The 57,671-nt window shown below is 63.8% G+C and carries 44 protein-coding genes (2 of these 44 running past the window's edge); 23 read left to right on the plus strand and 21 right to left on the minus strand.

What is annotated here, in order from left to right:
• On the minus strand, positions 1-442 hold the 5' portion of the coding sequence (locus ACNFG0_RS09980) for a YitT family protein (RefSeq protein WP_416764639.1). The gene continues 32 nt to the left of window position 1, outside the view; the window shows 442 of its 474 coding nt (coding positions 1-442); the start codon lies at positions 440-442; the stop codon falls past the left edge of the window.
• Between the two features lie 126 nt (positions 443-568).
• Positions 569-751, minus strand: coding sequence for a type II toxin-antitoxin system Phd/YefM family antitoxin (locus ACNFG0_RS09985; protein ID WP_196145830.1), 183 nt, complete (start codon positions 749-751; stop codon positions 569-571).
• 335 nt (positions 752-1,086) lie between these two features.
• Between ACNFG0_RS09985 and ACNFG0_RS09990 the strand changes: the two genes are divergently transcribed.
• Entirely contained in the window at positions 1,087-2,007 is a 921-nt protein-coding gene (locus ACNFG0_RS09990; RefSeq protein WP_416764640.1) for a pyridoxal-phosphate dependent enzyme, read from the plus strand.
• A 329-nt stretch (positions 2,008-2,336) separates the two neighbouring features.
• On the opposite strand, the gene ACNFG0_RS09995 is transcribed toward ACNFG0_RS09990, so the two are convergent.
• From ACNFG0_RS09995 to ACNFG0_RS10010, 4 genes are all read right to left on the minus strand, one after another.
• Positions 2,337-3,590: an OprD family porin gene (locus ACNFG0_RS09995; protein WP_416764641.1), complete on the minus strand. Its 1,254-nt coding sequence runs from the start codon at positions 3,588-3,590 to the stop codon at positions 2,337-2,339.
• A gap of 59 nt (positions 3,591-3,649) precedes the next feature.
• Entirely contained in the window at positions 3,650-4,954 is a 1,305-nt protein-coding gene (locus ACNFG0_RS10000) for a CitMHS family transporter (RefSeq protein WP_196145833.1), read from the minus strand.
• Positions 4,955-5,076: 122 nt separating this feature from the next.
• Entirely contained in the window at positions 5,077-6,390 is a 1,314-nt protein-coding gene (locus ACNFG0_RS10005; protein ID WP_416764642.1) for a dicarboxylate/amino acid:cation symporter, read from the minus strand.
• A 63-nt stretch (positions 6,391-6,453) separates the two neighbouring features.
• A complete protein-coding gene (locus ACNFG0_RS10010; RefSeq protein ID WP_416764643.1) occupies positions 6,454-7,533 on the minus strand; it encodes a 4-oxalomesaconate tautomerase in 1,080 nt (359 codons plus the stop codon).
• A 147-nt stretch (positions 7,534-7,680) separates the two neighbouring features.
• Between ACNFG0_RS10010 and ACNFG0_RS10015 the strand changes: the two genes are divergently transcribed.
• Positions 7,681-8,574, plus strand: coding sequence for a LysR family transcriptional regulator (locus ACNFG0_RS10015; protein ID WP_196145835.1), 894 nt, complete (start codon positions 7,681-7,683; stop codon positions 8,572-8,574).
• Between the two features lie 236 nt (positions 8,575-8,810).
• Here ACNFG0_RS10015 and ACNFG0_RS10020 read toward each other — a convergent pair whose 3' ends face one another.
• On the minus strand, positions 8,811-9,725 hold the full coding sequence (locus tag ACNFG0_RS10020; protein ID WP_416764644.1) for a LysR substrate-binding domain-containing protein: 915 nt from the start codon (positions 9,723-9,725) through the stop codon (positions 8,811-8,813).
• A gap of 141 nt (positions 9,726-9,866) precedes the next feature.
• Here ACNFG0_RS10020 and ACNFG0_RS10025 point away from each other — a divergent pair, with 141 nt between their 5' ends.
• Positions 9,867-10,259 (plus strand): RidA family protein, encoded by a 393-nt coding sequence (locus tag ACNFG0_RS10025; protein ID WP_196145837.1) that lies wholly within the window; start codon positions 9,867-9,869, stop codon positions 10,257-10,259.
• Between the two features lie 29 nt (positions 10,260-10,288).
• Here ACNFG0_RS10025 and ACNFG0_RS10030 read toward each other — a convergent pair whose 3' ends face one another.
• The gene (locus tag ACNFG0_RS10030; protein WP_416764645.1) at positions 10,289-11,176 is read right to left on the minus strand and encodes a LysR family transcriptional regulator; all 888 of its coding nucleotides are present in this window, start codon (positions 11,174-11,176) and stop codon (positions 10,289-10,291) included.
• 116 nt (positions 11,177-11,292) lie between these two features.
• Between ACNFG0_RS10030 and ACNFG0_RS10035 the strand changes: the two genes are divergently transcribed.
• Positions 11,293-12,039 carry a sulfite exporter TauE/SafE family protein gene (locus ACNFG0_RS10035; RefSeq protein WP_416764646.1) on the plus strand — a complete coding sequence of 249 codons (747 nt, stop codon included), beginning with the start codon at positions 11,293-11,295 and terminating at the stop codon, positions 12,037-12,039.
• A 15-nt stretch (positions 12,040-12,054) separates the two neighbouring features.
• Here ACNFG0_RS10035 and ACNFG0_RS10040 read toward each other — a convergent pair whose 3' ends face one another.
• A complete protein-coding gene (locus ACNFG0_RS10040) occupies positions 12,055-12,897 on the minus strand; it encodes an AraC family transcriptional regulator (RefSeq protein ID WP_416764647.1) in 843 nt (280 codons plus the stop codon).
• Between the two features lie 156 nt (positions 12,898-13,053).
• Between ACNFG0_RS10040 and ACNFG0_RS10045 the strand changes: the two genes are divergently transcribed.
• From ACNFG0_RS10045 to ACNFG0_RS10065, 5 genes are all read left to right on the plus strand, one after another.
• Entirely contained in the window at positions 13,054-13,560 is a 507-nt protein-coding gene (locus ACNFG0_RS10045; RefSeq protein WP_416764648.1) for a YkgB family protein, read from the plus strand.
• 268 nt (positions 13,561-13,828) lie between these two features.
• Positions 13,829-15,991, plus strand: a complete 2,163-nt coding sequence (locus ACNFG0_RS10050) for a TonB-dependent siderophore receptor (protein ID WP_416764649.1) — start codon at positions 13,829-13,831, stop codon at positions 15,989-15,991.
• A 224-nt stretch (positions 15,992-16,215) separates the two neighbouring features.
• Positions 16,216-17,178, plus strand: coding sequence for an MBL fold metallo-hydrolase (locus tag ACNFG0_RS10055; RefSeq protein WP_416764650.1), 963 nt, complete (start codon positions 16,216-16,218; stop codon positions 17,176-17,178).
• 391 nt (positions 17,179-17,569) lie between these two features.
• Positions 17,570-18,742 (plus strand): MFS transporter, encoded by a 1,173-nt coding sequence (locus ACNFG0_RS10060; RefSeq protein WP_196155024.1) that lies wholly within the window; start codon positions 17,570-17,572, stop codon positions 18,740-18,742.
• 77 nt (positions 18,743-18,819) lie between these two features.
• Positions 18,820-19,554, plus strand: a complete 735-nt coding sequence (locus tag ACNFG0_RS10065) for a hypothetical protein (RefSeq protein WP_416764651.1) — start codon at positions 18,820-18,822, stop codon at positions 19,552-19,554.
• Between the two features lie 135 nt (positions 19,555-19,689).
• On the opposite strand, the gene ACNFG0_RS10070 is transcribed toward ACNFG0_RS10065, so the two are convergent.
• The 4 genes from ACNFG0_RS10070 to ACNFG0_RS10085 form a co-directional block, all read right to left on the minus strand.
• Positions 19,690-20,688 carry a transketolase family protein gene (locus tag ACNFG0_RS10070; RefSeq protein WP_416764652.1) on the minus strand — a complete coding sequence of 333 codons (999 nt, stop codon included), beginning with the start codon at positions 20,686-20,688 and terminating at the stop codon, positions 19,690-19,692.
• Positions 20,685-21,533 carry a transketolase gene (locus ACNFG0_RS10075; protein ID WP_416764653.1) on the minus strand — a complete coding sequence of 283 codons (849 nt, stop codon included), beginning with the start codon at positions 21,531-21,533 and terminating at the stop codon, positions 20,685-20,687. Before ACNFG0_RS10075 ends, ACNFG0_RS10070 begins: the two co-directional genes overlap by 4 nt.
• A 21-nt stretch (positions 21,534-21,554) precedes the next feature.
• Positions 21,555-22,853, minus strand: a complete 1,299-nt coding sequence (locus ACNFG0_RS10080) for an MFS transporter (protein WP_416764654.1) — start codon at positions 22,851-22,853, stop codon at positions 21,555-21,557.
• Between the two features lie 75 nt (positions 22,854-22,928).
• The gene (locus ACNFG0_RS10085) at positions 22,929-23,678 is read right to left on the minus strand and encodes an SDR family NAD(P)-dependent oxidoreductase (RefSeq protein WP_416764655.1); all 750 of its coding nucleotides are present in this window, start codon (positions 23,676-23,678) and stop codon (positions 22,929-22,931) included.
• Positions 23,679-23,873: 195 nt separating this feature from the next.
• On the opposite strand from ACNFG0_RS10085, the gene ACNFG0_RS10090 reads away from it, so the two are divergent.
• The gene (locus ACNFG0_RS10090) at positions 23,874-24,794 is read left to right on the plus strand and encodes a LysR substrate-binding domain-containing protein (RefSeq protein ID WP_416764656.1); all 921 of its coding nucleotides are present in this window, start codon (positions 23,874-23,876) and stop codon (positions 24,792-24,794) included.
• 667 nt (positions 24,795-25,461) lie between these two features.
• Here ACNFG0_RS10090 and ACNFG0_RS10095 read toward each other — a convergent pair.
• Positions 25,462-25,989 carry a DUF72 domain-containing protein gene (locus ACNFG0_RS10095; RefSeq protein ID WP_416764657.1) on the minus strand — a complete coding sequence of 176 codons (528 nt, stop codon included), beginning with the start codon at positions 25,987-25,989 and terminating at the stop codon, positions 25,462-25,464.
• Between the two features lie 202 nt (positions 25,990-26,191).
• Here ACNFG0_RS10095 and ACNFG0_RS10100 point away from each other — a divergent pair, with 202 nt between their 5' ends.
• Together ACNFG0_RS10100 and ACNFG0_RS10105 are read left to right on the plus strand one after the other, a co-directional pair.
• Positions 26,192-27,400, plus strand: a complete 1,209-nt coding sequence (locus ACNFG0_RS10100) for an MFS transporter (protein ID WP_416764658.1) — start codon at positions 26,192-26,194, stop codon at positions 27,398-27,400.
• A gap of 96 nt (positions 27,401-27,496) precedes the next feature.
• On the plus strand, positions 27,497-28,399 hold the full coding sequence (locus tag ACNFG0_RS10105; protein ID WP_416764688.1) for a LysR family transcriptional regulator: 903 nt from the start codon (positions 27,497-27,499) through the stop codon (positions 28,397-28,399).
• A gap of 64 nt (positions 28,400-28,463) precedes the next feature.
• Here the strand turns inward: ACNFG0_RS10105 and ACNFG0_RS10110 are convergent, their stop codons facing one another.
• From ACNFG0_RS10110 to gnd, 3 genes are all read right to left on the minus strand, one after another.
• Positions 28,464-30,260 carry a glycoside hydrolase family 15 protein gene (locus ACNFG0_RS10110; RefSeq protein ID WP_416764659.1) on the minus strand — a complete coding sequence of 599 codons (1,797 nt, stop codon included), beginning with the start codon at positions 30,258-30,260 and terminating at the stop codon, positions 28,464-28,466.
• 141 nt (positions 30,261-30,401) lie between these two features.
• Positions 30,402-31,904: a glucose-6-phosphate dehydrogenase gene (gene zwf, locus ACNFG0_RS10115; protein WP_416764660.1), complete on the minus strand. Its 1,503-nt coding sequence runs from the start codon at positions 31,902-31,904 to the stop codon at positions 30,402-30,404.
• The gene (gene gnd / locus ACNFG0_RS10120) at positions 31,901-32,905 is read right to left on the minus strand and encodes a phosphogluconate dehydrogenase (NAD(+)-dependent, decarboxylating) (RefSeq protein WP_328305135.1); all 1,005 of its coding nucleotides are present in this window, start codon (positions 32,903-32,905) and stop codon (positions 31,901-31,903) included. The genes zwf and gnd overlap by 4 nt, the downstream gene beginning before the upstream one ends.
• Positions 32,906-33,167: 262 nt before the next feature.
• On the opposite strand from gnd, the gene ACNFG0_RS10125 reads away from it, so the two are divergent.
• The 9 genes from ACNFG0_RS10125 to ACNFG0_RS10165 all read left to right on the plus strand — a co-directional run bounded on the left by ACNFG0_RS10125 (position 33,168) and on the right by ACNFG0_RS10165 (position 46,888).
• On the plus strand, positions 33,168-33,335 hold the full coding sequence (locus tag ACNFG0_RS10125; RefSeq protein ID WP_196145854.1) for a DUF6026 family protein: 168 nt from the start codon (positions 33,168-33,170) through the stop codon (positions 33,333-33,335).
• Between the two features lie 476 nt (positions 33,336-33,811).
• Positions 33,812-35,371 carry a glycogen synthase GlgA gene (gene glgA, locus ACNFG0_RS10130; RefSeq protein WP_196155035.1) on the plus strand — a complete coding sequence of 520 codons (1,560 nt, stop codon included), beginning with the start codon at positions 33,812-33,814 and terminating at the stop codon, positions 35,369-35,371.
• Between the two features lie 15 nt (positions 35,372-35,386).
• On the plus strand, positions 35,387-37,162 hold the full coding sequence (treZ, locus tag ACNFG0_RS10135) for a malto-oligosyltrehalose trehalohydrolase (protein ID WP_416764661.1): 1,776 nt from the start codon (positions 35,387-35,389) through the stop codon (positions 37,160-37,162).
• Complete coding sequence (gene malQ / locus ACNFG0_RS10140; RefSeq protein WP_416764662.1) at positions 37,159-39,228, plus strand: 4-alpha-glucanotransferase; 2,070 nt, start codon at positions 37,159-37,161, stop codon at positions 39,226-39,228. The genes treZ and malQ overlap by 4 nt, the downstream gene beginning before the upstream one ends.
• Positions 39,225-41,999: a malto-oligosyltrehalose synthase gene (locus ACNFG0_RS10145; RefSeq protein ID WP_416764664.1), complete on the plus strand. Its 2,775-nt coding sequence runs from the start codon at positions 39,225-39,227 to the stop codon at positions 41,997-41,999. The genes malQ and ACNFG0_RS10145 overlap by 4 nt, the downstream gene beginning before the upstream one ends.
• A gap of 14 nt (positions 42,000-42,013) precedes the next feature.
• Complete coding sequence (locus tag ACNFG0_RS10150) at positions 42,014-42,274, plus strand: DUF2934 domain-containing protein (RefSeq protein WP_196145859.1); 261 nt, start codon at positions 42,014-42,016, stop codon at positions 42,272-42,274.
• Positions 42,275-42,408: 134 nt separating this feature from the next.
• Positions 42,409-44,562, plus strand: a complete 2,154-nt coding sequence (gene glgX / locus ACNFG0_RS10155; protein ID WP_416764666.1) for a glycogen debranching protein GlgX — start codon at positions 42,409-42,411, stop codon at positions 44,560-44,562.
• 126 nt (positions 44,563-44,688) lie between these two features.
• The gene (locus tag ACNFG0_RS10160) at positions 44,689-45,483 is read left to right on the plus strand and encodes an endonuclease/exonuclease/phosphatase family protein (RefSeq protein WP_196145861.1); all 795 of its coding nucleotides are present in this window, start codon (positions 44,689-44,691) and stop codon (positions 45,481-45,483) included.
• Positions 45,484-45,811: 328 nt separating this feature from the next.
• Positions 45,812-46,888 (plus strand): autotransporter outer membrane beta-barrel domain-containing protein, encoded by a 1,077-nt coding sequence (locus ACNFG0_RS10165; RefSeq protein WP_196155041.1) that lies wholly within the window; start codon positions 45,812-45,814, stop codon positions 46,886-46,888.
• Positions 46,889-47,115: 227 nt separating this feature from the next.
• Here the strand turns inward: ACNFG0_RS10165 and glgB are convergent, their stop codons facing one another.
• From glgB to ACNFG0_RS10180, 3 genes are all read right to left on the minus strand, one after another.
• Positions 47,116-49,326, minus strand: a complete 2,211-nt coding sequence (gene glgB, locus ACNFG0_RS10170) for a 1,4-alpha-glucan branching protein GlgB (RefSeq protein WP_196155042.1) — start codon at positions 49,324-49,326, stop codon at positions 47,116-47,118.
• Positions 49,327-49,486: 160 nt separating this feature from the next.
• Positions 49,487-52,798, minus strand: coding sequence for a maltose alpha-D-glucosyltransferase (gene treS, locus ACNFG0_RS10175; protein WP_416764669.1), 3,312 nt, complete (start codon positions 52,796-52,798; stop codon positions 49,487-49,489).
• Positions 52,799-52,982: 184 nt separating this feature from the next.
• Entirely contained in the window at positions 52,983-55,001 is a 2,019-nt protein-coding gene (locus ACNFG0_RS10180) for an alpha-1,4-glucan--maltose-1-phosphate maltosyltransferase (protein WP_416764671.1), read from the minus strand.
• Positions 55,002-55,139: 138 nt separating this feature from the next.
• Between ACNFG0_RS10180 and ACNFG0_RS10185 the strand changes: the two genes are divergently transcribed.
• Positions 55,140-55,304, plus strand: coding sequence for a hypothetical protein (locus tag ACNFG0_RS10185; protein WP_196145866.1), 165 nt, complete (start codon positions 55,140-55,142; stop codon positions 55,302-55,304).
• Between the two features lie 108 nt (positions 55,305-55,412).
• On the opposite strand, the gene ACNFG0_RS10190 is transcribed toward ACNFG0_RS10185, so the two are convergent.
• On the minus strand, positions 55,413-57,083 hold the full coding sequence (locus ACNFG0_RS10190) for an AMP-binding protein (RefSeq protein WP_196166501.1): 1,671 nt from the start codon (positions 57,081-57,083) through the stop codon (positions 55,413-55,415).
• A 214-nt stretch (positions 57,084-57,297) separates the two neighbouring features.
• Here ACNFG0_RS10190 and ACNFG0_RS10195 point away from each other — a divergent pair, with 214 nt between their 5' ends.
• Positions 57,298-57,671, plus strand: partial view of an isovaleryl-CoA dehydrogenase gene (locus ACNFG0_RS10195; RefSeq protein WP_196145868.1) — the start only. It continues 790 nt past the right edge of the window; only the first 374 of its 1,164 coding nucleotides appear in the window; the start codon lies at positions 57,298-57,300; its stop codon lies off the right edge, out of view.

Here is a 57,671-nt window from a genome sequence, read left to right on the forward strand (position 1 = left end):
TGATCAGCACCAGGTTCATCGCTACTGTGCCAACCAGCGACCAGACGAGCTTTTCCCCCGGCAGATAGATCATCGCGATGATGAACAAGATACAGTCGCAGACCAGTTGAGAGATCCCGGCATTGATCGAAAATCTTCGCTGAATCCAAAGGACGACGGAGCCCGTTCCGCCCATGGACGCGTTGTGTCTGGCCAAGCATAGGATACCCATGCCTAGAAGCGTCCCTCCGATCACCCAGCCAAGCCCGGGGTCGATACCCGTTGTGTTCAGTGCCGGAGTAACGACCTGGACGCCTGCCCCAAGCCCAAAACTCACCAAGACGCTTTTGAGTGTGAAATTGCGGCCCATGGTGAAAAACGCGAACATCAGGAAAGGCACGTTTATCGCAGGTACCAGTACCGACGTTGGGTATGGGCTGATGAATGAGCCCAACAGCGCCATTCCAGCAATCCCCCGGTGATGAGCCCACTCTTGTCCAGGATGGCGATCCCTGTCGCCGCCAAGGCGATCCCCGTGAAGAGGCCGTATGCGTCATCCAGCGCGCTGTGTCGCGGGTAGGAGGCAGTATCACAGTTCATACGGCGCACCCAATAGGACTGTGCCGCGCGGGCGCAGGCCTTCCACTGCGGTGATGCGAGCGATCTCAACCCCATGGCGGAGTATGATCACTTCTGTTCCGTAAATGACTTGCTCAAGAATGAACTCAAGGCTCGTTTGAGCCTCGGACAGGTCATATTTCACCTGATGCACGATGGGGTTCCTTTTGGGATTCTTGTTTCAGGGAGAAGGCGGGTACGCCTCAAGCCGCGCGGCCGGGTTGGCTCAACGCTGGGAAATATGATGATGCTTCCAGAAAGAAAAGTGCTTTCTAATTACGCTTAGGATTTGGGTTTGCGCGAATAGAATATGCACCACCCACACTAATCATGAATGACTTATGCGACCACGACTCGTCACTGACTTTGGTCACTGGTCCACGAGCAACATCGCACATGCGAAGCTTGGTCAGATCGCAGGCTCGTCGCTTGCTGTCATGGCCGATCGAAGAGCGCTCCGCCGACCTGACCGCGTTTTGAGAGAATTGTATGCCCCTTCACATCAACACTCCGCTGATCGAATCCCGTCCTTTGTCTGTCACGGCCAAGCGTTCTGTCTGGCTCAAGCTCGATGCGCTGCAACCGTGCGGCTCGTTCAAACTGCGTGGTGTGGGCTACGCCTGCGAAATACATCACCAACGCGGCGCTACCCATTTCGTTTCTTCATCGGGAGGCAATGCGGGCTTGGCGGTCGCCTATGCAGGTCGCAAGCTGGGCGTCCCGGTTACCGTGGTCGTGCCTGAAACGACCACTGAACGTGCCAAGGAATTGCTTCGCTTGGAAGGCGCTGAAGTCATTGTGCATGGCAGTTCCTGGCAGGAGGCGAACCAGCTGGCATTGACGCTGCTCTCCCCTACCAAGGCCTTTATTCACCCGTTCGATGATCCGTTGCTCTGGACGGGTCACGCGACCTTGATCGATGAGGTCGCGCAAGCTGGCCAGAAGCCCGATGCCGTTGTACTTTCGGTTGGAGGGGGTGGACTGCTCTGTGGTGTGATCGAGGGTTTAATGCGTAACGGTTGGCAGGATGTGCCGGTTATTGCCGCGGAAACCGAAGGCGCAGCATCCTTCCACGCCGCCACCGAGGCGGGCCAGTTGGTTGAACTTGACCGCATCAGCTCAATCGCAACGTCATTGGGTGCCAAACGTATCTGCGAACAGGCTTACCAGTACAGCCAAACGCACAGCATCCAGAGCGTTGTGGTAACCGACCAGGCGGCTCTGAAGGCATGCAAGCAATTTCTGGTCGATCACCGCGTACTGGTCGAGCCCGCTTGTGGTGCGGCGTTGGCCTTGGCCTATGAGCCGCACTTGCTGGGTGTGTACCAGAACGTGTTGGTAGTGGTGTGTGGAGGGGCAACTGCCACCTTGGAACAGATTGAGCAGTGGTCCTCGAAATATGATCGCTAAGACACTAAAGCCAGCCTAAGCACTAATGCCGGTCAGTTAAGCATTTGGGGCCGCTACGCGCCCCATCGCGGCACAAGGCCGCTCAGGAAACCCGCCATCGGCAAGGTTTGCGTGATCCTGTAAGAGCGGCGCTGCGACTTGTCCCACGATGGGCTGCTTAGCAGCCCCAATGAGATGTCCCAAATAGCTCATCGTTCTTCCCCAAGAAGCAGAAACATACATCGATTTCGCAGCGCCCTGGTACACGAAGGCCGAAGGCTTGATCTGACCTGCGCCGGGCATCGTGCGCACAGGGGACCGACAGGGCCCGCCAACCCGCATCGGCGCGTCTACCACACTGCAATGTCGTAGGTCAGGTAGATCCGGTTGCTGTCACGCCCTCGGGAGAAATCGGAGCGGTAGACGTAGTTGCGCAGTTTCACGCCCAAGCCCTTCATGGGCCCGGCTTGCACGACATAGGCGAGCTCGATGTCACGCTCCCATTCGCTGAGCCCGGCGTCGGCAGCGCGCCCGGTGTCGCCGCTCAGGTAGCGCGTCATGAAGGTGAGCCCAGGGACACCGGCCGCGGCGAAGTTGTAGGCATAGCTCGCCATCCAGGTCTTCTCTTCCTCCTCGATGAACTTGCCGATGCCGACATTACTGAACGAATAGACCGTCGCCCCGCTGATGTACGGCAGCCCCGCCTCGCCATCGAGTACCTGGTAACCGGCTCCGACGGTGTGTCCCGAGTGGGTATACGACACCTGCCCACTGACCATGTCGTTGTCGATCCTGCCGCCATACGCGGCTCCGCTGTCGCGGCTCCTGAAGTAGCGCAGGTCGGTGGTGAATACCCCGCCGGCCAACGGCAGCTCGTGTACCAGGCCCGCATAGTCCTGGCGGTAGAAGTGTTCGAGCTGACCATGGAAATAGCTCAGGCGCAGCTGCTTGGTGACGGCATAGTCGGCGCCGGCGAAGCTGAAATCGCCCGACTCGCCGCCTCCGTAACCATCCAGGGAGAGGCCGGTGCTATCGGAGGAATCGCGCTGCTTGAAGCGGTCCAAGTGGCCAGCGGTCAGGGTCAGTCCCTCGACATCAGTGCTGGTCAGTTGCGTGCCTTGATAAGTCTGCGGCAGCAGCCGCGCATCGTTGTAGACCAGCACCGGTGTCCTGGGCAGCAAGGTGCCATGCTTGACCACGGTCTGCCCCAGGCGCGCCTTGGCCGTCACCCCGGCACTGGTGAACTCATCCGCAGCGCGACCATCGTCGTGGACCGGCAACAGGCCGGTACCGCTGCGGCCTCGACCCGAATCGAGCCGGACACCCACCAGCCCCAGGGCATCGAGCCCCAGGCCCAGCGCCCCTTGGGTGAAACCTGACTGGTAGTCGAGCAGAAAACCCTGCGCCCATTCCACCCGCTCGCTTTTGGCAGTCGCGGCAGCGCGGGCGCTCATGCCCTGTTCATCGCGGAAGTTTTCGTTGAAATAGACGTTGCGCAGCTGCAGCTTGAGCTTGCCGTCATCGATGAATCCGGCAGCGCCGGCCACAGGCAACCAGCCGCAGAGCAGGCCACAGGTGGCCCCACGGAAAACAGCTCGGGACATGTTCGGTACTCTATTGTTGTTATTGAGTGAAGGTGGGCGCCGGCTGCGCCCGATGCGGCTCAGACGAAGAAGGACAGCGCCCCCGTGAGCAACGCCAGCGCCGTGATGACCAGCGAAGTGAGTACCGCCCATTTGACGGTGGCCTTCTGGAAGTCGCCGATATCGCGATCGACCATGCCGACCAGCAACAGGGTCGAGGCGACCAACGGACTCATCAGGTGCACCGGCTGCCCCAGCACCGAGGCGCGGGCGATTTCAACCGGGTCGATGCCGTAGGCAGCGGCGGCGTTGGCGAGAATCGGCACCACGCCAAAGTAATAGGCATCGTTGGACAGCACGAAGGTCAGCGGCATGCTGGTCAGCGCCACCACCAGCGGGAACCAATGGCTCCACGCCTCGGGGATCCAGTCGACCAGTGTCTGCGCCAGGGCATCGACCATCTTGGTGCCGGAGAAGATCCCAGCGAAGATGCCGGCAGCGAATACCAGCAGCACCACAGTCATGGCGTTGCCCGAATGAGCGAGGATGCGCTCCTTCTGCAGGTCCAGTTGCGGGTAGTTGATCATCAGCGCCGCGACGAAACCGATCATGAACAACAGCGCGGAGTGCATCACGCCCATCACCAACGCCGACATGACGGCAATCACCAGCACCAGGTTCACGTATGCCAGCCGTGGACGCTTGTGCGGATTGTCGCCGAGGATTTCCTTGATGTAGCAATTGCCGCCCCCGGACTCCAGGGCAATGTTGCCGATACGTCGGCGCTCGGCGCGGCCCAGCAGGTAGGCGGTGAACACCACCCACGCCGCACCGCCGATCACGGTGGGCAACAACGGGATGAAGTACTCGGTCGCATCCAGCCCGAGCGCGGCAATGGCCCGGGTTGCCGGCCCGCCCCAGGGGCTCATGCCGCTCATGATGCTCAGCGACAGCATCGACACCGTGGCCAGGATCATCGGGTTCATGCCAATGCGCTTGTACAGCGGCAGCATCGCCGCACAGGTGATCATGTAAGTGGTGGTGCCGTCACCGTCGAGCGCCACCAACAGCGACAGCAGCGCTGTGCCGATGGCAATCTTGATCGGGTCGCCATTGACGCGCTTGAGGATCTTGCGGATCAGCGGGTCGAACAGGCCGGCATCGATCATCAGGCCGAAGAACAGAATGGCGAACAGCAACAGGGCCGCCGAGGGCGCCACCATTTTCAGGCCGTCGAGCATCATCTTGCCCAGCTCGGGGGCAAAGCCACCGATCACCGCGAAGGCAGTGGGCACCACGGTGAGCGCAACGATCGGCGACAGGCGTTTACTCATGATCAGGTAGGTGAAGGTCACCACCATGATCAGGCCCAGGAGTGCGAGCATGGTCTTCTCTCTTGTTTTTATTCTATTGCGGCCATCGGCAAGGCAGACGGCCCCCTACCCCACTCCACATCGCTGGGATGTCGAGTGGGATTCTAAGTCAACACAGTGAGGTGGAAGGGCTTTCAGCCGTGATGCCGAGGCTCGGCAGACCAATCGGCGTGCACGGTGTCGCCCTCGGCTGGTGCAGCCGGGGTGCCATTCAGGTGGCGTAGCAAGGTGTCCCGTTCACAGGCGTTCTCCGACAGTGAAATGACCACCGTAGCCACGGCGTTACTGGCCAGGCTGGTCAGGGCTCGGGCCTCCGACATGAAACGGTCGATGCCGATCAGCAGGGCAAGCCCTGCCAGCGGGATATCGTGGATTACGGTCAAGGTCGAGGCCAGCGCCACGAAACCACTGCCGGTCACGCCCGCAGCGCCTTTGGAGGACAACAGCATGATCGCCAGCATGGTCACCGTCTGCCCCAGGGTCAGGTCGATGTTGCAGGCTTGGGCGATGAACACCGCCGCCAACGACAGGTAGATGGCAGTACCGTCGAGGTTGAACGAATAGCCGGTTGGCAGCACCAGCCCGACCACACCTTTCTTGCAGCCGAGCTTTTCTAGTTTTTCCAACATGCGCGGCAGCACGGGCTCGGTGGACGAGGTGCCGAGCACCACCAGAAACTCCTCGCGGAAGTACCGCAGCAGCTTCCACAGGCTGAAGCCATGGGCACGGCAGATGCCACCGAGCACCACCAGCACGAAGAATGCGCAGGCGATGTACAGCGTACCCACCAGCTTGGCCAACGCCCCGAGGGAAGTCACGCCGTACTGCCCGACGGTGAAGGCCAGCGCACCGAAAGCACCGACCGGGGCGAAGCGCATCAGGTAGCCGAAGATACGGAACACCATGGTCGAGGCCGATTCCAGCACATCGAGTACCGGCTTGCCCTTCTCGCCCATCGACGACAGGGCAAAACCGCTGAGCACCGCGATGAACAATACTGGCAACACCTCACCCTTGTTGAACGCCCCGATGAACGTGTCTGGGATGATGTGCATGAAGAAGTCGACCACGCTGAGCTTGGCCGCAGACGCGGCGTACTGGCCGAGCCCCTCGGTGCTGAGGGTGGCTGGGTCGATGTTCATGCCGACACCCGGGCGGAACAGGTATACCGCTGCCAGGCCGATGACCAGGCTGACGATCGTCAACCCCAGGAACAACAGCAAGGTCTTGCTCATCAACCGACCCAGCGTACGCTTGTCGGTCATGCCGGCGATGCCGGTCACGATGGTGCAGAACACGACCGGGGCGATCATCATCTTGATCAGTTTGATGAATGCATCACCCAGTGGCTTGAGCGCAACGGCCTGTTGGGCCCAGAAATGACCGACCACCACGCCCAGCAGGAGGGCGCAGAGAATCTGGAAATACAGTGACTTCGCGAGTTTCATGAGGCATCACCCATTGTTGAAATTGTGCGGATGTGCGAGTTGCCGATGTGCTGCAGACCCTGCCTACCCCGCCCGCTTGCGCAAGGTCGGGGCGTAGACGAAGCCTGAAAACAGCCGGCGGGCGGTTCTCACCACGGAGGCCTGGAGCGTCTTGCCATCGGCACCGCTGCGCGAAAGCGCCACGTCGATGCCACCGCTCGGGTGCTCCAGGCGGACTTCCTCGAGCTGCTGCGCGTGTTCTCCCAACATGTCCATGATCACCGTGCCTGGGCTGACGCAGGCCGTTGCCAGGCCGATCGCACCGGTGATGGCCAAGGCGCGGTGGCAATTGTGAGGCATGAAGTAGCGCACCTGCAGCGTGCCGTCGTGACGAGGTGGAGAAACCAGTACGGGCTTGGGGATCACCATGCCACTGACATCACCCAGCCCCATGGCCTTGCCGGCCTTCAGGCGCAAGGCCTCCAGGCGTTTCAGCAAGCGGCTGTCGGCATCCAGCTGAGCCGGGGTCTCGGAACCGGTCACGCCCAGCTCGCTGGCCTCGATGATCATCATCGGCATGGCCATGTCGATGCAGGTCACCGGCACACCGTCGATCACATCCTGGGCCTGGCCGGTGGGGAACAGCTTGCCGGTCTTGCTACCTACCGCGTCGAGGAAGGTCAGGTGCACCGGGGCGGCGCTACCCGGCACCCCGTCGATCACCGTGCGGCCTTCGTAACGCACGACGCCACCGGGTGTTTCCACCAGCGAGTTGACGAACGTGTTGGTGTTGAGGTTGCGGATACGTACCAAGGTCTTGCCATCCTGGGCCTTGACCAGCCCTTGCTCGATAGCGAAGGGGCCGACCGCGCAAAGCATATTGCCGCAGTTAGGCGCGGTATCGACTCGGCGCTGGGCGACCATGACCTGCACGAACAGGTAATCGACGTCGGCATCGGCGTGCAGCGAGGGGCTGATGATCGCCACCTTGCTGGTCTGAGGGCTACCGCCACCGATGCCGTCGATTTCCAGTTCGTGCCCGGAACCCATCAGGTTGATCAGCAATTCGTCGCGTTCGACCACATTGGAAGGAAGATCCCAGGCGTGGAAAAAAGGCCCTTTGGAGGTACCACCGCGCATGAGTACGCAAGGAATTCGTTGCATGATTTCGCACTCGTGTTGATCAATAGCGATCATTGATGTTGTGAGCACAAGATTGACAGGGATAGATAAATCAATCCAATGCAAATATCGTAGCTATTATTGCGATTAATTAATCAATCTATGACCGGGACCAAAGAGTGATCCGAGATGGAATATGAGCTTCAAGACATACGATCTTTCGTGAAAATCGCTGAACTTGGCAGTTTCCACGAGGCCGCGGAAGCGTTGCACTTATCCCAGCCGGCCCTGAGCCGGCGGATCAAGAAGCTCGAGGAAGGGCTGGGCACCTCGCTGCTGGAGCGCACGACCCGTCGCGTCAGCCTGACCAGCGTCGGGCGAGATTTCTTGCCCAAGGCCAGGCGCCTGTTGGATGACTTCGAAGACTCGATCCTGAGCATTCGGGAGCTCGCCGAACGGCAAACGGGGCAGGTCACCCTCGCCTGCATCCCGACCGCAGCGTTCTATTTCCTGCCGTCGGTGATCCGCGACTACAACGAGCAATACCCCAAGATCCGCATCCGCCTGCTGGATCTCAGCGCCAACGACGGGCTCGAGGCCGTGCTGCGGGGCGAGGCGGATTTCGGCATCAACATGATGAGCGGCCAACACCCGGACATCGAGTTCGTCTCCCTGGTGCAGGAGCATTTCGTCCTGGCTTGCCGCCGTGATCACAAGCTGGCGAACCGCGACGCCGTCACCTGGGCCGAACTGGCCGACTACCGCCTGATCGGCGTGGGCCGCCTGAGCGGTAACCGGATGCTGCTGGACCATGCCCTGTCCGGGCTCAACCTACGGCCCAAGTGGTTCTATGAGGTCCAGCACCTGTCCACCTCGCTGGGCATGGTCGAGGCCGGGCTGGGCGTTTCGGCCATGCCCAGCCTGGCCATGCCCAGCGCCGACCATCCGACGCTGGTCAGCGTGCCGCTGATCGAACCCCAGGTCACCCGCACCCTGGGGCTGGTCTATCGGCGAGGGGCGTCGCTGTCGCCAGCGGCAGAGAAGTTCGTGTCGATCCTGCTGGATAAATGGCCCAACCGGTGAGCGAAACACCTTGCGCGGAATCGGGCGCTGATTGCCAGCCGCGCCGCCCGCCTCCTGTGGGCGGGCTTATCCCGCGATTGGGCCGGGCTAGATATCACCGTAGCCTGGCAAGGGCTTCGCCCTTGATCGCGGGACAAGTCGGACCGCCGCACCGCCGCTCCCACAGGGGGGCCAGCGCTAGCCGCTTGTTCTTTGCGCGATAGGGCAATCCGTAATTCAAAGTGGTCCTGCCTGTTTTACTCAACCACCGGCGCACGCTCGGACATCAATTCGGTGATCCAGTCGATAAACACCCTGACCTTGGCGCTGACATGGCGGCTCGGCGGAAATGCCAAGTACATCGGCATTGGCGGCATCTGCCAGTCGTCGAACAGCGCCAGCAGCTCACCGCTGGCAAGGTGTGGTTCGGCCATGTACTGCGGTAGCCAGAGTATGCCAAGGCCAGCCAAGCCGGCAGCAAGGTAGGCATTGCCGTCGTCTACGATCAGTTGCGGGCGGCCTTGAGCCTCCATGCGCTCCTCACCGCGATGCATCGCGTAGGGCAGCGTCTTGCCAGTACGAGACCAAAGAAAACCCACGGTCTTGTGCTTGCCCTCCTCCAATTCACGAGGGTGCTCCGGCATCCCGAAGCGCTGCAAATAACTGCGCGCGGCATAGATACCGAGCTGCAAATCGCCCACATGCCTCGCCACCAGGGACTGATCGGTGATCTCGCCACCACGCACCACGCAATCGACGTTCTCGCTAATGATGTCGACGACGCGATCACTCACGCCCAAGGTCAATTGAATATCCGGATAACGTGCAAAGAACTCCGGTAAGGCGGGTATCAACAGGAGGCGCGCCAGTGGGCTGGGAACATCTACCCGAAGTCGCCCGCGCGGCGCCATGGATGCACTGGACACGCTGGTCTCGGCGTCGTCCAGGTCGACCAGCAGCCGGACCACGCGTTCGTAGTAGGCCGCCCCGTCGGCGGTGACATTCACTTTGCGCGTGGTGCGGTTGAGCAAGCGCACCCGCAGCCGCGCTTCCAGTTGCTGAACCAGTTGCGTCACGGTGGTCTTGCTCATGTGCAGGGTCGCAGCGGCCTTGGTGAAGCTGCCAGTCTCCACTACCCGGGCAAAGGCCTGCATTGCATCGAAACGGTCCATCTCACGTCTCCCTCGCGCCTGGATTGTTTGGATTATACAAACAGTCCTGAACAAGGCTGCCCGTTTATCCACGTCGAAAGCGATCCTTATAGTGGCGTCAACATAGACACCGAGCCGCGATGGCCCAGAACGAGGTATGCAATGTCCAACAAACGTAATGCCGTTTTCCCGCCTGACCGCCATGCACTGTATGAGCTTCACCGCTACTCGCCAGCGATTCGGTCCAACGGTTTTCTGTTCGTGTCCGGCCAGGTCGGCAGCCGCAAGGATGGCTCGCCCGAACCGGACCTCGCGGCGCAAGTGCGCTTGGCCTTCGCCAACCTCAACGCGATCCTGGCCGAGGCCGGCAGCAGTTTCGACGATGTGGTCGACACGACCATCTTCATGGTCGACCCCGATTCGAAGTTCGAAACCATCTGGGAGGTGGCGTCCGAGTATTGGGGCGAAGCGCCCTACCCAACGGTGACCGCAGTCGGCGTGACCTGGCTGTCGGGCTTCGACTTCGAGATCAAAGTGATCGCGAAACTACCGTAACGGAGCCCGCCAGACCTTACCTCCGAGGGCTATGGGCGACCACCCAGATGGGCCAGCAGGCTTTGCATCGGCCCCGTCAGTTCGCTCCAGTCCTTGAAGCACAGACACAGCTGGCGCCGCGCCCAACTCTCTTCCAATGCAACCACTTGAAGGGCGTAGCGCCGTCGGTAACGTTTTGCAATGCTCTGCGGCACGATCCCGATGCCAACTCCATGCGCGACCATTTCGCACACCCCTTCGAATGTCTTCATGCGAATTCGAAGGTCGAGCGGCCTGCCCGCTACGCGGGCATGTTCATCGATGTGGTCTTGCAATGCACTTGCTTGAGACAGGCCCACGAAGGGCAGCTCCAGAACCTCTGCGAACGTCACTTGCTTGCCGAGCGCGTAGGTATTCTGTGCAGCCGTGATCACGACCAGGTGGTCCCGTGCCACTGCCTGCACTTGAAGCCCATCAGCCGCAATGGCATCGGAAATCACACCCGCCTCGGTCAACCCCGAGGCAACGGCGCGAACGATCTCGATGCTGGTGCGCTCCTTGAGTTCGATGCGCAAACGAGGCCGAGCTGCCAGCCATGGCGCAAGACGGCTGGGCAGGAACTCGATGAGCGCGGCAGTATTGGCATACAGGTGCAGCGTTCCCCTGGCACCTGCGGCGAAGTCTTGAAGCTCGCCCTTGAGCCTTTCTTGCTGCCTGAGAATCAGGCGGGCGTGATGGGCTAGCGCCTCACCAGCTTCCGTGGTGACGACACCTCTCGGGCGGCGCTCGAGCAACGCCACACCGGCTGCGCTTTCGATGTTGCGCAGGCGCTCGCTTGCCGAGGCCAGGGCGAGATTCGCGCGCGCGGCCCCGGCGGTGATGCTGCCGACATCCACGATACACAGGAACAGCTGCAGGTCTGCCAAGTCGAGGCGCATGTAAGCCCTACTCCTGCCTTCGGAGCCTCCGAAGCTTCAATGAATATTTCCGCATTGTGCCTGGCCTCACCAACAGCTTCAATTGAACACCCATGCCCTGCTGTAGAAGCCCTGCCATGCACGACTCTGCATTGAACATCTTGCTGTTGATCGGCACCTTCCTGCTTGCAGGGATGGTGAAAGGCGTAACCGGCATGGGGCTTCCTACCATTGCCATGGGGTTGCTGGGAACGGTAATGCCCCCAGCCGGTGCCGCCGCAATGCTGGTCATCCCATCCTTGCTGACCAATGTGTGGCAGCTGCTTTGTGGCCCGGCAGTGGCGCGAGTGATGCGCCGCCTGTGGCCCATGATGCTGTGCATCACCCTCGCAACGGTTGCCGGATCAGCATGGCTGGTAAAGGTGAGCCCGGCTTGGTCTGGGTTTGGCCTTGGCGTTGCACTTATCGTGTACGCCACCTATGCACTCATCGCGCCGGCCTTTACTGTGCCCACGCAGCTCGAGCGATGGCTATCGCCGGCGATCGGCTTGACCACGGGTATGGTCACCGGCGCTACCGGTGTGTTCGTGATGCCGGCGGTTCCCTATCTTGGGTCGTTGAACATAAGCCGCGAGGAGCTGGTTCAGGCACTAGGCTTGTCGTTCACCGTTTCCACCGTCGCGCTCGCCATAGGGTTGTTCATGCATGGCGCCTTTCAGGTGACGCAACTGGGCACCTCCGCGATGGCTATCGTTCCGGCATTGATCGGAATGTGGGCCGGTCAAATTGTGCGGAGGCGAATCAGCCCCAAGCGCTTTCGCCACTGTTTCTTGCTGTTCCTGATCGTGCTGGGGCTTGAGCTTTTTTGTCGTCCGTTCTTTTGATACGCGAGGCAAACATCAAACAGGATGCGCATCAGCTGCATCGATCGACTTCATCCAGTCGCGCGGATTGAGACCGGTCTTGCGCCGGAATGCCCGCGCTAATGCAGAGGGGCTTTCGTACCCAACCTGATCGGAGATCAAAGCCATGGAGCCTCCTTCTCGCAACAGCTTCTGCGCCAGGCTGATCCGCCAGCTCAACAGATAATCGGCAGGCGTCTGCCCGACCACAGCCTTGAAGTACGCGGCATAACTCGCGCGTGACATATTCGACTCGCTGGCCAGTTGCGAAATCGACCAGGGGTGCTGAGGCATTTCATGAATCTTGACCAATGAACGAGACAGGCGAGCATCAGCAAGGCCCGCCATCATTCCGGACTCGAGCTGATGGTGGTCGAGCAGATGCCGCAATAACTGAATGACCACCAGCTCGAAGAGTCGATCCAGCGTAGCGCGGCGACCGCAATGGTCGCCGTCGGCCTCGGCGAATAACCATTTGACCGTGTCCGAGAGCATTGGCAGCCCGGCCAGCGGCAAAACCATCACATCAGGCAAGGCCGCTGCCAACGGATTGTCCTCCCCGCCCGCGAAGGCCAGGGATGCGCATTGCAAGCGGGCTTCACCTGCCGGGGTACTGGATACCTGGTGCCGGTTGGGGCGAGGAATGAAAATCAGGCTCGGCTCGGTCAGCAATACAGTCGATCGACCCTCGATCGATAAGGCCAACACCCCGCTCTGCAGCAGATGGATATGGCCCCTGCGGTCTGCGTCGGTGTATTGCCTAGTGCCACAAAGCCCACCGCTGTAATACAGCTCGGCACGCACACCGTAGAGCGTCAGTAGTTTGGATAACCGATCCATGAGTACGCGCACCTCGGATTTGGACGATCTGCAGCAAATTATAGACTAATTGAACCCAAAAGAATGGCGTTCCCTTGCATCATGGCCCCGTACTCAAACGGCGCTAGGAAGTGCGCCGTATGCCCACTGATACAACAGACTCTTTGGAGATCGCTCATGAACACTTCTATTGCTGACCGCTCCTTCACCACCCGCCTTCTGAACAAAGGCCTGGGCCAGCAGGCCACACGTGCCGGCGTTGTAGGCATCTACGCGGCCATGGCCATCATCTACTTCTGGTTCGGAGGCATGAAGTTCACTGGCTATGAGGCGAACGGCATTCATGGCTTCGTCAGTAACAGCCCGTTGCTTTACTGGGTGTACAACCTCATGAGCATCCAAGGATTCTCTAACTTTCTGGGTGTTCTGGAGATCTCTATCGGTCTACTGATCGCTGGCCGGGTGTTTTCTGCCAAATTCTCGGCTTTGGGCGGGTTGCTCTCCGCCGGCCTGTTCATCACGACGCTTTCATTCATGCTGACCACGCCAGGTGTATTCGAGCCTAGCCTCGGTTTCCCTGCGATTTCCGTGGTGCCTGGCCAGTTCCTATTGAAGGACTTGGGTCTGCTCGCGGCTTCGATTTTCATTGCCGGCACCTCGATGACTGCACTTGAGCAGAAATAACATCGCGTCTTGATAAGGGTCTTCTGCACGATCAGAAGACCCTTTTCGTTATCAGGCCAATAAATCCGCTGGCTCCGACATCGAGCCCTACCCCTTGGCCGCAAATCATTGACCAGGCAATTCTGGCTGTTGGTCAAATGACTCACCGTTCCCCCGTCTGAATAGCCCAACCCCACATCCGCCCATCGAACGCATTGTCAGTGAGGGACATATTCTGACAAACTTATTGCTAATCATTATCATAATCATCAGCAACAAGGATGACGGCATGTCCCTGGTCCCTTCACCCCAACGCTTCACGCCCACACGTAGCCTGTTGGCAATCGCCATCTGCATGGCACCACTCACGCCCACGGCCGCCAGCGAACAACCCGCAGCGCCCGCGGTGCTCGAGCTCGGCGCCACGGCTATCACCGATACAGGCCTGGGCAGTACCACCGAAGGGTCGCAGTCGTACACCACCGGTAGCATGTCGACCGCCACCAAGCTTCCCCTGACCCTGCGCGAAACACCCCAAGCGGTGACCGTCGTCACCCGCCAGCGCATGGATGACCAGAACATGACCAGCATCAACGATGTGGCCAAGTACACCCCCGGCCTGTTTCTCAATCAATCCAGCGGTCCTGGCCGGCAGTCCTATACAGCCCGAGGCTTCGACGTCGACAGCATCATGTACGACGGCATCCCCAGCTCGTACACCGGCTGGGTGGTAGGCGCCCAACCGAACCTGGCGATGTTCGACCGTGTGGAAGTGGTGCGCGGTGCCACCGGCCTGGTCACCGGGGCCGGCACGCCATCGGCGGCGATCAACCTGGTGCGCAAGCGCCCACTGGCCGAACGTAAAGTCACCCTGACGGGCGCCGCCGGCAGCTGGGACAACTACCGGGGCGAACTCGACGCCTCCAGCCCGCTCAACGACAGCGGTACGCTGCGCGGGCGGGTGGTCACCTCGTACCGTGATGCCAACAGCTTCCGTGATGGGCAGAAGGAAGATCACGGCCTGTTCTATGCGATCACCGAAGCCGACCTGAGCGAGGACACCACCCTCACCCTCGGCTTCTCCCACCAGAAGGACAAGACCAATTTCTTCTGGGGCGCCATCCCCACCGACCTCAGCGGCCACCACCTGGATGTGTCTCGCTCGTACAACCCAGGCACGGACTGGGAAAACAAGGACCAGGAAATCAATACCCTGTTCGCCGAACTGCGTCATCAGTTGGCCAACGACTGGAAGCTGCAGGCCAACGCCAACTACAGCGAGCAGAATGCCCTGTTCCGGGGCTCGTACCAATCGCGCTGGAACACGGCCAAGACCTTGAGCCGTACCGTTTACCAGTCCAAGCACGACGAAAACCAGCTGGGCCTGGATGCCTTTGCCAGCGGCCCGTTCCAAGCCCTGGGCCGCACCCATGAGCTGGTGGTCGGTGCCAGCAAGCGCCTCTATGACATGAACGAGCACAACTACAGCCCGTATGACACCGACTACCCCCTCCACGGCGGCAAGCCCGACTTCGTGCATACCGGCAATAACCGCTACCTGATCAACCAGGAAGGGGTCTACACCACCACCCGCCTGAGCCTGGCCGAGCCGCTCAAGCTGATCCTGGGCGGGCGGCTGGACTGGTACGACTACGACCAGCGCGACAATGACACCGGCGATTACAAGGTGACGCGCAAGGTCACTCGCTACGGTGGCCTGATCTACGACCTGGACGAGCGCCATTCCGTCTACGCCAGCTACACCGATATCTTTACGCCGCAAGACGGCCGGGATGGCGCCGGCAAACCGGTGACGCCCATCGTGGGCAAGAACTACGAGGTCGGGATCAAGGGCGAGTATTTCGATGGCGCGCTGAACGCCAGCCTGGCGCTGTTCCGTATCGACCAGGAAAACCGCCAGGTCGAGGTCAAACTGCCGAGCTGCCCGCAACTGACGTGCTACCAGGCTTCCGGCGAAGTGCGCAGCCAAGGTATCGATTTTGAATTGCAAGGTGCGCTGACCGACCACTGGCAGATCGGTACCGGCTACACCTACGCTCGCGTGCACACGATCAAGGATGACAATGCCCCCGCCAAGGTCAACAAGCCGCTTGAAACCGATACCCCCGAGCACCAGTTCAAGCTATACACCACGTACCGTTTCCAGGGCCCGCTGGAGAAGCTGCGCATCGGCGGTGGCGTGACCTGGCAGAGCCGCATGTACAACGACATCCCGACCGAGGGCGGCGAGTACCGGCTGATCCAGGGCAGCTATGCGGTGACCGACCTGATGGCCGGCTACCAGGTGAACCGAAACCTCGATTTGCAACTCAACGCCAACAACGTGTTCGACAAGAAATACTACTCCTCCATTTCCAAGTCGGTGGACTATGGCGGCGATACCTTCGGTGACCCGCGCAACCTGATGCTGACGGCCAAATACACCTTCTGACATCACGGGGCGCCACAGGCCGACATTTCCATGGGTGAGTGGTTGCCCAGGCTGGCCCCATCGCGGGGCAATCTCCCACAGAACAATGCATAACTACTTGATTTTGCAGACCCTTGTGGGAGCTGGCTTGCCGGCGATTGGGCCAGTACCGACACCAACTGACCTCCTGCCCGTGCGCATGGTCGTACAATGACCCGACCTGCGACCCGCAAAGGAGCCAGCCAATGGACCTGCAGTTTCTGGGCACCTCCGCCGGCGTGCCCACCAAGGCCCGCAATGTTACCGGCACCGCCGTCATCGAAGCCACGGGCAGCCACTGGTACCTGGTGGACTGCGGCGAGGCCACCCAGCACCAGTTGCTGCATACCTCTCTATCGATCCGCGACCTGCGCGGTGTGTTCATCACCCATGTGCATGGCGATCATTGCTTCGGCCTGCCGGGCCTGCTGGCCAGCGCCGGCATGTCCGGGCGCACCCAGCCACTGGACCTGATCCTGCCCGCCGCGCTGCACGACTGGCTGCGCCTGGGCCTGGCCGTCAGCCAGACCTACCTGCAGTTCGAACTGCGCCTACTGGCGCTCGAAGAACTCGGCACCTGGCGCAACGACAATATCCAGGTCAGTACCGTGCCGCTGTCGCACCGAGTGCCCAGCCATGGTTTCGTGTTCAGCGAAATCAACCCCGAACCGCGACTGGACATCGCGCGCCTGGAGGCCGACGGCATTCCCCGTGGCCCGCTGTGGGGCGAATTGGCCCACGGCAACCCGGTGCAACATGAAGGCCGCGTGTTGAACGCCTCGGACTACCTGCGCCCTTCCCGCCCGCCACGGCGCATCATCGTCTGCGGTGACAACGACACCCCGCAGTTGCTCGCAGAGGTCGCCCAGGATGTGGATGTGCTGGTACACGAAGCGACCTTCACCCAGCCGATCGTCGAGCGCACCCAGGTGACCTTCGGCCACAGCACCGCTGCGGCCGTGGCGCAGTTCGCCGAGGCGGCCGGCATCGCCAACCTCGTGCTCACGCACTTCAGCGCGCGCTACCAGCCCGACCCACGACGTAGCCCATCGATCGAAGATGTGCGCGCCGAAGCGATGGCGCACTACAGCGGCAACCTGATCCTGGCCAGGGACCTGCAGCGTTACCACATGGGGCGCGATGGGCGGCTCATGCCCAGCCCTCCATGACAAATGGCCTGGCACCGCTGAACAGATTTTGCGGCCCGCTGTGGGAGCCAACTGTCTTGAGTTGCTTGCCCCGGTCCTATCGCTGGCAAGCCAGCTCCCACAGGTACGGCGGTATCTCTGAAGACAGCGCAGGCCTGGTGGGAGCGGGCTTGTCCCGCGATGGGGCCAGGCCCGATATCCCCGCCGCCTTGCAAGGGCTCCGCTCTTGACCGCGGGGCAAGCCCGCTCCCACAGACGGGGTGGGCGCAAAATCAATAGCGCTCCCCGCACTGGGCGTCAGGATTAATGACTCCAGATCAAAGGTCATTCGCGCAATCGTGACTTAATCCACATCCCATCAACGGCCATACTGCGCCCCTACCTGATCTACTACGCTCGAGGAGCCTATGCAATGAAACCCGGACACGTCCTGTTCGCCCTGGCCATCGGCGCCTTCGGCATCGGCACCACCGAATTCGCCCCCATGGGCCTGCTACCGGTCATCGCCGAAGGCGTGAATGTCAGCATTCCCAGTGCTGGCATGCTGGTGACCGCCTACGCCGTCGGCGTGATGGTCGGCGCACCAATCATGACTCTGCTGTTCAGCCGCTTCGGCAAGCGCGGCGCGCTGATCGCGCTGATGGCCATCTTCACCCTGGGCAACCTGCTCTCGGCCCTGTCGCCCAGCTACGGCACCCTGCTCGCCTCGCGCCTGATCACCAGCCTCAACCACGGCGCCTTCTTCGGCCTGGGGGCGGTGGTAGCGGCAAGCGTGGTGCCCCGCGAGAAACAGGCCAGCGCCATCGCCACCATGTTCATGGGCCTGACCATCGCCAACATCGGCGGCGTGCCCGCCGCCACCTGGATTGGCCAGCAGGTCGGCTGGCGCCTGGCCTTCGCCGGCACCGCAATGCTCGGCATCCTGGCCATGGCTGCGCTGTGGTACGCGTTGCCCAAGGGTGAACGCGGCAGCGTGCCCCATGTACGCCGGGAGCTGGCCGTGATCGCCCGGCCGAACGTCCTGCTGGCCATGGCCACCACCGTGCTCGGTGCCGGCGCCATGTTCACCCTGTACACCTACGTGGCCCCGGTGCTTGCCGAACTGACCGGCGCCTCGGACAGCTTCGTCACCCTGGGCCTGGTGCTGATCGGCGTCGGCTTCACCCTGGGCAATAGCCTGGGCGGGCGCCTGGCCGACTGGTCGCTGGACGGCGCGGCGCGCATCTTCCTCGGCGTGCTGGCCCTGATCATGCTGCTGATGCCGCTGGTGCTCGGCACCCATGTCGGCGCCGCCCTGGCCCTGCTGGTATGGGGCGTATTCACCTTCGCCGTGGTTCCGCCCCTGCAGATGCGCGTGATGATCGCCGCTGCCGAAGCCCCGGGCCTGGCCTCCTCGATCAACGTCGGCGCCTTCAACCTCGGCAACGCCGTGGGCGCGGCATTGGGCGGCGGGGTCATCAGCCTGAACCTCGGCTACGCCGCGGTGCCGGTCGCCGGGGGCTTGCTGGCCGCGGGTGGCCTGCTGCTGGTATGGCTCGGCGGGCGCAACAAGGTTGCCGCCAACGCAGTCGGCGAGACGCTCTGATCGTAAGGCGCGATGGCGAGGCTTCGCTCGCCATCGCAGTGCCGCCGTCACATCGGTTGCTCAGCCATGGTAACGATTTGCAGCGTTATTACAGGGGGCGAGCTGGGCGCCTGGCGCCCAACATCAGCGTTACGCTCAGTCTGTCGATGACCTCTGAATTGGACCTAAAAACCGGCGAAAGTTATTACGTATCGCTGACAATCCAGAACCAGAGCAACATGGCGGTTAAAAACATCGTCATCACACCTCGTTCAGGGGATGATGCGCTTCTGGCAGTGGATACCTTTAATAATGTCGTTGATCTTTCAGCCGAAGAAACACGTGTCATCCGAATGCCTGTCAAAGCGCTTGCTGCCGGTACCACAACACTCCAGACCGCGATCTCCGTTCCCCCTGGCTTTGTCAACACAGGCGACCGCCAAGTGCACGCCAAGGCCGTCATAGTCACCCAGCGAGACTTGAACGTAACGCAAATTCTCAAAGGCCACTGGAAGAAAGTCTGGGACCAGCCGGAGTGGATCTATAGCTACGGGCTTACCTTGTCCTCCGCCAGCGCACGTGTCGTTAAATGGCGACTGTCATTCCTCTTGCTGGACGGTGCCAAGCTTGATCCTGACTGGCTGGAAACGCAGAAACACTGGCTGGAGGTAGACGAAGAGGCATCGACAGAAGGTTATATTGCGTTGACCAACAAGTCTGGCCACACGGTTGAGCCCGGAGCGACTCTGCCCTTGGATATTCAGGTGCTTTACCCCGAAGAATCCAACCAATACAACCAGCTCCATAACATTCGTTTGCGGCAGTTGCAGTAATGTCGAAACGTGCGGGCCGATAGCAGAATTCCGGCTCGTCGCACGCTGCCAGCCACAGTTGGCCCGCTTCAGCACCGGACACTGCGCCCGGTGCTGGAGCGAGCAGCCCGTGAGGGGCTTCCCACCACTTGAGCACTACAGCCAAGCCTTGATCTGCCGTGCCACAGCCTCGGTGGAAATACCATAGCGATCATGCAAGGTCGGCAGCGCGCCTGCGTCGAGGAACGCATCCGGCAGCGCGATCTGGCGGAACGTCGGCGTCACCCCGTTGCGCAACAACACACCGGCGACCGCCTCCCCTAGCCCACCGATGATCGAATGGTTCTCCGCCGTCACCACCAGGCGGCCTGCCTTGCGAGCTTCGGCAAGAATCGTCTGCTCATCCAGCGGCTTGATGGTCGGTACATGCAACACCGAGACATCCACGCCATCCCTGTGCAACTGTTCGGCCGCTTCCAAGGCGCGCATGGTCATCAAGCCGCTGGCGATCACCAGCACGTCCCGGCCGCCGCGCAGCACTTGCGCCTTGCCCAGCTGGAATTGGTAGTCGTAGCGATCCAGCACCAAAGGTACGTTGCCACGCAACAGGCGCATGTAGACCGGCCCTTGGTGTGCGGCGATGGCAGGTACCGCCTGTTCGATTTCCAGCGCGTCGCAAGGGTCGACGATCATCAGGTTCGGCATCGCACGGAAGATCGCCAGATCATCGGTGGCCTGGTGGCTGGGACCGTAGCCCGTGGTCAGGCCAGGCAGGCCGCAGACGATCTTGACGTTGAGGTTTTCCTCGGCGATGGCCATGCAGATGAAGTCATAGGCTCGTCGCGAGGCGAACACCGCATAGGTGGTCGCGAACGGCGTCATGCCTTCGCGGGCCATGCCGGCGGCAGCGCTCATCAACAACTGCTCGGCCATGCCCATCTGGTAGAAACGCTCCGGGTGGGCCTTGGCGAAGATGTGCAGGTCGGTGTACTTGGACAGGTCGGCGCTCAGGCCGACGATGTCCTGGCGCTGCTCGGCCAAGCTTGCCAGGGCGTGGCCGAATGGTGCCGAACGGGTTGGCTGGCCTTCGGCGGCAATGGAGGCGATCATCGCCGAGGTGGTCAGACGCTTTTTCGTGGTGTTTACAGTGCTCATGCTTGGCTCCCGGCGTCCAGCGCCTGCAGGGCGAGATCCCATTCGTGTTCATCGACGCGAATGAAATGGGTCTTGTCGCGGTTTTCGAGAAAAGGCACGCCCTTGCCCATGCGGGTATCGCAAATGATGACCCGGGGCTGCTCACCTGGATGGGCACGGGCCTGGTCGAAGGCCTGGACCAGGGCATCGAGGTCATTGCCATCGACCCGCTGCACGAACCAGCCAAACGCCTGCCAGCGATCGACGATCGGCTCGAATGCCAGCACTTCGCTGGAGTGCCCGTCCGCCTGCTGGTTGTTCACATCGACCAAGGCGATGAGGTTGTCCAACTGCCAGTGGCTGGCGGACATCACCGCTTCCCAGGTCGAGCCCTCGTTCAGTTCACCGTCCGACAGCAGGTTGTACACCCAGCTGGCCGAGCCCTTGCGCTTTAGCCCAAGGCACGCGCCAACGGCGATGCCCAGCCCATGCCCGAGCGAGCCACCGGTGATTTCCATCCCCGGCGTGTAGGCAGCCATGCCGGACATGGGCAGGCGGCTGTCGTCGCTACCGTAGGTTTCCAGCTCCCCTTCGGGAACGACCCCGGCTTCGATCAACGCCGCATACAAGGCGATCGCATAATGCCCGATGGACAGGTAGAAACGGTCGCGCGCCTCCCATTCGGGGTTGGCCGGGTCCATGCGCAACGCATGGAAGTAGGCCACGGCGAGCAGGTCGGCGGCGCCCAGGGCCTGGCCGATATAGCCCTGCCCCTGGACCTGGCCCATGCGCAGGGCATGGCGGCGGATGTTGTGAGCGCGCACGGCCAGGGGCAGCGCCTCGTTACGGGTAGGCACAGCAGTCATTGGAGTGACTCCTTGTTGAACTCAACGATTGACCAGGTTTGCCGGTACGCGCAGCACCAGGAAGGCACCGAATACCAGCACGAGGGTGATCAGATACATGCCGATGGCATTGTTGCCCCAGGTCGTGGTGACCCAACCGATCAGGTATGGCGAGCAGAAGCCGGCCAGGTTGGCGAAGCTGTTGACCGCCGCGATGCCTGCCGCGGCCGAGACGCCTCCCAGCAAGGTAGTGGGCAGCATCCAGAACAGCGATGAGGCGGACAGGACGCCTGCAGCGGCGAGGCAAAGGCTCAGTATCGACAAGAGCAGGCTGCTGCCCAACGCCGCGGCCAGGCTCAGGCCCAGCGCGCCGAGCAGCATGGGGATCGCCAGGTGCCAGCGCCGCTCCCGGTGGCGGTCACCACTGCGCCCGGCCAGCAACATGGCGAAGATGGCGCACAGGTAAGGGACGCTGGTCATCAGGCCGATATGCAACGGATCGCTTACACCCGCATTGCGCACCAGTGTCGGCAGCCAGAAGGTGATTGCGTACTGGCCCATGACTACGCAGAAATAGATCCCGGCCAGCAGCCATAGACGACGATCACGCAAGAAGTCACTCACCGAGCCGTGCCTGACCTTGTGCTGCTCGTCTTCGGCCAGCTCCTTGCGCACCAGGGCCTTTTCCTCGTCGTTGAGCCAGTGGGCCTGTTCCACGCTATCTTTCAGGTAGCTGAGCACCAGGATACCCACCAACACGGTCGGGATCGCCTCGAGGACGAACATCCATTGCCAGCCGGCCCAGCCTTGCACACCGGCGAAGCGCTCCATGATCCAGCCCGACAGAGGGCCGCCGATCATGCCCGACAACGGGATGGCGATGAACCACAAGGCCGTCATCTTCGCCCGGCGATAAGACGGGAACCAATAGGTCAGGTACAGCAGAAGCCCCGGAGCAAGACCCGCCTCGGCGATACCGAGCAAGAAACGCAGGGCATAGAACTGCCAGGCCGTCTCGACGAAGGCGAACATCGCCGAAATGATGCCCCAGGTGATCATGATGCGGGCGATCCAGCGCCGGGCGCCGACCTTGTGCAGGATGATGTTGCTCGGCACTTCGCACAGGAAGTAGCCGATGAAGAACATCCCGGCCCCCAGCCCGTAGACCGCTTCGGAAAGCGCCAGGTCATCCATCATCTGCAGCTTGGCGAAGCCGACGTTGACCCGGTCCAGGTAGGCACACAGGTAGCAGAGCATGAGAAAAGGCATCAGGCGCCAAGCCGTCTTGCGGTAGGCACTGCTGCGCGCGTTCGAAGCCGCGTCTAGCGTCATCGTAGTCATGTCGATCTGATCTCTTGTTGTTATTGGCCGCCCGGACCAGGCCGGGCTCAGATACAGAACACAGTGGCTGGCTGCTCAGTGGATCAGCATCCCACCGTTGACGTCCAGCGTGATGCCGGTCAGATAGCTGGACAGTTCGCTGGCCAGGAACAAAGCCGCATTGGCGACGTCCTGCGCCTGGCCCAGGCGGCCCAGGGGAATACCCTCGATGATGGCGTGGCGTCGTTCGTCCTGCATCAGGCCGCCGGTGATGTCGGTGTGGATCAGGCCAGGGGTGATCGAGTTGACCCGCACGTTGTCCGGGCCCAGCTCACGGGCCATCGCCTTGGCAAGGCCCAGCACGCCGGCTTTCGCCGCGCTGTAGTGAGGGCCGCCGAAGATACCGCCGCCACGCTGGGCGGACACCGAGGACATGCAGACGATGCTGCCGGCACCTTGATCGCGCATCGTCGGGATGACCGCCTGGGACATCAACAGCGTGCCACGCAGGTTGACATCGAGGATGCGGTCATAGTCGGCACCGGTGATGTCCAGGGTCTTGACCGGCTGGGTGATGCCAGCATTGTTGACCAGCACATCGATCCGGCCGAAATGGGCCAGAACCTGCGCCACGGCATCGCGCACCTGGGCTTGATCCGCGACGTTGGCGGCCAGGCCGATGTGGCCCTCGCCCAGGGCAGCGGCGGCATCGGCTGCCGCGCGGGCGTCGAGGTCGAGAATCGCCACCTTGGCCCCCTGATCAGCGAAGACCTGGGCAGTGGCACGACCGATACCACGGGCAGAGGCTGCGCCGGTGACGATTGCAAATTTGCCTGCAAGTAGCATGAGAAGTACTCCGGATGATTATTGTTGTGGGCGGCGGTCCGGAAGAACCGATGGGCCCAGCTTCATGCCGGAGCGCATCGCCAGCAACGCAGTGTGTTTCATCCGGTGCTGAAAAAAATTCAGCCCTTGCCTTGTCGTTGGCGATGATTGGCGTGTACAAACACCCCTGCCTTCCGCGCTGAGCAGGGAATGACCATGAACCAGGACGCGATCCGCAAGCCGCCACAGATCCCTCCACTGAAAGCAATTCAGTCCTTCGAACAGGTCGCCCGCTTTGGCAATGTGGCGAGGGCCGCCGAACAGCTCAACCTCACACCCTCGGCGGTCAGTCACCAGATTGCCAATCTCGAAGCGCTGATCGGCCGTCCTTTGTTCATACGCGAAGCCCGGGGTGTGTCATTGACGCCTGCCGGCGAGCAGTACCTGCGCGAGGTCGCCGGCATCCTACAAAGCCTGGCCAGCGCCACGGAGCGTGCCGGGAGCGCGGTTGGCTTCGATTGCCTGCGGCTTCACTCAGCGCCCAGCTTCGGCCTGCTGTGGCTGTTGCCGCGCCTGGAACACTTTCGCAGCAGCCATCCGCAAATCCAGATCAACCTGTCGTGCTCCTACGAGTCCCTGCATTTCGGCCGTCACCAGATCGACCTGGACATCCGCCATGGCTACCCCAACTGGCCGAGCCTGGAGGTACGCACCATCCGTCATGAACGTGCGACGGTGCTGGCCTCGCCACAGTTGCTCGCACGCCGGCAGATAGCGCAGCCCAGCGACCTGCTACGTGAAAACCTGATCCTCTCCGAAGCCGCCCTGGTCCAGTGGCCCCAATGGTTCGCCCAGCAAGGTGTGACCCTGCCACAAGCCCCATTTGCGTTGAGCTTCGACCGCTCCTACATGAGCCTGGAAGCCGCTGGCCATGGGTATGGATTTGCCCTTGAGAGTTCTTTGTTGGCCCAGGACTACATTGCCAGGGGCGAGCTGGTGCCGGTGTTCCCAGAGGAACTGGCCACGCCCGTCAGTGCCCATCACCTGGTGTTCCCTCGTGGGCATGCCGAAGCCTCGAGGGTGCGGCTGTTCCTCGATTGGGTGCAGGGTCAGCTGGGGCATGATTTCAACTACTGAACCCATGGCACCCGGCGTCAAATGCGCCCGGCTGGTCTTGTCGATGTCCATGGGCTTGCTGAGGATTACCCCATCGCCGGCAAGCCGGCTCCCACAGGGATCGCGCCAGTTCTCATAAACTTTGCCAGACAGCCCCGCAGGGCGGCGCAGCTCTCAAGCGTAACGCTGTACCTGTGGGAGCTGGCTTGCCAGCGATTGGGCCCATGCACCATGTCAGCCTGGATACTCGACCAGCAGGCCACGAACCTCGGCACCCGGCGTCAACTGCGCCCGGCTGGCCTTGTCGATGTCCATGGTCTAGCTGAGGCTTACCCCATCGCCGGCAAGCCGGCTCCCACAGGGATCGCGCCAGTTCTCATAAACTTTGCCAGACAGCCCCACAGGGCGGCGCAGCTCTCAAGCGTAACGCTGTACCTGTGGGAGCTGGCTTGCCAGCGATTGGGCCCATGCACGATGTCAGCCTGGATACTCGACCAGCAGGCCATCCATGCCTTCGTGCTTCAGCCGTACTGGGAGTACGTCCAGGTTGAATTGCGGGTTGGTACGGGGCGAGGAACGGTCCTGATATCGACCACCACCTGCACACTGAAGCTGCGCATCAATGCGATGAAGACCTCGATCGATCGGGTCGAATGCCCCACGGTGAATACCGTTTTCGGCGCGCAGCTCATCGGACCAGGTCCAGGCTTGCCTGCAGTGCCAGAGCATTACCCAAGGCGGCCCCGGCAGCGGTGTTGTCGAAAATGCACCAGGTCGTCACGTTTGCCTCACAGCTCGCTCGCAGCTGCGCGGCCAGACGCTGCCCGGCATAACGCCTGCGTACAGCCTCGAAAAAGCGCCGGGCGACGTGCGGGTCGTATTGCAACGAAGGCGGCAATTGCACCAGCAGGCAGCCCAGCCGTTCGCCCAGTTGCCCGGACTGTTCTAGGAACGCTTCGAGCAGTGCATCGCAGGCATGCAAACGCTGCTCATGGGTGATCGTCTTGGGCACCTTCACCGAGAAACGAAAATGATCAGGCACCGAAGCGGCCCAGCGGGCGTAGGTCTGGGGCTTGTGCGGGCGGTAGAACGCGCTGTTGATCTCCACCGCACCCAACCGTACGGCGTAGCGCTGTAGATGGCTGCCCACCTGCGCAAACGCCTCGGCATAGGCGCGGGACAAGCTCCAACCGGCACAACCAATGAACAACGTCATAGGCGGGACTGACCTCCAGGACTCGAATGCCTGTCTGTTCAGACGATGGGCGAAACCGGGGCGTTCCGTCGAGTTGCTCTAGCGCAACGACGACGGCCAGTGTTGCGCAACGCGCACAGGTTCATTGCGGCGAGCTCGGATACCAACAGCACGCCTGCAAACATAGGCTTGTCGTTGACTTCCCCCAAACGGAGATCTCGCCATGTCAGCGAGCAGCCCTGAGATTACCGCTTCACCCTCGGTAGAGGCCGACACTTCGCCCGCCCTGTCCAAGGCACTGATCCTTTTCCTGGCGTTCTGTTGTGGTGCCGTCGTTGCAAACCTGTATTACGCCCAGCCCGTCGTTGAACTCATCGCACCCAGCATCGGGCTTACACCCGAACATGCCAGCCTGATCGTGGCGTTGACCCAGTTGGGCTATGCCGTCGGCCTGCTGTTCCTGGTGCCGTTGGCCGACCTCCTGGAAAACAAGCGCCTGGTCATCGGCCTCACCCTGGTTGTCGGCGCCTGCCTGGCCGCGGCCGGCCTGGCCGATTCGCCTTCGCTGTTCCTGGCCGCGTCGCTGCTGATCGGCCTGACCTCGGTAGCGGTGCAGATCCTTGTGCCCCTGGCCGCCCACATGGCCCCGGAAAGTACCCGGGGTCGGGTGGTGGGAAACATCATGAGTGGCCTGTTGCTCGGCATCCTGCTCGCCCGCCCGGTATCGAGCCTGGTGTCCGAATACTTCGGTTGGAGAGGCATGTTCTACAGTGCTGCGGTACTGATGGTAGTCATAGCCGGCCTGGTCGCGATGCTGTTGCCCGAACGTATGCCGAACCAGCGCACTACCTACGGTCGTCTGATCGGTTCGGTTTTCGCCTTGGCCAGGCGACACGCCGTGCTGCGCGAGCGCTCGCTGTACCAAGGGCTGCTGTTCGCCAGCTTCAGCTTCTTCTGGACCATCGTTCCCATCGAGCTGATCCGCCATTACGGTTTCAGCCAGAACGGTGTGGCGATGTTTGCCCTGGTCGGTGCCGTTGGTGCGATTGCCGCGCCCATCGCCGGGCGTCTTGCCGATGCCGGCCATGGCCATGCGAGCACCTTGGTCGCCTTGCTGCTGGCTCCCCTCTCGCTGCTGCTCGCCGGCATTCCTGGGCTTGGTTATCTGGGCTTGGTAGCTGCGGCTGTCGCCCTGGACTTTGCCGTACAAATGAACATGGTTCTGGGACAGCGCGACGTCTACGCGCTGGACCCACACAGCCGGGCACGCCTCAACGCTGTGTTCATGACCTGCATCTTTGTCGGCGGAGCCTTGGGCTCGGTGTTGGCAAGCCCGCTGTATGAACGCTTCGGGTGGTCTTCTTCGCTCTACGCAGCGGCCGCGATTCCAACCCTGGCGCTGATGATCTTCCTCGCCCGGCACAGACGTTAGTCCTCGCGCATGACTATCGTCCCGGCTGTCGATATCCTCGGGCACTGTGCGCAGACGCGCTACCGCTCGCGGATCCCCTTCGACAGAGTTGCACCTATGGATAAATTTCTCGCGCTGAGCATGTTCGTCGAAACGGTGCGCTGCGGTAGCTACGCTGCCGCAGCGCGAAAGCTTGGCGTCGCGACCTCGTCGGTCACCCGGCAGGTTGCAGCCTTGGAATCGGCGCTGGGCGCCACCCTGCTGACCCGCAGCACGCGGCGAAACAGCCCGACCGACCTGGGCCAGGCCTATTTTGACAATGCCGTTGCCATCCTCGACGCGCTGGCCGCTGCAGACAGCATGGTGACCGACCGTGGGTCGCAAGCCAAAGGCAAGCTCAGGGTCAGCGTGCCCGTTGAGTTCGGCCGCCGCTTGATTTCGCCTCACCTGGCCCAACTGCTCGCATGCCATCCGCAGTTGGAGGTGACCCTGAGTCTGAGCGATGAGCGGGTCGATCTCTTCAAGGACCGCATCGACCTGAGCGTGCGCCTCGGGTCGAGCATTTCCAGCGAGGACGTCGTCTGCACCACCATTGGCCATTTCCAGCGGTGGCTGGTGGCGAGCCCTGGCTACCTGGAACAGCACGGATTACCTGCCCACCCGAACGAGCTGACCCGCCACGCATGCCTGCGGTTCGACTACGGCGGGCCCATGCGGGCCTGGCATTTCCAGATCGACGACGAAACGCTGCCTGTCGCGGTGCAAGGGCGGATGCAGAGCAATAATTCCGACGTCCTGCGCCAGGCAGCGGTGGACGGCCATGGCATCGCGCTGTTGGCCGACTGGCTGGTTGCCGAAGACGTACAGGATGGGCGCCTGGTCCGGTTGCTGCCTCGATTCGAGGTGAACCCGACGTCGGCAGATGCATCGATCAACCTGGTGTATCTGCCGATCAATCGGGACTCTACCCGAATCAAGGTATTTGCCCAGTTCATCAAGTCATTGCTCGGCAGCGGCTGATCCTCCCACAGCGCTGATGCAGAGGCAGCGCGAGTAACCCCGTTCCCACGACAACCGGCAAGTTTCAACTACAGCTCGCCCGATCCCGCACTGGACACTGTGCCCGGTGCAGGTTCAGCGCGGTATTGATGATCCCGATATGGCTGAACGCCTGGGGGAAATTGCCCAACATACGCTTGCCCACCGGGTCGTACTGCTCCGCCAGCAGGCCGACGTCGTTGCACAGCCCCGCCAACCGCTCATACAGCGCCCGCGCCTGTTCCTGGCGGCCGAGCAACACGTACACATCCGCCAGCCAGAACGAGCACACCAGGAACACGCCCTCCCCCGGCGTCAGCCCGTCGCTGCAGCGGTCGCTGTCATAGCGCAGCAGCAAGCCGTTGCGCAGCAGGCGCTTTTCGATTTCCGCCAGCGTGCACAGGAACCGTGGATCTTCCGCCGGCAGGAAGCCGGTCAAGGCGATCTGCAGCAAGCTGGCGTCGACCTCCGTCGAGCCGTAGGCCTGCACGAAGCATTGGCGTTTTGGGTCGAGCCCTTGCTGGCAGACTTCGCGGTGAATCTGGTCGGCCACCTGCCGGTAGTGCCGCCCGCGCTCGCGGTCTTCCTCGGTGGTTTCGGCAAGGCTTGCGGCGCGGTCGAAAGCGACCCAGGCCATGACCTTGGAATGCACGAAATGCTGCCGCCCCCCGCGCACTTCCCAGAGACCTTCGTCGGGCTCGCGCCAGATGCGCTCCAGGTACGGCAGGATCAGGCGGGCAATGGCCGAGCTGCGTGGGTGCCGAGGCAGGCCGCCGCGGATGGCTTGGGTCATGGCGTCGGCAAGCTCGCCGTAGATGTCCAGCTGCAGTTGCTGGGCCGCGGCGTTGCCGATGCGAACGGGTCGGGACTGTTCGTAACCACTGAGCCACGGCAGGGTGAATTCCGGCAGGTCGCGCTCACCGGCCAGGCCGTACATGATCTGCATCTGTTCCGGGTTGCCGGCCACCGAGCGCAGCAGCCATTCGCGCCAGGCCTGGGCTTCATCGAAGTAGCCGAGGTTCATCAGCGCCAACAGGGTCATGGTGGCATCGCGCAGCCAGCAGTAACGGTAGTCCCAGTTGCGCTCGCCGCCGACGCGCTCGGGCAAGGAGGTGGTGGCGGCGGCGACCATGCCGCCGGTGGGGGCGTAGGTCAGGGCCTTGAGGGTCAGCAGGGAGCGGCGGACCAGGGGCGTCCAGGGGCCGACGTCGGGACAGCGGGCGGCGAAGGCTTGCCATTGGGTATGGCTGTTTTCCAGGGCCTGGTCGGCATCGAAGTCAGGCTGCGGGGGCAAGTGCGAAAGTTGATGGCGCAGGCTGAACACCTGGCGTTGGCCGGCATGGACACGGAAACGGCAAACGCTGTGGTGATCGTGGGAGTGGACGGGCTCGGTGCTGCGCAGGATGAGCCGGTCAGGGCCGGCGACGGCGCTCAGGGTCAGGGGGTCGATCTTTTCCACCCAGGGGACGCTGCGGCCATAGTCGAAGCGCAGTACCAAGTCCATCTCGAAGCCGGTTTCACCGGCCAGGCCTTCGACGATGCGGACCACGGCGTTGTGCTCGCCCAGCGGCATGAAGTCCAGGACACGGGCGCGACCGCTGGCGGTGGTATAGGTGGTTTCGAGGATCAGGGTGTCGTCGAGGTAGCGCCGGTCGGTGGTTTCCACCCAATCGCAGGGGGCCAGGCGCCAGCGGCCGTTTTCCTCATTGCCCAGCAGCGCGGCGAAGACCGCCGGGGCGTCGAAGCGTGGCAGGCACAGCCAGTCCAGGGAGCCGTCGCGGCTGACCAGGGCGGCGCTGCGGCAGTTGCCCAACAGGGCGTAGTCTTCGATCGGGGCAGGCATGGGGGCTCCTTTGTTGGACTGCGCATTTGGGGGCGCCACGCGCCCTGATCGCGGTGCAAGCCCGCTGCCATAGGGCCCGTGCCGACGCCGAAACCTGTGGGAGCGGGCTTGCCCCGCGATTGGGCCGGTACGGACGACGCATCAGCCCAAGGTATGCCACTCCCGCTTGTCACGCGTAAGCAGCTCATTACCCGCCTCAGGGCCGTCCTCGCCGGCGGCGTATTCATGGACTTCTCCGCCACCGGCCCAGGCATCCAGGAATGGCTGCACCGCACGCCAGCCGTTTTCGATGTTGTCGGCACGCTGGAACAGGGTCTGGTCGCCCGTGAGGCAGTCGTAGATCAGCGTCTCGTACCCGGTCGCCGGGGTCATCTGGAAGAAGTCCTTGTAGGCGAAGCCCAGCTCGACGTTCTCCATGACCAACTCCGGCCCGGGGCGTTTGGCCTGCAGGTCGAACCACATGCCCTCGTTGGGCTGGATCTGGATCTTCAGGTAGTTGGGCTTGGGCCGCTCCAGTTCGGACTCGCGGAACTGGGCATAAGGCGCGGGCTTGAAGCAGATGGCGATCTCGGTGTCGCGCACGCTCATGCGCTTGCCGGTGCGCAGGTAGAACGGCACGCCGGCCCAGCGCCAGTTGTCAATCATCACCTTCAAGGCCACGTAGGTTTCGGTGTGGCTGTCAGGGGCCACGTTGGGCTCCTGCCGGTAGCCCGCCAGGCGCTTGCGGCCTTGCTTGCCGGCCACGTACTGGCCGCGCACGGAGTTCTTCAGGGCCATCTTCTGCGACCAGGGGCGTATGGCGCCGATCACCTTGGCCTTCTCGCTGCGCACGGCATCAGCGGCGAACGCGGCCGGGGGCTCCATGGCGACCATGGCCAGCAGCTGGAACAGGTGGTTGGGCACCATGTCGCGCAGGGCGCCGGTGTTATCGTAGAAGGCGCCGCGGGTCCCGACACCGACAGTCTCTGCGGCAGTGATTTGGACATGATCGATGTAATGGTTGTTCCAGAACGACTCGAACAGGCCGTTGGAGAAGCGGCTGACCAAGATGTTCTGCACCGTCTCCTTGCCCAGGTAATGATCGATCCGGTAGATCTGGCGCTCGGTCATCACATTCAGCAGGCAGGCATTGAGGGCCTCGGCGCTGGCCAGGTCGGTGCCGAAGGGCTTTTCCACCACGACCCGGCGAAAACCGCCGCCCGACTCGTCCAGCAGGCCGGCATCGCCCAGGCGCTGCGCGACTTCAGGGAAGAAGCGCGGCGAGGTGGCCAGGTAGAAGATGGCGTTGCCGTGGGCGGTCTTGTCGATGCGCCGGGCGATGGCTGCGTAGGTGGCGGGGTCGAGGAAGTCGCCGGTCTGGTAGTCCAGACGCTTGGCCAGGCGCGCCCAGAGCTTGTCGTCCAGGCATTTATTGGCGCCTTCGCCCTTGTCGCGCTCGGCCATGAAGTCATGCAAGCGATCGGCGAACGCCTGCGCAGTGGCCGGGTTGTGGTCCACGCCGACGATGCGCAGGTTGCGGTCCAGCAGGCCATCGCGGCTGAGGTTGTACAGCGCCGGCATCAGCAGGCGCTTGACCAGGTCGCCGTTGGCACCGAACAGGAACAACGTGCACGGCGGCGCGGCAGGAATCTTCTGTGGCTTCATTTGCCTTTCTCGACGTGGCCGCCAAAGCCCAGGCGCATGGCCGAGAGAATCTTGTCACCGTAGGTCCCCTGCTGCTGGCGGGAACGGAAGCGGGCGAACAGCGCGCTGGACAGCACCGGCACCGGCACGGCCTGTTCGACGGCGGCATCGATGGTCCAGCGGCCTTCCCCGCTGTCAGATACCGAGCCACTGAAGCGGGCCAGCTGCGGGTCGGCCACCAGGGCATCGGCGGTGAGGTCCAGCAGCCAGGAGGTGACCACGCTGCCACGGCGCCACACTTCGGCGATTTCGGCCACGTCCAGGTCGAAACGCTGGTCTTCGGGCAGTTCCGGGCCGCCTTTGCTGCGCAGCAGGTCGAAGCCTTCGGCGTAGGCCTGCATCAGTCCGTATTCGATGCCGTTGTGCACCATCTTCACGTAATGCCCGGCACCGGCGGGGCCGGCGTGAATGTAGCCATGCTCGGCGCGGCCATGCTCGCCTTCGCGGCCCTGGGTCCGAGGGATGTCGCCCACGCCCGGGGCCAGCGCCTTGAACAGCGGCTCCAGGCGCTCGAATACCGCCTTCTCGCCGCCGATCATCATGCAGTAGCCTCGCTCCAGGCCCCACACGCCGCCGGAGGTGCCGACGTCGAGGTAATGCAGGCCACGCGTGGCCAGCTCGGTGGCGCGGCGCATGTCGTCCTTGTAGAAGGTGTTGCCACCGTCGATGATCGCATCGCCCGGCTCCAACAGTTCGGCCAGCTGGGCGATGGTCTGCTCGGTGGGCTCGCCGGCTGGCAGCATCACCCACACAGCGCGCGGGGCCTTGAGTTTCTGCACCAGGGCGCCCAGGTCGTGGGCCCCTTGGGCGCCCTCGCCCTCCAATGCCATGACCGCATCACGGTTACGGTCATGCACCACGGTGCGGTGCCCTGCGAGCATCAGCCTTCTCGCGATATTGCCGCCCATGCGGCCCAGCCCGACGATTCCCAGTTGCATGTGCCGAAGCTCCCCTTGGTAAATAGATGACAACGCGGTTCAGGTGTTCAGATTAGTCCAGCGCTCCGCCCGAGGGTTCACCGACGAACGGGGCGACAACGATAAACAAAAAAGTTCCCAAGGCCAGGAAAAGAATTCAGAATGCCCGCCGCACGAGCGTCTACCCTTGTAAGGAACGCTCGTCGATAGGGAGTCGTGTTCAACCTAGAACGGTTTGTCGCCAGTACCGGCACATTCGCGGGCTCGCCCGCTCCCAAAAAAACGTCCAGAATTGCGAGGTGTTTACATGGGTACATTGATGCCTGCTACTCCAACCCAGACCCTCTATGTCACCGTGCGCCGTGACGAACTGCGCCGTCTGAAGGATGAACGCGACCAACTGCGCCAGCAGGTCGCCCAATTGAACCTGCTGCTGGAACAGGCCCGCTGCGAAGACAAGGCCGTCAGCCTCTGATTCATCCCCTTCCCTCGCGTGGGAGCTTGTCGGCTCCCACCTTGCATGTTTTTCCCTTCTTAAGATCCAGCGCCGCCCCCTCTCAAGCTATTCATATCCGGTAACAACCCGCCAACGTTTGCGCAGACCTACGGTCACCCTATAAATGACCAGCGGGTCACATTTGTAACGCAACCTCTCCTACACTCGGGATTCCGCCTGCCAAACCGTCTGGGCAACCCGACGGAAAAAAATCGAAACTTTCCAACAAAGCGGCAGGTCAGGAATTAAGTAGGCCAGAGCAACGGGACGACCCCAGCCTCGGCCCACCCACCCCAAACAGTCCGACTGCCTTCGGCTGGAATGCCGATTGCACGGTGTGCTTGCGCGCACGACTCAGGGGCAAGGAACGCACTACGAAGACGTACGACCAGAGAGAACCAACACGACATAACGCAAAGGGTGCCAGCCACCCGACACAAGGGACGGAGAGAAGTATGATCAGTGCCGCTGTCGAGCCTCACGTAGACACATTCAACCCGGACAACCGCGAACCGCTCCTGCCGGACTTCGCCACGACAGCCAAGGCACCCGGCGCCCAGCGGCGTCATAACCTCCACAAGCGCAAGATCCTGTTCGTGACGTCGGAAATCGCCGACCTGGTCAAGACCGGTGGGCTTGGCGATGTGTCATCGGCCCTGCCACGGGCCCTCTCCCATCTGCATGACGTACGTTTGCTGATCCCCGGCTACCGCCAAGTGGTGGAAAGCGACAACCCCATCCATATCGTCGGCGAACTCGGCGGCCATGCGGCACTGCCGCCGTGCAAGATCGGGCGCATGGACCTGCCCGACGGCCTGGTCATCTATGTATTGCTGTGCCCCGAACTGTACCAGCGCGACGGCACGCCCTATGGCGCCAACAATGGCCGCGACTGGCCCGACAACCACATCCGCTTCGCCCGCCTGGGCCTAGCTGCTGCGGAGATCGCCGCCGGCGAAGGCATGATCCACTGGCGCCCCGACCTGGTGCACGCCCACGACTGGCCGGCCGGCCTGGCACCGGCCTACATGCACTGGCGTGGCCTGAACACCCCGACCCTGTTCACCATTCACAACCTGGCCTACCAGGGCGTGTTCAGCCGCGGCTGCTGCCCTGAGCTGGCCATCCCCGACCATGCCTTGCAACAGGAGGGCATGGAGTTCTACGGCAAGCTTTCGTTCCTCAAGGCGGGCCTTGCCTACTCCAGCCACATCACCACGGTGAGCGCCACCTACGCCCGGGAGATCACCACCCCGGCGTTCGGCTGCGGGCTGGACGGTTTCCTCGCCAGCAAGGCCCAGCAAGGCCTGCTCGGCGGCATCCCCAATGGCATCGATGAAAGCTGGGATTCGGCCACCGACAAGTACCTGGAACACAATTTCAGCCTCAACGACTGGGACGGCAAGGCGCGCAATGCACAACAAGTGCGCGAGCTGTTCCAACTTGAGGCATCCGAAGGGCCGCTGTTCGCCGTGGTCTCGCGCCTGGTCTACCAGAAAGGCCTGGACCTGACGCTCGGCGTTGCCGATTACATCGTCAGCCAAGGAGGCCAGATCGCTATCATCGGCCGTGGCGAGCCGGAGGAAGAGCAGGCCATGCGCGAGTTGGCCCTGCGCTACCCGGGCCGCGTGGGCGTGCGCATCGGTTTCAACGAAACCGACGCCCGGCGCATGTTCGCCGGCAGCGACTTCCTGCTCATGCCGTCGCGCTACGAGCCGTGCGGCCTGAGCCAGATGTACGCGCAGCGCTTCGGCTCGCTGCCGGTGGCGCGCAACACCGGCGGCCTGGCAGACACCATCGAGAATGGCGTCACGGGCTTCTTGTTCGACGAGCCCACCGTGGACAGCTATCGCGAGGCACTGGCCCGGGCCTTCTATGTCTATGGCAAGAAGGACCTGCTCAACGCCATGCGCTGCCTGGCCATGACCCAGCCGTTCAACTGGTGCCAGGCAGTGGAACCCTATGCCCGGCTGTACGAGGAGCTGGTCTGCCAGGCCCACGTCGGCCACTACTGAGCGGGGGCACCGAAGATGCACAGGCATGGCGCACACTTGCTGGACGCCACGTCGGCGCGCTTCGCCCTCTGGGCGCCGGATGCGCGCAGCGTGAGCTTGCAGCTGGAACGACAACCGGCGATAGAACTGCTGCCGGAAGGGGATGGCTGGTTCACCGGCCTGGCTCCCTGCCAGGCGGGCAGCCGCTATCGCTATCGAATCGACGACCGACTGGAGGTAGCCGACCCGGCGTCGCGCTACCAACCTGAAGGGATCCATGGGCCCAGCCAGGTGGTGGATGTGGCCGGCTACCCCTGGCAACACCCATGGCAAGGGCGCCCCTGGCACGAAGCGGTGATCCAGGAACTGCATGTCGGCCTGCTCGGCGGCTATGCCGGCGTCGCCCAGCAGTTGCCGCGCCTGGCCGAACTGGGTTTCACGGCCATCGAGCTGATGCCCGTGGGGCAGTTCCCGGGTGAGCGCAACTGGGGCTACGACGGCGTGCTGCCGTTCGCCCCGCAGCACACCTATGGCAGCCCGGCCGAACTGTGCGCGTTGATCGACCAGGCCCACGGCCTTGGCCTGATGGTGATCCTCGATGTGGTCTACAACCACTTCGGGCCCGACGGCAATTACCTGCATGAATACGCCAGCGGATTCTTCCGCGAGGACCGCCACACGCCCTGGGGCGCAGCCATCGATTTCCGCAGGCCCCAGGTGCGCGAATACTTCATCCAGAATGCATTGATGTGGCTGTGCGACTACCGCTTCGATGGCCTGCGGCTGGACGCGGTGCATGCCATCGACCAGCCCGATTTCCTGGTGGAACTGGCCGGGCGTGTCCGAGCAGCGGCAGGATCCGACAGCGCAATCGCGGGACAAGTCGGACCGCCCCACCGCCGTATCTGGCTGGTGCTCGAGAATGAGCACAACCAGGCCTCGCTCCTGAAGCACGGTTTCGACGCCCAGTGGAACGACGACGGCCACAACGCCCTGCACGTCCTGCTGACCGGCGAAACCGAAGGCTACTATGCCGACTACAAGGATCGCCCCGTCGAACAGCTCGCCCGCGCCCTGAGCGAGGGCTTCGTGTTCCAGGGCCAGCCCAATCGCCATGGCACGCCCCGGGGCGAGCCCAGCGGGCACTTGCCGCCCAGCGCCTTCGTGCTGTTTCTGCAGAACCACGACCAGGTCGGCAACCGTGCCCTGGGCGAACGCCTTACCCGCCTCTGCCCGCCCCAGGCGCTGCGTGCGGCCACCGGCCTGTTGCTGCTGGCACCGATGGTCCCACTGCTGTTCATGGGTGATGAAGAAGGCAGCCGCTGCCCGTTCCTGTTCTTCACCGACCACCATGACGAACTGGCCGACGCCGTGCGCGAAGGCCGCCGCGCCGAGTTCGCCCATTTCGCCGCCTTCGCCGACCCGCAAGCGCGCGCGCGCATTCCCGACCCCAACGCCAAGTCCACCTTCGACGCCTCGCGGCCCACCGCACAGGACGTGCTGGCCGGCTGGCACGGCCTGTACCAGCGCCTGTTGGCGCTGCGCCACCGGCATATCACCCCGCACCTGCCCGGCAGCCGCGCCCTGGATGCCAAGGTGCTGGGCGAACATGCGCTGACCGCGCGCTGGCGCCTGGGCGATGGCAGCGAGCTGCGCATCGACCTGAACCTCGCCGCCCAGGCGCAAGCAGTAGCCCTGCCGCCGGTCGAACGCTGGCTGTTCGACAGCAGCGACACCGCACACCTGGACACCACCCTGCCCGCGCACAGCTGCGTGGTCAGCCTGCTGCCCCCCGGCCAGGAGACGCCATGAGCGACATACCCCTGCATCGACTGGCCGCCCGAGTGGGGCTGGCCCGCGACTGGATCGACGCCAACGCCCGCCCGCAGCAGGTCAGCGACGAGGTGCTGCGCAAGGTGCTCGCCGGCCTTGGCCACCCGGCCAACGACGAGGCCGCCATCGCCGCCAGCCTGCTGGCGCTGGACCAGGCCGAAGACCGCGATCACCTGCCACCGCTGCTCACCGCCGACCGCGACCAGCCCCTGGACCTGGCACGCTATTTCAGCCCAGGCAGCACGGTGCACTGCACCCTGGAAGACGGCGACACACGATCGCTCGCCCTGGACAGCCAGGCCCACCTGCCGGGCGAGCTCCCCATCGGCTATCACCAGCTCGCCCTCGGTGACCGCCGCTTCACCCTTGCCGTGGCTCCACCGCGCTGCCATGCCCTGGAAGACGCCATCGACCAGCCGCCCCCACGCTGCTGGGGCCTGTCGGTGCAGCTATACAGCCTGCGCCGCCCAGGCGACGGCGGCTATGGCGACTGCATGGCCCTGGAACAACTGGCCCGCGCGGCCGCCGAACGCGGCGCCGACGCCTTGGCCATCAGCCCGATACACGCCCTGTCGACGGTGGACCAGCGCCATTACAGCCCCTACTCCCCCTCCAGCCGTCTGCTGCTCAACGAGCTTTACGCCAGCCCAGCGGCGCTGCTCGGGGAACGCGAGGTGCGCATGGCCATCGAGGCCTGTGGCCTGCAACACACCCTGGACGAGCTGGAACAAGGCCCATTGGTGGACTGGCCCCGCGCTGCCGATGCCCGGCACCGTCTGCTGCAGGCCTTGTACAAGGACTTCAGCCAGGGCAGCCACCCATTGCACAGCGATTTCGACAGCTTCCGCGAAGCCGGCGGCCAGGCCCTGGCGCACCATTGCCGTTTCCAAGTGCTGCAGGCCGAGGCGGCTGCGCGCGGCCTGGGCGCCGACTGGCGCAACTGGCCGGCCGCCTGGCACGACCCCTACCACCCCGAAGTGGAGGCGTTTGCCAACAGCCACCGCGAACAGGTGCAGTTCCACGCTTTTTGCCAATGGCTCACCGAACGCGGCTTGCAACGGGCCCAGGAAGCCGCCCGCGGCAATGGCATGGCCGTGGGCCTGATCGCCGACCTGGCCGTGGGGGCTGACGGTGCCGGCAGCCAGGCCTGGAGCCGCCAGGACGAATTGCTGGCCGACCTCAAGGTCGGCGCCCCACCGGATATCCTCAACCGCCTGGGCCAGGACTGGGGCATCTGCGCATTCTCCCCGGAGGGCCTCAAGCGCAACGGCTACCGCGCCTTCATCGAGATGTTGCGGGCCAACCTGGCCCATGCCGGCGGCCTGCGCATCGACCATGTCATGGGGCTGCGCCGGTTGTGGCTGATCCCGCGCGGCTCCCGCCCCAGCGAAGGGGCCTACCTGAACTACCCGCTGGACGACCTGCTGCGTTTGCTGGCCCTGGAGTCGGTGCGCCACCAGGCGGTGATCCTCGGCGAAGACTTGGGCACCGTACCGGAGGGCCTGCGCGAGACCCTGGCGGCCAAGGCGGTGCTGGGCATGCGCGTGCTGCCGTTCGAGCAAGAGCCGCCCGGGCACTTCAAGCCCATCCTCGACTGGCCGGACAATGCCCTGGCTACCACGGGCACCCATGACTTGGCACCGCTGGCCGGCTGGCTGCAGGCCCGCGACATCGACTGGAGCCATCGCCTGCAACTGGTCGATGCCGCCGCCGAGCTACGCTGGCGGCACACCCGCCAGCTGGAGCGCGATGGCCTGCGCCGCACTTTGGAGCAGAACTATGGCGCCCTGGCCGACGACGACGCCCTGATCGACGCCGCCATCCGCTATGTCGGCCATACCCGTGCCCCGCTGGTGCTGGTGCCGCTGGAGGATTTGCTCGGTTGCGACGAACAGCCCAACCTGCCCGGCACCACCGATGGCCACCCCAACTGGCGCCGCCGCTTCGCCCGCCCGGTGCGTGAGCTGCTGGACGACGAAGATGCCGCACGTCGCCTGGAGCTGCTGGCCCAGGCCCGCGAACAAGCCTGGGAGCGTGACCGATGAAGCCCTTGACCGCCACGGTGCGCCTGCAACTGCACAGTGACTTCACCCTCGACGACGCTGTGCCGCTGGTGCCCTACTTCGCCCGCCTGGGCATCAGCCACGTGTACGCCTCGCCGATCCTCAAGGCCCGAGCCGGCTCGCGCCACGGCTACGACGTGGTCGACCCGACCCAGGTCAACCCCGAGCTTGGCGGCGAGCCAGCCCTGCAGCGCCTGGTTGCCGCCCTGCGCCAGCATGGCATGGGCCTGATCCTCGACACGGTGTCCAACCACATGGCCGTGGGCGGTGCCGACAACCCTTGGTGGCAGAGCCTGCTGGCCTGGGGCCGGCGCAGCCCCTATGCGGAGTTCTTCGATATCCAATGGCACTCCAGCGACCCGTTGCTGGCCGGCCAACTGCTGCTGCCATTTTTGGGCAGCGACTACGGCGTGGCCCTGCAGAACGGCGAGCTACCCCTGACCTTCGAACCCGAGCAGGGCCTGTTGCAGGTGGCGCATTACGAGCACCGCTTCCCCATCTGCCCGCTGGACTATGGGCGCATTCTCGCCCAAAGCGAGCACCCACAGGTACAAGCCTTGGCGCAGCATTTCACGGCGCTGCACGAAGCCGCCGATCCGTTGGCCGATGCCCTGCCCCTGCAAGCGGAACTGGCGCGACGGGTACGCCAGGGCGATAACCTGGACGGCGCCCTGGCCGCCTTCGACAGCCGCACCGAGGCAGGCTTCAAGCGCCTGCACCTGTTACTGGAGCGCCAGACCTACCGGCTGGCCAGCTGGCGCACTGCGGCAGACGACATCAACTGGCGGCGCTTCTTCGACATCAACGAGCTCGGCGGCCTGCGAGTGGAACGGGCGGTGGTGTTCGAAGCCACCCACGCCAAGCTGTTCGAGCTGATCGAGCGTGGCCTGGTGGACGGCCTGCGCATCGACCACATCGACGGCCTGGCCGACCCCCGCCAGTATTGCCGCAAGCTGCGCCGCCGGGTCGACGGCCTGCTGGCACGCCGGCCCTTGCAGGCGGACGTCGAGCACTTCCCGATCTATGTGGAGAAGATCCTCGGCGCCGGTGAACACCTGCACCGCGACTGGCGCACCGACGGCACCACCGGTTACGAATTCATGAACCAGGTCTCGCTGCTGCAGCACGACCCGGCTGGTGAAGCCCCCTTGACCGAACTGTGGAGCACCGTGAGCGAGCGCCCGGACTTTGCCGAGGAAGTCCGCCAGGCTCGGCACCTGGTGCTCAACGCCAGCCTGGCCGGCGACTGCGAGTCGGTGGCACAGGCCCTGCTGCAGGTGGCGCGCGACGACCTGATGACCCGCGACCTGACCCTGGGCGCCATCCGCCGGGCCTTGCAGGCCGTGGTCGAGCACTACCCGGTGTACCGCACCTACATCAATGCCTGCGGTCGCCCCGACGAAGACGAAGCCTTCTTCCAGCAGGCCCTGGCCGGTGCCCGGCAAAGCCTGGCCGAGGCAGACTGGCCGCTGCTCGAGCACTTAGAACGCTGGCTCGGCGGCCAACCCTGGCGCCAACTGCCGCCAGGCCGGCCGCGCAAGCACCTGCGCCATGCCTGCGTGCGCTTCCAGCAACTGACCGCGCCCAGTGCCGCCAAGGCCGTGGAAGACACCGCCTTCTACCGCTCCGGCCGGCTGTTGTCGCGCAACGACGTGGGCTTCGAGGCCGAGCGTTTCAGCGCACCGCCACAGGCCTTCCACAACGAAGCGCAACGGCGCCTGCGGGACTTCCCGGACAACCTGCTGGCCACCGCCACCCACGACCACAAGCGCGGCGAGGACTGCCGCGCACGGTTGGCGGTACTCAGCGAACTGGGGCCCTGGCTGGCCAGCCGGGTCGAGCATTGGCGCGAGCTGGCCGCACCGCTGCGCCAGGCCCTGGGCGACGGCCTGGCGCCGAGCCCGGCGGACGAACTGCTGCTGTTCCAGACGCTGCTCGGTAGCTGGCCCCTGGACCTCGACCTACATGACGCCACGGCCCTGGCACGATACGCCGAGCGCCTGCGCCAATGGCAGCAGAAGGCCCTGCGCGAAGCCAAGCTGCGCAGCAGCTGGAGCGCCCCGAACGAGGCCTACGAACAGGCCTGTGCCGCCTATGTCGACGGCTTGTTGCTGGCGCCTGAAAACCAACAGTTGCGCCACGCCCTGCACGAGGCCGCGCAGCGCATCGCCTGCCCGGGCGCGCTCAATGGCTTGGTCCAGTGCCTGCTGCGCATGACCACCCCGGGTGTGCCGGACCTGTATCAGGGCAACGAGTTCTGGGACCTGAGCCTGGTCGACCCGGACAACCGCCGCCCGGTGGACTACGCCGCGCGGCGGGCCAGCCTGGACGACAGCCTGCCGTTGGCCGAATTGCTGATGCACTGGCGCGACGGGCGTATCAAGCAGGCGCTGATCGCGCGCGTGCTGGACTGCCGCCAGGCCCACCCCGACCTGTTCCAGCGCGGCGCCTACCTGCCACTGGCCGTGCAGGGCCGGCACGCCGACAAGGTCCTGGCCTTCGCCCGCCTGGGCGAGGACGCCCAGGCCATCGTGGTGGTGCCGCGCCTGCCCAGCGCGCTGCTGGGCGGCGCCTCCCTCCCCCTGATCCCGGCGCAGAACTGGGACGACACACGGGTGATCCTGCCGTTTGCCTTGTCACCTGCCACTTGTTCGGGACTTTTTTCCAGCACCGCTGTCAGCCCTTCAAGGGAGCTGAGTTTGAGCACCGTGCTGGCAGAGTTTCCGGTCAACCTGTTGATACAACAATCTTGAACACCAGGAGCGTCATGATGAGCGTCGATGAAAAACGTATCCGCGAATTCGCCTATCAAATCTGGGAATCGGAAGGAAAGCCCGAAGGCCAGGAAGAACGCCACTGGGAGATGGCGCGCAAGCTCGCCGAGGCCGAGGCCCTGGCACCCAAGGCCGCACCGCGCAAGAAGGCCGCGGCCAAACCCAAGGACGTGTTGACCAAGAGCACGGCGCCGGTGCAAAAGCCGGCTGCGGCGAAGAAACCTCGGGCAGTGAAGAAACCGGCTGCGGGTTGACCTCGGTATTGCAGCACGCTGTACCGGCCTTATCGCGGGCAAGCCCATGTCTACCGGACCCTGTGGGAGCCGGCTTGCCAGCGATCGGGCCAGATCAGGAAGATGCCCGTCCACCCGGCTTGAAGAGGACCGTCATGAGCCCCCGCACTGCAAAGAAAACCCGCTCCGTCGCCCCCTCGCGCATCCGCGAAGGCCTGCCCTTCCCCTTGGGCGCGAACTGGGACGGCCTCGGGGTCAACTTCGCCCTGTTCTCGGCCAACGCCACCAAGGTCGAGCTGTGCCTGTTCGACTCCAGCGGCGAACACGAACTCGAACGCATCGAGCTGCCCGAATACACCGACGAGATCTACCACGGCTACCTGCCCGACGCGCACCCCGGGCTGGTCTACGGCTACCGGGTACACGGCCCCTACGAGCCGGAAAATGGCCACCGCTTCAACCCCAACAAGCTGTTGATCGACCCCTATGCCAAGCAACTGGTGGGCAGCTTGAATTGGTCCGAGGCGCTGTTCGGCTACACCATCGGCCACCCCGATGGCGATCTTTCGTTCGACGAGCGCGACAGCGCGCCCTTCGTACCCAAGTGCAAGGTCATCGACCCGGCCTTCACCTGGGGCCGCGACCAGCGCGTGCAGATCCCATGGGAGCGCACCATCCTCTACGAGGCCCACACCCGTGGCATCAGCATGCGCCACCCGGCCGTGCCCGAAGAACACCGAGGGACCTTCGCGGGCCTGGCCAACGATGAACTGCTCAAGCACATCAAGGACCTGGGGGTATCGTCCATCGAGCTGTTACCGATACACGCCTTCGTCAACGACCAGCACCTGTTGCAAAAGGGCCTGAACAACTATTGGGGCTACAACAGCATCGCCTTCTTCGCACCACACCCCAAGTACCTGGCCAGCGGCAAGATCGCCGAGTTCAAGGAGATGGTCGCGCACCTGCACGACGCAGGCCTTGAGCTGATCCTGGACGTGGTCTACAACCACACCGCCGAAGGCAACGAGCTGGGCCCGACCCTGTCGATGCGAGGCATCGACAACGCCTCCTACTACCGACTGATGCCCGATGACAAGCGCTACTACATCAACGACTCCGGCACCGGCAACACCCTGGACTTGAGCCACCCGTGCGTGCTGCAGCTGGTCACCGACTCACTGCGCTACTGGGCCGGGGAGATGCACGTCGACGGCTTTCGCTTCGACCTGGCGACCATCCTCGGTCGCTATCACGAGGGCTACAGCGAGCGCCACAGCTTCCTCGTGGCCTGCCGCCAGGACCCACTGCTGCGCCAGGTCAAGCTGATCGCCGAGCCCTGGGACTGCGGCCCCGGCGGCTACCAGGTGGGTAACTTCGCCCCCGGCTGGGCCGAATGGAACGACCGTTTCCGCGACACCGTGCGGGCCTTCTGGAAAGGCGACGAGGGCCAGCTGGCCGATTTCGCCGCACGCATGACCGCCTCGGGCGACCTGTTCAACAACCGCGGCCGGCGGCCCTACGCCTCGGTCAACTTCGTCACCGCCCATGACGGTTTCACCCTGCGCGACCTGGTCTCGTACAACGACAAGCACAACGAAGACAACGACGAGAACAACCAGGACGGCACCGACAACAACCTGTCGTGGAACTGCGGTGTCGAAGGGCCCACCGACGACCCCGGCATCAACGCCCTGCGCATGCGCCAGATGCGCAACTTCTTCGCCACCCTGCTGCTGGCCCAGGGCACGCCGATGATCGTCGCCGGCGACGAATTCAGCCGCACCCAGCATGGCAACAACAACGCCTACTGCCAGGACAGCGAGATCGGCTGGATCAACTGGGACCTGGACCAGGACGGCGCCGAGCTGCTGGCCTTCGTCAAGCGCCTGACCCGCCTGCGCCTGGCCTACCCGGTGCTGCGCCGTTCACGTTTTCTGGTCGGCGACTACAACGAGGCGATCGGGGTCAAGGACGTCACCTGGCTGGCCCCGGACGGCAACGAAATGAGCGTGGAGCAATGGGAAGACCCTCACGGCCGCTGCCTGGGCATGCTCATGGATGGTCGCGCCCAGGTCAGCGGCATCGCCAGGCCTGGGGCCGAGGCGACCTTGCTGCTGATCGTCAACGCCTACCATGACACCGTGCCGTTCCAGCTGCCGTCGGTGCCTGAAGGCGACTACTGGAGCTGCCTGGTCGACACCGACCGGCCGCAGATGCGCAAGCCGCAACACCTGGCGTTCGACACGCTGTTCGAGGTCAAGGGGCGCTCGGTGTTGCTGATGGCGCTGCAACGCGACGAAGAGTGAACCCCACTGACCCGGTTTGGTCCTAGACTCTAGAACGGCCGTCACAAAACCCTGTGGAAGCGGGACACGCCCGCTCCTACAGGGTTCGGTGGTGATCTGAAGGTAGGCATGTTTCCAGGAGACACCGTGAACCCCGAAGCCGGCAGTCCAGGTTTCGCCAGTGTCAGCCAGGCCCCCACCGTGCATCGGGTGCGGGTACTGACCGTGAACACCCACAAAGGCTTCACCGCCTTCAACCGGCGCTTCATCCTGCCGGAGCTGCGCGAGGCGGTGCGCAGCACCCAGGCCGATATCGTCTTCCTCCAGGAAGTGCTCGGCAGCCACGACCGCCACGCCGCCCGCTACCCCGGCTGGCCGCAGACCTCGCAGTACGAATTTCTCGCCGACAGCATGTGGAGCGACTTCGCCTACGGCCGCAACGCGGTGTACCCCGACGGCCACCATGGCAACGCCCTGCTGTCGAAGTACCCGATCCTCGAACACCGCAACCTCGACGTCTCGATCACCGGCCCCGAGCGCCGCGGCCTGTTGCACTGCATCCTGGATGTGCCGGGCCAGCGCCCGGTGCATGCCATCTGCGTGCACCTGTCGCTGCTCGAAAGCCACCGGCAGAAACAGCTGCACTTGCTGCGCCGGCTGCTCGACAGCCTGCCGGCCGATGAACCGGTGATCATCGCCGGCGACTTCAACGACTGGCAGTTGCGCGGCAACCGCACCCTGGGCCGCCACCGCGACCTGCACGAAGCCTTCGAGCGCCACCACGGCCTGCTCGCCCGCACCTACCCGGCGCGCCTGCCCTTGCTGCGCCTGGACCGTATCTACCTGCGCAATGCCGAAAGCCATGCGCCCAGGATTCTGGGACACAAACCGTGGACGCACCTGTCGGACCATCTGCCGCTGGCTGTCGAGGTGCGGCTCTAGCAATCATTCGGCATAGCGAGCGACGGCGAAAGAACCAAGCTTGATATACCCTTCGATCATTTCAAGCCAAATCAATGCATTAGAACCTGTAATCCTGACATCACAGGGTTTTCACCATTTCTTGACGCAAGCTGCGACCTCTCCTTAGCTGAACCTTATAACAACGTAAAAATTCGTGCCGGGCCTCTGGCGCGCGCCTTACAGCGCGTGCTCGAAAGCCGGCGCGACGGACCCGGTCGCCTTCTGTTTTGTGTCAGACAGCGTGTGATCCGGGCCGGACGCTAGGGCAGCCCAACACAACCCACACAACAACAAAAGGAGATCCGCCATGAAAAGAACCTCGAACCCTTTGCGCTTCGACGCGATTTTCTGCGCGGTTTCCACGTCGCTGCTCCTGGCAACCCCGGTGGAAACCTTCGCGCTCGAACTGCAGGAAGACATGGCCTTCAGCAGTTTTCTGCAACCGCCGGCGGTACCCCAGCTGTCCCTGGACCCAGTGACCGTCAGCGGCCTGGGCCTGGGCACGCTGACCGCGTTTTCCGAGCGCATGGGCGAACGCCACCGGCAACCGGCGCCCGACCTCACCGCGAGCCAATGGGCGCAGTTCTTCCCAGGCTCTGCCCGCCCCGGCGCCCAGGTGCCGGCACAACTGGAGGCGCCCAGCCAGCAACTGATGATCGGCCCGGACCTGTTCGTGCGTGAGACCGGCGAAGGCCATGTGCACCGCGCGGGGTTCTTCGTCGGCCACAATAACCTGCAGACCAGCTTCAACGGCATGCGCCGGTTGCTCGGCGACAAGCAGAAGAACGCCGTCAACCTCAGCGGCGAGAGCCTGGGTGTGTACTGGAGCATGACCCATGAGCAGGGCTGGCATGTCGATGCCGTGGCCATGGGCACACGCATCGACGTCAATGGCCGCGGCGAGAACGGCCAGCGTCTGGACGACAGCGGCCACGCGGTGACGTTCTCGGTCGAGGGCGGCTACCCCATCGGCCTGGGCGGCGGCTGGGTGATCGAACCCCAGGCGCAGTTGATCAACCAGCAGTTCTTCCCCAGCAACCGGGCGCAGGAAGAGACCTTGCAGGCCTTCGACAGCCAGCCGAGTTGGAGTGGCCGGGTCGGCGCCAAACTGTCGGGCCGCTACGAAGTACGCGGGATGCCAATCGAACCCTATGTGCGGACCAATGTCTGGTATGACTTCAGCAACGCCGACACGGTGAAGCTGGACCAGGTAGACAAGATCTCCAGCTCCCGCTACTCGACCACCGTGGACCTGGGGTTGGGGCTGGTAGCACGGGTGACGCCGAAGGTGGCGCTGTTCGTCAGTGCCGACTACAGCAGCGATGTGGATGGCAATGACCTCAATGGCCTGATCGGCAGCCTGGGGGTGAGGATGCGTTGGTAGATCATTACGGCCCAATCGCCGGCAAGCCGGCTCCCACATTTTGGCGGTGCTATCGCTGTGCCCCCTCTGTGGGAGCCAACTGTCTTGAGTTGCTTGCCCCGGTCCTATCGCCGGCAAGCCAGCTCCCACAGGTACAGCGGTGTCTCTGAAAACAGCGCAGGCCTGGTGGGAGCGGGCTTGTCCCGCGATCAAGGGCGAAGCCCTTGCCAGGCGACGGTGACATCGGGTCAGGCCGGCTTCATCACCAGCACGCCCAACGGCGGCAGGTTCAGCGCCAGCGACAGCGGCTGCCCATGGCTGGGCATCTGCTCGCTGGCCACCGCGCCCAGGTTGCCGACATTGGTGCCGGCATACAGCTCGGCATCGCTGTTGAGCAGCTCCTGCCAGCGTTCGCCGAACGGCACGCCGATCCGATAGCCCTCACGCGGCACCGGGGTGAAGTTGGCCACCACCAGCAGCGGCTCGCCGGCGCTGCTCCAGCGCAGCCAGGCATATACGCTGTTGTGCGCATCGTCGCCGATCAGCCACTGGAAGCCCTGGGGCTGGCAGTCCTGCTCATGCAGGGCGGGCAGCTCGCGGTACAAGCGATTGAGGTCGGCGACCAGGCGCTGCACCCCTTGGTGTTCAGGGTATTGCAGCAGGTACCAGTCCAGCTGGTGGTCGTGGTTCCACTCGCGCCACTGGCCGAACTCGCAGCCCATGAACAGCAGCTTCTTGCCCGGGTGCGCCCACATGAACGCCAGGTAGGCGCGCAGGTTGGCGAACTTCTGCCAGCGATCGCCGGGCATCTTGTCGATCAGCGAATGCTTGCCGTGCACCACCTCGTCGTGGGAGATGGGCAGGATGAAGTGTTCGGAATAGGCATAGATCAGCCCGAAGCTCATCTCGTTGTGATGGTAGGCGCGGTGCACCGGGTCGTTCTGGATGTAGTGCAGGGTGTCGTGCATCCAGCCCATGTTCCACTTGTAGGCAAAGCCCAGCCCGCCTTGCTGAACCGGCTGACTCACACCCGGCCAAGCGGTGGATTCTTCGGCGATGATCAGCGCTCCCGGCGCCTCGTGGGCCGCCACGGTGTTGAGGTGGCGGATGAAGTCGATGGCTTCCAGGTTTTCGCGCCCGCCGTGGCGGTTGGGCACCCATTCGCCGGCCTTGCGTGAATAGTCGCGATAGAGCATCGAGGCCACGGCATCGACCCGCAGGCCGTCGATGTGGAAATGCTTGAGCCAGTGCAGGGCCGAGGCCAGCATGAAGCCGCGCACTTCATTGCGCCCGAGGTTGTAGATCAACGTATTCCAGTCCTGGTGGAAGCCCTCCAAGGGGTTGTCGTACTCGTACAGCGCCGTGCCGTCGAAGCGGGCCAGGCCATGTTCGTCGGTGGGGAAATGCGCCGGTACCCAGTCGAGAATCACACCGATACCGCCCTGGTGGCAGGCATCGACAAAGGCAGCGAAGTCCTCGGCAGTGCCGTAGCGGGACGTGGGCGCGAACAGCGATAGCGGCTGGTAGCCCCAGGAGCCGCCGAATGGGTGCTCCATGATCGGCAGCAGCTCGATATGGGTGAACCCCAGGTCCTGCACATAGGGCACCAGGCGCTCGGCCAGTTCGCGCCAGTTGTAGAAGCGCGCTATCTCTCCGCCGTCGTCCAGCTCACAGCGCCAGGAGCCAGCGTGCAGCTCATAGATCGACAGCGGTGCCCGGTAGGCGTGGCGCTCTGCACGCTGCTGCATCCAGTCGTGGTCCTGCCAGGTGTGGCTGAGCGCCGCGGCCACCTTGGAGGCGGTGCTGGGCGGCAGCTCGGTGGCACGGGCCAGGGGGTCGGCCTTGAGCGGCAACACGCCATCGCGACCGAGCACTTCGAACTTGTAGGCCTCGCCGACGCCCAGGCGCGGCACGAACAGCTCCCAGACACCGGCATCGTGGCGCAGGCGCATGGGGTGGCGACGGCCGTCCCAATTGTTGAAATCTCCTACCACCGACACCCGCCGGGCGTTCGGCGCCCACACCGAGAAGCACACCCCATCGATGCCATCGGCATGCATCGGCTGGGCGCCGAAGCGCCCGGAGAGGTCGCGGTGGTTGCCTTCGGCGAACAGGTAAAGGTCCATCTCGCCCAGTTGCGGGCCGAAGCTGTAGGGGTCCTCGGTGACCTGCTCGCCGCCGGCCCAGCCGATCTGCAACAGGTACGGGTGGGCTTCATCCAGATGTGCGGTGAACAGCCCCGGTAGGCTGCCCTGCTCCATCTCGGCCAGCACGCGCCCATCGTGGCGCGCCAGCACTCGAGCGTTGAGGGCATTGGGCAGGAAGGCGCGAACGAACACGCCACCTGCACCATCGCCGTGCGGGCCCAGTACTGCGAACGGGTCGGCGTGCTCGGCGCGGGCCAGGGCATCCAGGTCCCGTTGCCGAAGGCCGCCGTTTTCACGCGTGATTGCATTCATCCTTCTGCCCTTCCAGATGTTTTGGATCGTTTTTTTAAGGGCCGCTTCGCGTCCCAATCGCGGGACAAGCCCGCTCCTACAGCGGATCGCGCAAACCCGCCTGTGTGGGAGCGGGCTTGTCCCGCGATTGGGCCGCACCGCGGCCCCGTGAATATCGAACTCACAACTCACCCCAGGTACTGATCAACCCATGCAGCCCATGCAAAGGCACGGCCAGCCAACCCGGACGGTTCTCGGCTTCGTAGGTGATTTCGTAGGCGGCTTTTTCCAGGCAGAACAACTCCAGCGCGGCACGCTCGCCCTCGGCCTGCTCCCAAGCATGGGGCATGGCGGCAGTGGCCAGGCCATAGGCCTCGACAAAGGCATGGCGCGACTGGTGCAGGTACTGCCGGGCGACTCGCTGCCGGGCTTGGCGCGCAGCATCGGAGAGGTCTACCGCCGAGGCGCTGCGCAGGATCATCGCAGCAGCATAGTCGAACGAACGCAGCACGCCGCTGACATCCTTGTACGGGCTGTGCTTGGCGCGCCGCTCCGTCAGCGGCCGCGCGGGCTCGCCTTCGAAATCGATCAGGTAGGCATCGCCCTGCACCACCAGCACCTGGCCCAGGTGCAGGTCGCCATGCACACGCATCAGCAGGCCGCCCTGGGCCTGTCGGGCCAGGGTGTCGACGTGCTGGGTCAGGCCGTCGCGCTGTTGCAGCAAGTCGTCGACCAGGGCCTGGCTGTCGCCGTCGAGGCCATCGCGATGCTGGGCCAGCAGGTCCAGTGCGTGGGTAAGCTCGGCGCTGATCTGCGTACTCCAGCGGGCGCAGTCTTGTTCGCTGCTGGGACGCGGCTGGAACGCCCCGTCGTCGCTGGGGGCGGCCAGCAACAGGTGCATCTCGCCCAGGCGCTGGCCGAGCAAGGCGGCGAAGCCTGTGAGTTCGGCCAGGGCGTCAGTGTGCGCCTCGGGCTCGACGGTGGAAGGCTCCATCTCGTCGCGCACGGCACGCTCCAAGGTATTCTGCGTCCAGTCCCAGGCATCGCCCTGGTTGTTCAGGTAACCCTGGGCGATCATCAGCAGGTGCGGCTGGCCCTGCTCGTCCACGCGACTGACCCACGCCAGCAGCGGCGAGATATTGCCAAAGCCGGCGGCGGTCAGGTAGGCGCTCATTTCCAGCTCCGGGTGGATGCCTGGGTTGACCCGGCGAATCAGCTTGAGCACGAGGCTGCCGCCCACCACCACCGAGCTGTTGGACTGTTCGGCGCTGAGGTAGCGTACTTCGCTGTCTTCGTTGAGTTCCAGGGTGGCCAGCTGTGCGGTGCTGTCGAAGCGCAGCTCGCCGGTGCCACAGGCCAGGCGGGTACCGGCCTGGCAGTTGCCCAGTACGGCACGGATGAACGGCTCGAGCACGAAGGCGTCGGTGATCAAGCCTACCTGGCGGCCCCGGCGCACCCGCGACAATGCCAATTGTTGCGGCCAGGCGCTGTTGATCTGCTCTTCAGGTAGCAGGCCGAACGGCAGCTGGTAGTGCTGCACGGCGCCGTCGCTGTGGACTTCCAGCTCGCTGAGTAGCACCGGCGTGGTGGCCGTGGCCAGGCGCACGCCATAGTTCAGGCGCACTTGGTCGATCGGCCCCTGCTTGCCGGCGAACCAGCGGCGCTTGGGCAGGTACTGGGGCAGGATGGTGGTTTGCAGGGTGTCGCTGGAGGGCGCTTCGAGCAGCTCTTCCATGCGTTTGCGCAGTACCAGGGTGGTCAGCTCCGGCAGGCCTTCGGCCGGTTCCAGGTGCCAGCTGGGCATGCGGTCGCGCGAAGCCAGCAGGAACCAGTAGAAGCCGTAGGGCGGCAAGGTCAGCAGGAATGGCAGCTGGCCAATGGGCGGGAAGGCGCTGCCGCCGAGCATCTCTACCGGGACCTTGTCGGCATACGGCGCCAGGTCAAGCTCGGCGGCCTGGGCAGCGCGAGAGACGTTGGCCACGCACAGTACGATCTCGGTGTTGCCCTCGGCATCGGTGTATTCGCGGATGTAGGCCAGGATGCGCCGGTTGCTGGGCGTGAGCATCTTCAAGGTGCCCCGGCCGAAGGCCTTCTGCTGCTTGCGTACGGCCAGCAGGCGCCGGTTCCAGTTGAGCAACGAGTGCGGGTCGTGGGATTGGGCCTCGACGTTGACGGTCTGGTAGCCGTAGAGCGGGTCCATGATCGGCGGCAGCACCAAGCGCTGGGGGTCGGCACGGGAGAAACCGCCATTGCGGTCCGGCGACCACTGCATGGGCGTGCGCACACCGTCGCGGTCGCCCAAGTAGATGTTATCGCCCATACCCAGCTCGTCGCCGTAGTACAGGGTCGGCGTGCCAGGCATGGACAACAGCAGGCTGGTGAGCAGCTCGATGCGCCGGCGGTCACGCTGCAGCAGCGGCGCCAGGCGTCGGCGGATGCCCAGGTTGATACGCGCGCGGCGGTCTTCGGCGTAGTAGTTCCACAAGTAGTCGCGCTCGCGGTCGGTGACCATCTCGAGGGTGAGCTCATCGTGGTTGCGCAGGAAGATCGCCCACTGGCAGTTGGCCGGGATCTCCGGGGTCTGGCGCAGGATGTCGGTGATGGGGAAGCGGTCTTCCATGGCCAGGGCCATGTACATGCGCGGCATCAGCGGGAAGTGGAAGGCCATGTGGCACTCGTCGCCGTCGCCCTCGCCGAAATACGGCCGGGTGTCCTCGGGCCACTGGTTGGCCTCGGCCAGAAGCATGCGGTCGGGGTAGTTGGCGTCGATTTCGGCGCGGATGGCCTTGAGCACCGCGTGGGTCTCGGGCAGGTTCTCGTTGTTGGTGCCGTCGCGCTCGATCAGATAGGGAATAGCGTCCAGGCGCAGGCCATCGACGCCCAGGTCGAGCCAGAAGCGCATCACGCCGATCACCGCCTTCATCACCTGCGGGTTGTCGAAGTTCAGGTCCGGCTGGTGAGAGTAGAAACGGTGCCAGAAGTACTGCCCGGCGACCGGGTCCCAGGTCCAGTTGGACTTCTCGGTGTCGAGGAAGATGATCCGCGTGCCGTCGTATTTCTGGTCGTCGTCCGACCACACGTAGAAGTCCCGGGCCTTGCTGCCGCGCTTGGCGTGACGGGCGCGCTGGAACCAGGGGTGCTGGTCGGAGGTATGGTTGATGACCAGCTCGGTGATCACCCGCAGGCCGCGCTTGTGGGCCTCGGCGATGAAGCGCCGGGCGTCGGCCATGCTGCCGTAGTCGGAGTGCACGGCTTTGTATTCGGCGATGTCGTAGCCATCGTCGCGCCGTGGCGAGGGGTAGAACGGCAGCAGCCAGAGGGTGTTGACGCCCAGGTCGGCGATATAGTCGAGCTTGCTCATCAACCCGGCGAAATCACCGATGCCGTCGTTGTTGGCGTCGAAGAACGACTTCACGTGCAATTGGTAGATCACCGCGTCCTTGTACCACAGCGGGTCGTCGATGAAGGCTTGTGGGCGGGAACGCTTGGCCATGGGCGACTCCTTCCTGTCTTGGCTGCCATTGAGGCCGCTTCGCGGCCTATCGCGGGACAAGCCCGCTCCTACAGGTCCAGTGTTGTCATCATGCAACGCGGCCCCCGGGGGAGCCCTTGCGGTCCGTCATGCGGCACGGCCCCTGTGGGAGCGGGCTTGTCCCGCGATGGGCTGCGCAACGGCCCTAATGGGGTTTCTCTATGCGCCAGATACCGAACGGCAGATGCCATGGCTCGATGCGCATCCATTGGGTCTTGCCGTGCCAGGTCCAGCGGTGGCCGTTCATCAGGTCCTCACCATGGGTGTCGGCGGCGTCGTCCAGCCCCAGCTCCCACAGCGGCAACTCGAAGTGCGCCTCCTGGGCGTTGTGCGGGTCCAGGCTCACGGCCACCAGGATGTAGTTGTCGCGCTCCGGAGTGCGCTTGCCGAAGTACAGGATGTTGTCGTTCCAGCAGTTGAAGAACTCGATGCCCAGGTGGGTCTGCAGGGCGCGGTTCTGCCGGCGGATGCGATTGAGCTGGGCGATCTCGGCGACGATGTTGCCCGGTTGGGTGAAGTCCCGCGGGCGGATCTCGTACTTCTCCGAATCCAGGTACTCCTCCTTGCCCGGCAGCGGCGTGCCTTCGCACAGCTCGAAGCCCGAATACATGCCCCACAGCCCGGAGCCCATGGTCGCCAGGGCGGCGCGGATGAGAAAGCCCGCGCGTCCACTGGTCTGCAGGAAGTAGGGGTTGATGTCCGGCGTGTTGACGAAGAAGTTGGGCCGGTAGCAATGGCGCCATGGCGCCTGGTTGAGTTCCTGAAGGTATTCGCGCAGCTCCTGCTTGGTGTTGCGCCAGGTGAAGTAGGTGTAGCTCTGGGCGTAGCCGACCTTGCCCAGGCGCGCCATCATCGCCGGGCGAGTGAAGGCCTCGGCGAGGAAAATCACGTCCGGGTAGCGGCTGCGTACATTGGCGATCAGCCATTGCCAGAACGGCAGCGGCTTGGTGTGCGGGTTGTCGACACGGAAGGTGCGCACGCCCTCCTCGACCCAGCCGACCACTACATCGCGCAGGGCCAACCACAGCGATGGCACGGCCTCGGCGGCGTAGAAGTCGACGTTGACGATGTCCTGGTATTTCTTCGGCGGGTTCTCGGCGTAACGGATGGTGCCGTCGGGGCGCCAGCTGAACCAACCGGGATGTTCGGTTAGCCAGGGGTGGTCCTGGGAGCACTGGATGGCGAAGTCCAAGGCGATCTCCAGGCCATGCTCGGCGGCAGCGGCCACCAGGCGGCGGAAATCCTCGCGGCTGCCCAGCTGTGGGTGGATGGCATCGTGACCGCCTTCGGGGCTGCCGATGGCATAGGGGCTGCCCGGGTCGCCTGGCTCGGCCTGCAAGGCGTTGTTGCGGCCCTTGCGGTGCTTGTTGCCAATGGGGTGGATTGGCGGGAAGTACAGCACGTCGAAGCCCATGTCACGGATCATCGGCAGGCGCTGGTGCACGTCGTTGAACGTGCCATGGCGCTCAGGGCGGTCGGTGATCGAGCGTGGGAACAGCTCGTACCAGCTGGCGAACAAGGCCTGTTCACGGTCCACATCCACCGGAAACTCAGCGCTGCGAGTCAGGTAGCTGCGGTGCTCGGCCTCGCTCATCAGCAAGGCCGTGTCGGCCCGCAGCAGCAAGGCCACCTGGTCATCCGGGGCCAAGGTCGGCAGGCGCTGCTGCAATTGCTCGAGCTGCTCGCGCAACAGGCCGTCGCTGCGCTCGATGCCTTTGCCCAGCAGCAGCCGGCCCTCCTCCAGTTCGAGGGTGACGTCGACGCCCGCGTGGTACTTCTTCTCAAGGTCATGGCAATAGGTCGCGAACGGGTCTATCCAGGCCTCGATGCTGAACAGGTGCAGGCCCAGTTCCTGGGGCGTGAATTCGGCCAGCCATAGGTCATTGCCCGGTGAGTGCATCGGCGTGCAGTGCCAGCGCCGGCTGTGAGCCTGGCGCCAGTGCAGGGTCACCGCCAAGCGGTCATGGCCATCGGTATAGACCTTGCTGCTCACCGCCACCGGCTGGCCGCGCACCGCCTTGGTGGCGAAGGTGCCGGCATCGAGTACCGGCTGGGTGTCCTCGATCACGATACGTGGCGCCAGCAACGCCTGGGACAGGCTGATCGCCTGGTCCGGGTGATCATTGGCCATGGGCACGCTTTCGAAGGGCTCATTACCTGACATCGAACCTTGCTCCCTTTTGCAGTGGCGGTAAGGGTTCAGAGCCGTGGGAGCTGCCGGGGGTTCAAAAAAATTGAGCGAACGACGCGGCGCCGAGTCAAAGCCTGCAACGACGCCGTATTTCCCCTGGGAGGCCAGGCCATGAGTATTCCCATTCCACCGGAGACGCCGGACCCGAACATCGACGACCCGACCCTGCCACCACCGGAGCCTGAAGAGGACCCGGAGGAGCCGACCAAGCCGGGCACGCCGCCGCCGGTGGGCGACCCGCCGAGCGAGGAGCCGCCGGTCAAAGGCAAAGGATAGACAAGGTTCAGGATCTCGATTCGGCAGTACCGGCCCTATCGCGGGGCAAGCCCACCCCCACAGGCATAGCGCTATGCCCCGCGATAGGGCCAGTAAGGCCTACCCAGGTTACAACTTGATCTCAGCAATGCTGATCTCGCGCATGCGGAACTTCTGCACCTTACCGGTCACCGTCATCGGGAACTCATCGACGAACCGGTAATGCCGCGGCACCTTGAAATGGGCGATGTGCGCTTTGCACCACTGCTGCAATTGCTCGGCGGTCGCGCTGTGCCCAGGGTGCAGCTTGATCCACGCGACCACCTCTTCCCCATACCGGCTGCAGGGGATGCCGATCACCTGGGCATCGGCCACCGCCGGGTGGGTATGGAAGAACTCCTCGAGCTCGCGCGGGTAGATGTTCTCGCCTCCGCGAATGATCATGTCCTTGTTGCGCCCGACGATGCGCACATAGCCCTGCTCGTCCATTACCGCCAGGTCGCCGGTGTGCATCCAGCCGGCCGGGTCGATGGCGTCCTGGGTGGCCTGGGGGTTGCCCCAGTAGCCGAGCATGACGCTATAGCCGCGGGTGCACAGCTCGCCGATCTCGCCCCGCGGGACGATATTGCCGTGCTCGTCCACCAGCTTGCTTTCCAGCTGCGGCTGGGTGCGGCCGACCGTGGTCACGCGCAACTCCAGCTCATCGTCCGGGCCGGTCTGCAGCGACACCGGGCTGGTCTCGGTCATGCCGTAGGCGATCTGTACCTGAGCCATGTGCATCTGCTCGATCACCCGGCGCATCACCTCGATCGGACAGGTGGCGCCGGCCATGATGCCGCTGCGCAGGCTGGACAGGTCCAGCCCGGCGCGGCCGGGGTGGTCGAGCATGGCGATGAACATGGTCGGCACGCCATAGAGGATGCTGGCGCGCTCCTCGGCCACGGTCTGCAAGGTCAGGCCTGGGTCGAAGGCATCGTTGGGGTAGATCATGGTGCTGCCATGGGTGACGCAACCCAAATTGGCCATGACCATGCCGAAGCAGTGATACAGCGGCACCGGGATCACCATGCGGTCGCGCTCGGACAAGCCCAGGCTTTCACCGACCATGTAGCCGTTGTTGAGGATGTTGTAGTGGCTGAGCGTGGCCCCCTTGGGCGCGCCGGTGGTACCGGAGGTGTACTGGATGTTCACCGGCTGGTCGAACTGCAGGCTGCGCTGGCGGGCCTCGAAGGCCTCGGGAGCCGTCTGCCCTGCCCGCTCGGCCAGGTGGCCCCAGGGCAGGAAGCCGACCGGCGGGTTCGCTGCCAGGCTGACCACTCCACGCAACGCCGGGAGCCGCTCGCTGGCCAGCTGGCCAAGCGTGCAGGTAGCAAGCTCGGGAGCCAGGCCCAGGACCATGGCATGGTAGTCAGACGTCTTGAAGGCATCGGCGCAGACCAGCCAGCTGCAACCGGACTGGCGCAGTACGTATTCCAGCTCACCGACCCGGTAGGCCGGGTTGATGTTGACCAGGATCGCGCCGACCTTGGCGCTGGCCAGTTGCAGGATGCACCACTGGGCACAGTTGGGCGCCCAAATCCCGACCCGGTCACCGACCTGCACGCCCAGGGCCATCAGCGCCCTGGCATGGCCATCGACTGCCTCGGCCAGTTGCCGCCAGCTGTAGCGAAGCCCCTGGTGCCGCACCACCAGGGCCTCGCCGTCGGGGTAGCGGGCCACGGTGGCGTCGAAGGCCTGGCCGATGGTCAGGGTCAACAACGGGCGGTCCTGACGGCCGCGGGTGTAGCTTGGTTGACTCATGGATGTCCCTTCTTGTGGTTGTTCTGGGCATGACTGAAGCAAGCGCGGCTACTCTGGCGCAGATTTACGTTAACGTAAAGGTCACGAGTCGATTGACAGCTTCCAAAGCCAGGTTTACGTTAACGTAAAGGTGAAAAACGAACGCCAGGTTTGCACCTACCCTGTAGGAGGCGGTGCAACATCCCTTATTTCAAGAACAAGAAGGTGCCCCCGCATGCATTACCCCACCCTGAACTTCGCCTTGGGCGAAACCATCGACATGCTCCGCGACCAGGTGCGCACCTTCGTTGCCGCCGAGCTGGCCCCGCGCGCCGCGCAGATCGACCAGGACAACCTGTTCCCCGCCGACATGTGGCGCAAGTTCGGCGACATGGGCCTGCTGGGCATCACAGTGCCGGAGGAATACGGCGGCGCGGGCCTGGGCTATCTGGCCCACGTGGTGTCGATGGAAGAGATCAGCCGTGGCTCGGCCTCGGTGGCGTTGTCCTATGGCGCCCATTCCAACCTGTGCGTCAACCAGATCAACCGCAACGGCACCCATGAGCAGAAGCAAAAATACCTGCCCAAGCTGATCAGCGGCGAGCACAT

The organism is Pseudomonas sp. NY15372, from assembly GCF_048068215.1.
In the GTDB taxonomy this organism is placed as follows: domain Bacteria; phylum Pseudomonadota; class Gammaproteobacteria; order Pseudomonadales; family Pseudomonadaceae; genus Aquipseudomonas; species Aquipseudomonas guariconensis_A.

What these genes read in the sequence shown, in the direction of transcription:
- ACNFG0_RS09990 (WP_416764640.1), top strand. Translation starts at nt 1,087, where the DNA reads ATGCCCCTTCACATCAACACTCCGCTGATCGAATCCCGTCCTTTGTCT.
- ACNFG0_RS10045 (WP_416764648.1), top strand. Translation starts at nt 13,054, where the DNA reads ATGAACACTTCTATTGCTGACCGCTCCTTCACCACCCGCCTTCTGAAC.
- glgB (WP_196155042.1), bottom strand. Translation starts at nt 49,326, where the DNA reads ATGAATGCAATCACGCGTGAAAACGGCGGCCTTCGGCAACGGGACCTG.
- ACNFG0_RS10050 (WP_416764649.1), top strand. Translation starts at nt 13,829, where the DNA reads ATGTCCCTGGTCCCTTCACCCCAACGCTTCACGCCCACACGTAGCCTG.
- ACNFG0_RS10165 (WP_196155041.1), top strand. Translation starts at nt 45,812, where the DNA reads ATGAAAAGAACCTCGAACCCTTTGCGCTTCGACGCGATTTTCTGCGCG.
- ACNFG0_RS10110 (WP_416764659.1), bottom strand. Translation starts at nt 30,260, where the DNA reads ATGCCTGCCCCGATCGAAGACTACGCCCTGTTGGGCAACTGCCGCAGC.
- treS (WP_416764669.1), bottom strand. Translation starts at nt 52,798, where the DNA reads ATGGCCAAGCGTTCCCGCCCACAAGCCTTCATCGACGACCCGCTGTGG.
- ACNFG0_RS10005 (WP_416764642.1), bottom strand. Translation starts at nt 6,390, where the DNA reads ATGAAACTCGCGAAGTCACTGTATTTCCAGATTCTCTGCGCCCTCCTG.
- ACNFG0_RS10080 (WP_416764654.1), bottom strand. Translation starts at nt 22,853, where the DNA reads ATGACTACGATGACGCTAGACGCGGCTTCGAACGCGCGCAGCAGTGCC.
- ACNFG0_RS10030 (WP_416764645.1), bottom strand. Translation starts at nt 11,176, where the DNA reads ATGCGCCTCGACTTGGCAGACCTGCAGCTGTTCCTGTGTATCGTGGAT.
- ACNFG0_RS10185 (WP_196145866.1), top strand. Translation starts at nt 55,140, where the DNA reads ATGAGTATTCCCATTCCACCGGAGACGCCGGACCCGAACATCGACGAC.
- ACNFG0_RS10070 (WP_416764652.1), bottom strand. Translation starts at nt 20,688, where the DNA reads ATGAGCACTGTAAACACCACGAAAAAGCGTCTGACCACCTCGGCGATG.
- ACNFG0_RS10060 (WP_196155024.1), top strand. Translation starts at nt 17,570, where the DNA reads ATGAAACCCGGACACGTCCTGTTCGCCCTGGCCATCGGCGCCTTCGGC.
- treZ (WP_416764661.1), top strand. Translation starts at nt 35,387, where the DNA reads ATGCACAGGCATGGCGCACACTTGCTGGACGCCACGTCGGCGCGCTTC.
- zwf (WP_416764660.1), bottom strand. Translation starts at nt 31,904, where the DNA reads ATGAAGCCACAGAAGATTCCTGCCGCGCCGCCGTGCACGTTGTTCCTG.
- ACNFG0_RS10040 (WP_416764647.1), bottom strand. Translation starts at nt 12,897, where the DNA reads ATGGATCGGTTATCCAAACTACTGACGCTCTACGGTGTGCGTGCCGAG.
- ACNFG0_RS09995 (WP_416764641.1), bottom strand. Translation starts at nt 3,590, where the DNA reads ATGTCCCGAGCTGTTTTCCGTGGGGCCACCTGTGGCCTGCTCTGCGGC.
- ACNFG0_RS10035 (WP_416764646.1), top strand. Translation starts at nt 11,293, where the DNA reads ATGCACGACTCTGCATTGAACATCTTGCTGTTGATCGGCACCTTCCTG.
- ACNFG0_RS10055 (WP_416764650.1), top strand. Translation starts at nt 16,216, where the DNA reads ATGGACCTGCAGTTTCTGGGCACCTCCGCCGGCGTGCCCACCAAGGCC.
- ACNFG0_RS10125 (WP_196145854.1), top strand. Translation starts at nt 33,168, where the DNA reads ATGGGTACATTGATGCCTGCTACTCCAACCCAGACCCTCTATGTCACC.
- glgX (WP_416764666.1), top strand. Translation starts at nt 42,409, where the DNA reads ATGAGCCCCCGCACTGCAAAGAAAACCCGCTCCGTCGCCCCCTCGCGC.
- ACNFG0_RS10095 (WP_416764657.1), bottom strand. Translation starts at nt 25,989, where the DNA reads ATGACGTTGTTCATTGGTTGTGCCGGTTGGAGCTTGTCCCGCGCCTAT.
- ACNFG0_RS10015 (WP_196145835.1), top strand. Translation starts at nt 7,681, where the DNA reads ATGGAATATGAGCTTCAAGACATACGATCTTTCGTGAAAATCGCTGAA.
- ACNFG0_RS10145 (WP_416764664.1), top strand. Translation starts at nt 39,225, where the DNA reads ATGAAGCCCTTGACCGCCACGGTGCGCCTGCAACTGCACAGTGACTTC.
- malQ (WP_416764662.1), top strand. Translation starts at nt 37,159, where the DNA reads ATGAGCGACATACCCCTGCATCGACTGGCCGCCCGAGTGGGGCTGGCC.
- glgA (WP_196155035.1), top strand. Translation starts at nt 33,812, where the DNA reads ATGATCAGTGCCGCTGTCGAGCCTCACGTAGACACATTCAACCCGGAC.
- ACNFG0_RS10190 (WP_196166501.1), bottom strand. Translation starts at nt 57,083, where the DNA reads ATGAGTCAACCAAGCTACACCCGCGGCCGTCAGGACCGCCCGTTGTTG.
- ACNFG0_RS10150 (WP_196145859.1), top strand. Translation starts at nt 42,014, where the DNA reads ATGATGAGCGTCGATGAAAAACGTATCCGCGAATTCGCCTATCAAATC.
- ACNFG0_RS10075 (WP_416764653.1), bottom strand. Translation starts at nt 21,533, where the DNA reads ATGACTGCTGTGCCTACCCGTAACGAGGCGCTGCCCCTGGCCGTGCGC.
- ACNFG0_RS10000 (WP_196145833.1), bottom strand. Translation starts at nt 4,954, where the DNA reads ATGCTCGCACTCCTGGGCCTGATCATGGTGGTGACCTTCACCTACCTG.
- ACNFG0_RS10010 (WP_416764643.1), bottom strand. Translation starts at nt 7,533, where the DNA reads ATGCAACGAATTCCTTGCGTACTCATGCGCGGTGGTACCTCCAAAGGG.
- ACNFG0_RS10025 (WP_196145837.1), top strand. Translation starts at nt 9,867, where the DNA reads ATGTCCAACAAACGTAATGCCGTTTTCCCGCCTGACCGCCATGCACTG.
- ACNFG0_RS10020 (WP_416764644.1), bottom strand. Translation starts at nt 9,725, where the DNA reads ATGGACCGTTTCGATGCAATGCAGGCCTTTGCCCGGGTAGTGGAGACT.
- ACNFG0_RS10100 (WP_416764658.1), top strand. Translation starts at nt 26,192, where the DNA reads ATGTCAGCGAGCAGCCCTGAGATTACCGCTTCACCCTCGGTAGAGGCC.
- ACNFG0_RS10085 (WP_416764655.1), bottom strand. Translation starts at nt 23,678, where the DNA reads ATGCTACTTGCAGGCAAATTTGCAATCGTCACCGGCGCAGCCTCTGCC.
- ACNFG0_RS10180 (WP_416764671.1), bottom strand. Translation starts at nt 55,001, where the DNA reads ATGTCAGGTAATGAGCCCTTCGAAAGCGTGCCCATGGCCAATGATCAC.
- ACNFG0_RS10090 (WP_416764656.1), top strand. Translation starts at nt 23,874, where the DNA reads ATGAACCAGGACGCGATCCGCAAGCCGCCACAGATCCCTCCACTGAAA.
- ACNFG0_RS10105 (WP_416764688.1), top strand. Translation starts at nt 27,497, where the DNA reads ATGGATAAATTTCTCGCGCTGAGCATGTTCGTCGAAACGGTGCGCTGC.